This window comes from Micromonospora sp. DT15, assembly GCF_049841475.1.
Taxonomy (GTDB): domain Bacteria; phylum Actinomycetota; class Actinomycetes; order Mycobacteriales; family Micromonosporaceae; genus Micromonospora.
The window spans coordinates 162,713-219,953 of record NZ_JBNCKJ010000013.1; the positions used below are offsets into that span (position 1 = coordinate 162,713).

50 protein-coding genes, 2 tRNA genes and 1 pseudogene (2 of these 53 cut by a window edge) are annotated in these 57,241 nt (G+C 71.0%); 31 read left to right on the forward strand and 22 right to left on the reverse strand.

What is annotated here, in order from left to right:
- From ACLQ3F_RS26460 to rpmH, 9 genes and pseudogenes are all read right to left on the reverse strand, one after another.
- Window positions 1–253 (reverse strand): annotated as a pseudogene (locus ACLQ3F_RS26460) (hypothetical protein); its annotated part reaches 114 nt to the left of the window's first position; the annotation flags it as partial.
- A gap of 1,718 nt (window positions 254–1,971) precedes the next feature.
- Complete coding sequence (locus ACLQ3F_RS26465) at window positions 1,972–2,988, reverse strand: ParB/RepB/Spo0J family partition protein (RefSeq protein ID WP_425852055.1); 1,017 nt, start codon at window positions 2,986–2,988, stop codon at window positions 1,972–1,974.
- A gap of 27 nt (window positions 2,989–3,015) precedes the next feature.
- Window positions 3,016–3,987 (reverse strand): ParA family protein, encoded by a 972-nt coding sequence (locus ACLQ3F_RS26470; RefSeq protein ID WP_425852126.1) that lies wholly within the window; start codon window positions 3,985–3,987, stop codon window positions 3,016–3,018.
- Between the two features lie 610 nt (window positions 3,988–4,597).
- Entirely contained in the window at window positions 4,598–5,452 is an 855-nt protein-coding gene (rsmG, locus tag ACLQ3F_RS26475) for a 16S rRNA (guanine(527)-N(7))-methyltransferase RsmG (RefSeq protein WP_425852057.1), read from the reverse strand.
- 4 nt (window positions 5,453–5,456) lie between these two features.
- Complete coding sequence (locus ACLQ3F_RS26480) at window positions 5,457–6,074, reverse strand: protein jag (protein ID WP_357225357.1); 618 nt, start codon at window positions 6,072–6,074, stop codon at window positions 5,457–5,459.
- 212 nt (window positions 6,075–6,286) lie between these two features.
- Complete coding sequence (yidC, locus tag ACLQ3F_RS26485) at window positions 6,287–7,276, reverse strand: membrane protein insertase YidC (RefSeq protein WP_357204865.1); 990 nt, start codon at window positions 7,274–7,276, stop codon at window positions 6,287–6,289.
- 2 nt (window positions 7,277–7,278) lie between these two features.
- Window positions 7,279–7,575, reverse strand: coding sequence for a membrane protein insertion efficiency factor YidD (gene yidD, locus ACLQ3F_RS26490; protein ID WP_355004553.1), 297 nt, complete (start codon window positions 7,573–7,575; stop codon window positions 7,279–7,281).
- On the reverse strand, window positions 7,572–7,988 hold the full coding sequence (gene rnpA, locus ACLQ3F_RS26495; protein WP_425852060.1) for a ribonuclease P protein component: 417 nt from the start codon (window positions 7,986–7,988) through the stop codon (window positions 7,572–7,574). Before rnpA ends, yidD begins: the two co-directional genes overlap by 4 nt.
- A gap of 34 nt (window positions 7,989–8,022) precedes the next feature.
- Window positions 8,023–8,160 carry a 50S ribosomal protein L34 gene (gene rpmH, locus ACLQ3F_RS26500; protein WP_007453904.1) on the reverse strand — a complete coding sequence of 46 codons (138 nt, stop codon included), beginning with the start codon at window positions 8,158–8,160 and terminating at the stop codon, window positions 8,023–8,025.
- A 626-nt stretch (window positions 8,161–8,786) separates the two neighbouring features.
- Here rpmH and dnaA point away from each other — a divergent pair.
- From dnaA to ACLQ3F_RS26525, 5 genes are all read left to right on the forward strand, one after another.
- Window positions 8,787–10,616, forward strand: coding sequence for a chromosomal replication initiator protein DnaA (dnaA, locus tag ACLQ3F_RS26505; protein ID WP_357204863.1), 1,830 nt, complete (start codon window positions 8,787–8,789; stop codon window positions 10,614–10,616).
- Window positions 10,617–11,392: 776 nt separating this feature from the next.
- The gene (dnaN, locus tag ACLQ3F_RS26510; protein ID WP_210782097.1) at window positions 11,393–12,526 is read left to right on the forward strand and encodes a DNA polymerase III subunit beta; all 1,134 of its coding nucleotides are present in this window, start codon (window positions 11,393–11,395) and stop codon (window positions 12,524–12,526) included.
- A gap of 40 nt (window positions 12,527–12,566) precedes the next feature.
- Window positions 12,567–13,439, forward strand: coding sequence for a phosphogluconate dehydrogenase (NAD(+)-dependent, decarboxylating) (gene gnd, locus ACLQ3F_RS26515; protein WP_091396544.1), 873 nt, complete (start codon window positions 12,567–12,569; stop codon window positions 13,437–13,439).
- A gap of 16 nt (window positions 13,440–13,455) precedes the next feature.
- On the forward strand, window positions 13,456–14,589 hold the full coding sequence (recF, locus tag ACLQ3F_RS26520; RefSeq protein WP_425852062.1) for a DNA replication/repair protein RecF: 1,134 nt from the start codon (window positions 13,456–13,458) through the stop codon (window positions 14,587–14,589).
- Entirely contained in the window at window positions 14,579–15,190 is a 612-nt protein-coding gene (locus ACLQ3F_RS26525) for a DUF721 domain-containing protein (RefSeq protein ID WP_425852064.1), read from the forward strand. Before recF ends, ACLQ3F_RS26525 begins: the two co-directional genes overlap by 11 nt.
- Window positions 15,191–15,200: 10 nt before the next feature.
- Here ACLQ3F_RS26525 and ACLQ3F_RS26530 read toward each other — a convergent pair whose 3' ends face one another.
- Complete coding sequence (locus tag ACLQ3F_RS26530) at window positions 15,201–15,428, reverse strand: hypothetical protein (RefSeq protein ID WP_357204834.1); 228 nt, start codon at window positions 15,426–15,428, stop codon at window positions 15,201–15,203.
- A 125-nt stretch (window positions 15,429–15,553) separates the two neighbouring features.
- Between ACLQ3F_RS26530 and ACLQ3F_RS26535 the strand changes: the two genes are divergently transcribed.
- Window positions 15,554–16,042: a MarR family winged helix-turn-helix transcriptional regulator gene (locus tag ACLQ3F_RS26535; protein ID WP_425852066.1), complete on the forward strand. Its 489-nt coding sequence runs from the start codon at window positions 15,554–15,556 to the stop codon at window positions 16,040–16,042.
- Here the strand turns inward: ACLQ3F_RS26535 and ACLQ3F_RS26540 are convergent.
- Complete coding sequence (locus ACLQ3F_RS26540) at window positions 16,027–16,581, reverse strand: hypothetical protein (protein WP_425852068.1); 555 nt, start codon at window positions 16,579–16,581, stop codon at window positions 16,027–16,029. The two genes, ACLQ3F_RS26535 and ACLQ3F_RS26540, sit on opposite strands and share 16 nt — an antisense overlap.
- Before the next feature lie 522 nt (window positions 16,582–17,103).
- Here ACLQ3F_RS26540 and gyrB point away from each other — a divergent pair.
- From gyrB to ACLQ3F_RS26570, 6 genes are all read left to right on the forward strand, one after another.
- A complete protein-coding gene (gene gyrB, locus ACLQ3F_RS26545) occupies window positions 17,104–19,050 on the forward strand; it encodes a DNA topoisomerase (ATP-hydrolyzing) subunit B (protein WP_357204860.1) in 1,947 nt (648 codons plus the stop codon).
- Between the two features lie 130 nt (window positions 19,051–19,180).
- Window positions 19,181–21,703: a DNA gyrase subunit A gene (gene gyrA / locus ACLQ3F_RS26550; protein ID WP_357194689.1), complete on the forward strand. Its 2,523-nt coding sequence runs from the start codon at window positions 19,181–19,183 to the stop codon at window positions 21,701–21,703.
- A 4-nt stretch (window positions 21,704–21,707) separates the two neighbouring features.
- A complete protein-coding gene (locus ACLQ3F_RS26555; protein ID WP_425852070.1) occupies window positions 21,708–22,622 on the forward strand; it encodes a DUF3566 domain-containing protein in 915 nt (304 codons plus the stop codon).
- Window positions 22,623–22,773: 151 nt separating this feature from the next.
- Window positions 22,774–22,847 (forward strand) — tRNA-Ile (locus tag ACLQ3F_RS26560).
- Between the two features lie 42 nt (window positions 22,848–22,889).
- Complete coding sequence (locus ACLQ3F_RS26565) at window positions 22,890–23,018, forward strand: DLW-39 family protein (RefSeq protein WP_209444550.1); 129 nt, start codon at window positions 22,890–22,892, stop codon at window positions 23,016–23,018.
- 38 nt (window positions 23,019–23,056) lie between these two features.
- Window positions 23,057–23,132: transfer RNA gene (locus ACLQ3F_RS26570), tRNA-Ala, on the forward strand.
- Between the two features lie 93 nt (window positions 23,133–23,225).
- Here the strand turns inward: ACLQ3F_RS26570 and ACLQ3F_RS26575 are convergent.
- Entirely contained in the window at window positions 23,226–23,975 is a 750-nt protein-coding gene (locus ACLQ3F_RS26575; protein ID WP_425852072.1) for a hypothetical protein, read from the reverse strand.
- Between the two features lie 403 nt (window positions 23,976–24,378).
- Window positions 24,379–28,824 carry an HAD-IC family P-type ATPase gene (locus ACLQ3F_RS26580; protein ID WP_425852128.1) on the reverse strand — a complete coding sequence of 1,482 codons (4,446 nt, stop codon included), beginning with the start codon at window positions 28,822–28,824 and terminating at the stop codon, window positions 24,379–24,381.
- Between the two features lie 218 nt (window positions 28,825–29,042).
- On the opposite strand from ACLQ3F_RS26580, the gene ACLQ3F_RS26585 reads away from it, so the two are divergent.
- From ACLQ3F_RS26585 to ACLQ3F_RS26605, 5 genes are all read left to right on the forward strand, one after another.
- Window positions 29,043–29,303, forward strand: coding sequence for a hypothetical protein (locus tag ACLQ3F_RS26585; protein ID WP_357227333.1), 261 nt, complete (start codon window positions 29,043–29,045; stop codon window positions 29,301–29,303).
- Between the two features lie 59 nt (window positions 29,304–29,362).
- Window positions 29,363–30,751, forward strand: coding sequence for an MFS transporter (locus tag ACLQ3F_RS26590; RefSeq protein ID WP_357194698.1), 1,389 nt, complete (start codon window positions 29,363–29,365; stop codon window positions 30,749–30,751).
- Window positions 30,752–30,802: 51 nt separating this feature from the next.
- Window positions 30,803–31,456: a GAP family protein gene (locus ACLQ3F_RS26595; protein WP_425852074.1), complete on the forward strand. Its 654-nt coding sequence runs from the start codon at window positions 30,803–30,805 to the stop codon at window positions 31,454–31,456.
- 96 nt (window positions 31,457–31,552) lie between these two features.
- The gene (locus ACLQ3F_RS26600; RefSeq protein ID WP_030331904.1) at window positions 31,553–31,747 is read left to right on the forward strand and encodes a hypothetical protein; all 195 of its coding nucleotides are present in this window, start codon (window positions 31,553–31,555) and stop codon (window positions 31,745–31,747) included.
- A 95-nt stretch (window positions 31,748–31,842) separates the two neighbouring features.
- The gene (locus ACLQ3F_RS26605; protein ID WP_357194822.1) at window positions 31,843–32,391 is read left to right on the forward strand and encodes a YbaK/EbsC family protein; all 549 of its coding nucleotides are present in this window, start codon (window positions 31,843–31,845) and stop codon (window positions 32,389–32,391) included.
- A 74-nt stretch (window positions 32,392–32,465) separates the two neighbouring features.
- On the opposite strand, the gene ACLQ3F_RS26610 is transcribed toward ACLQ3F_RS26605, so the two are convergent.
- The 4 genes from ACLQ3F_RS26610 to ACLQ3F_RS26625 are packed head-to-tail and all read right to left on the reverse strand — an operon-like array spanning window position 32,466 to window position 35,844.
- Entirely contained in the window at window positions 32,466–33,107 is a 642-nt protein-coding gene (locus ACLQ3F_RS26610; protein WP_425852075.1) for a DsbA family oxidoreductase, read from the reverse strand.
- Between the two features lie 20 nt (window positions 33,108–33,127).
- On the reverse strand, window positions 33,128–33,556 hold the full coding sequence (locus ACLQ3F_RS26615; RefSeq protein WP_357194707.1) for a SufE family protein: 429 nt from the start codon (window positions 33,554–33,556) through the stop codon (window positions 33,128–33,130).
- 35 nt (window positions 33,557–33,591) lie between these two features.
- A complete protein-coding gene (locus ACLQ3F_RS26620; protein ID WP_354945799.1) occupies window positions 33,592–34,017 on the reverse strand; it encodes a CBS domain-containing protein in 426 nt (141 codons plus the stop codon).
- Window positions 34,018–34,074: 57 nt separating this feature from the next.
- Window positions 34,075–35,844 carry a proline--tRNA ligase gene (locus ACLQ3F_RS26625; RefSeq protein WP_425852077.1) on the reverse strand — a complete coding sequence of 590 codons (1,770 nt, stop codon included), beginning with the start codon at window positions 35,842–35,844 and terminating at the stop codon, window positions 34,075–34,077.
- A 141-nt stretch (window positions 35,845–35,985) separates the two neighbouring features.
- Between ACLQ3F_RS26625 and ACLQ3F_RS26630 the strand changes: the two genes are divergently transcribed.
- The 6 genes from ACLQ3F_RS26630 (at window position 35,986) to ACLQ3F_RS26655 (ending at window position 41,359) form a co-directional block, all read left to right on the forward strand.
- Window positions 35,986–36,516, forward strand: coding sequence for a SigE family RNA polymerase sigma factor (locus ACLQ3F_RS26630; protein ID WP_425852079.1), 531 nt, complete (start codon window positions 35,986–35,988; stop codon window positions 36,514–36,516).
- A complete protein-coding gene (locus ACLQ3F_RS26635; protein WP_425852080.1) occupies window positions 36,513–37,688 on the forward strand; it encodes a TolB family protein in 1,176 nt (391 codons plus the stop codon). Before ACLQ3F_RS26630 ends, ACLQ3F_RS26635 begins: the two co-directional genes overlap by 4 nt.
- 228 nt (window positions 37,689–37,916) lie before the next feature.
- Window positions 37,917–39,044, forward strand: coding sequence for a hypothetical protein (locus tag ACLQ3F_RS26640; RefSeq protein WP_425852081.1), 1,128 nt, complete (start codon window positions 37,917–37,919; stop codon window positions 39,042–39,044).
- 176 nt (window positions 39,045–39,220) lie between these two features.
- Entirely contained in the window at window positions 39,221–39,988 is a 768-nt protein-coding gene (locus tag ACLQ3F_RS26645) for an SGNH/GDSL hydrolase family protein (RefSeq protein WP_357194723.1), read from the forward strand.
- Between the two features lie 2 nt (window positions 39,989–39,990).
- Entirely contained in the window at window positions 39,991–40,437 is a 447-nt protein-coding gene (locus ACLQ3F_RS26650) for an imidazolonepropionase-like domain-containing protein (protein ID WP_425852083.1), read from the forward strand.
- 19 nt (window positions 40,438–40,456) lie between these two features.
- Window positions 40,457–41,359 (forward strand): sulfurtransferase, encoded by a 903-nt coding sequence (locus ACLQ3F_RS26655; RefSeq protein WP_396794920.1) that lies wholly within the window; start codon window positions 40,457–40,459, stop codon window positions 41,357–41,359.
- A 112-nt stretch (window positions 41,360–41,471) separates the two neighbouring features.
- On the opposite strand, the gene ACLQ3F_RS26660 is transcribed toward ACLQ3F_RS26655, so the two are convergent.
- From ACLQ3F_RS26660 to ACLQ3F_RS26670, 3 genes are all read right to left on the reverse strand, one after another.
- Window positions 41,472–42,665 (reverse strand): hypothetical protein, encoded by a 1,194-nt coding sequence (locus ACLQ3F_RS26660; protein ID WP_425852084.1) that lies wholly within the window; start codon window positions 42,663–42,665, stop codon window positions 41,472–41,474.
- Window positions 42,662–43,210: a SigE family RNA polymerase sigma factor gene (locus ACLQ3F_RS26665; protein ID WP_357260229.1), complete on the reverse strand. Its 549-nt coding sequence runs from the start codon at window positions 43,208–43,210 to the stop codon at window positions 42,662–42,664. Before ACLQ3F_RS26665 ends, ACLQ3F_RS26660 begins: the two co-directional genes overlap by 4 nt.
- Before the next feature lie 70 nt (window positions 43,211–43,280).
- Window positions 43,281–43,862, reverse strand: a complete 582-nt coding sequence (locus ACLQ3F_RS26670) for a TetR family transcriptional regulator (RefSeq protein WP_357194738.1) — start codon at window positions 43,860–43,862, stop codon at window positions 43,281–43,283.
- A gap of 106 nt (window positions 43,863–43,968) precedes the next feature.
- On the opposite strand from ACLQ3F_RS26670, the gene ACLQ3F_RS26675 reads away from it, so the two are divergent.
- On the forward strand, window positions 43,969–45,126 hold the full coding sequence (locus ACLQ3F_RS26675; protein WP_425852086.1) for an FAD-dependent oxidoreductase: 1,158 nt from the start codon (window positions 43,969–43,971) through the stop codon (window positions 45,124–45,126).
- Here the strand turns inward: ACLQ3F_RS26675 and ACLQ3F_RS26680 are convergent.
- Window positions 45,123–46,355 carry an MFS transporter gene (locus ACLQ3F_RS26680; RefSeq protein WP_425852088.1) on the reverse strand — a complete coding sequence of 411 codons (1,233 nt, stop codon included), beginning with the start codon at window positions 46,353–46,355 and terminating at the stop codon, window positions 45,123–45,125. The two genes, ACLQ3F_RS26675 and ACLQ3F_RS26680, sit on opposite strands and share 4 nt — an antisense overlap.
- A 120-nt stretch (window positions 46,356–46,475) precedes the next feature.
- Between ACLQ3F_RS26680 and ACLQ3F_RS26685 the strand changes: the two genes are divergently transcribed.
- The 5 genes from ACLQ3F_RS26685 (at window position 46,476) to ACLQ3F_RS26705 (ending at window position 54,327) form a co-directional block, all read left to right on the forward strand.
- Window positions 46,476–48,263 carry an HSP90 family protein gene (locus tag ACLQ3F_RS26685; RefSeq protein ID WP_425852089.1) on the forward strand — a complete coding sequence of 596 codons (1,788 nt, stop codon included), beginning with the start codon at window positions 46,476–46,478 and terminating at the stop codon, window positions 48,261–48,263.
- A 2-nt stretch (window positions 48,264–48,265) separates the two neighbouring features.
- The gene (locus ACLQ3F_RS26690) at window positions 48,266–51,151 is read left to right on the forward strand and encodes a hypothetical protein (protein WP_425852090.1); all 2,886 of its coding nucleotides are present in this window, start codon (window positions 48,266–48,268) and stop codon (window positions 51,149–51,151) included.
- A gap of 104 nt (window positions 51,152–51,255) precedes the next feature.
- Complete coding sequence (locus ACLQ3F_RS26695) at window positions 51,256–51,855, forward strand: TetR/AcrR family transcriptional regulator (RefSeq protein WP_238669677.1); 600 nt, start codon at window positions 51,256–51,258, stop codon at window positions 51,853–51,855.
- 71 nt (window positions 51,856–51,926) lie between these two features.
- A complete protein-coding gene (locus ACLQ3F_RS26700; RefSeq protein ID WP_425852091.1) occupies window positions 51,927–53,264 on the forward strand; it encodes an acetyl-CoA carboxylase biotin carboxylase subunit in 1,338 nt (445 codons plus the stop codon).
- A 142-nt stretch (window positions 53,265–53,406) separates the two neighbouring features.
- A complete protein-coding gene (locus ACLQ3F_RS26705; RefSeq protein WP_425852092.1) occupies window positions 53,407–54,327 on the forward strand; it encodes a hydroxymethylglutaryl-CoA lyase in 921 nt (306 codons plus the stop codon).
- A gap of 57 nt (window positions 54,328–54,384) precedes the next feature.
- On the opposite strand, the gene ACLQ3F_RS26710 is transcribed toward ACLQ3F_RS26705, so the two are convergent.
- Window positions 54,385–54,945 carry a snapalysin family zinc-dependent metalloprotease gene (locus tag ACLQ3F_RS26710; protein WP_357194758.1) on the reverse strand — a complete coding sequence of 187 codons (561 nt, stop codon included), beginning with the start codon at window positions 54,943–54,945 and terminating at the stop codon, window positions 54,385–54,387.
- 168 nt (window positions 54,946–55,113) lie between these two features.
- Between ACLQ3F_RS26710 and ACLQ3F_RS26715 the strand changes: the two genes are divergently transcribed.
- Together ACLQ3F_RS26715 and ACLQ3F_RS26720 are read left to right on the forward strand one after the other, a co-directional pair.
- Window positions 55,114–56,646 carry an acyl-CoA carboxylase subunit beta gene (locus tag ACLQ3F_RS26715; protein WP_425852094.1) on the forward strand — a complete coding sequence of 511 codons (1,533 nt, stop codon included), beginning with the start codon at window positions 55,114–55,116 and terminating at the stop codon, window positions 56,644–56,646.
- 78 nt (window positions 56,647–56,724) lie between these two features.
- Window positions 56,725–57,241, forward strand: partial view of an acyl-CoA dehydrogenase family protein gene (locus ACLQ3F_RS26720; protein WP_357360887.1) — the 5' end (the start) only. 632 nt of this gene lie beyond the right edge of the window; 517 of the gene's 1,149 nt are visible here — the first part of the coding sequence; it begins with the start codon at window positions 56,725–56,727; the stop codon falls past the right edge of the window.

A 57,241-nucleotide genomic window follows, 5' to 3' on the forward strand; every position in this document is an offset into this window, starting at 1 on the left:
TCGGCGGCAGGATCGAGTCCCACAGGGACAGGAACGTACCCCGCAACTGAAGGCGGCCGTACGGGCGAGCGAGGAACCACATGTGCAGATGAGCGGAGCCGTCGCCCCAGCGATTGACGTGCACCCGTGCCACGCCGTCGAGCGACCGGATGGCCCGCTCCAGACGTACCGTCATCACCCCCAACTCGGCAGCCAGCAGGTTCGGCAGGTCGCCGAGGTCGAGGTGGGTGCGCGATTCCAGGATGAGCACCATGGGCAGACCGGTGGGCCGGTCCATCGCGCGAACCCGCCACCGCTCGCCCACCCAGATGTAGGCGTCGTCGGGTGCGTTGCAGGCGGTGCATTCCCGGAGACCCTCGCCCTTCCGGGGCGGTTCGACCGGGACCGGATCATCGAGTTGCTTCACGTGGAGGTCACCCTCGAAGGGAAATGACGGCCACTGGGTGAAGTCCGGGACTGAGGGAGGGTTGTCGTGCACGACGCTGACCCTAACCGAGTCTGGCACCGCTGTCCCTACCTGATCGAGCGGTCCCGGGCCACCGGATCGGTACCCACCGCCGGCCGGCTGTTCGTGCTCGCGCAGGCACCGAGAGGCGATATCCACAGGCTGCCGAGATCCTGAACACAGGCCGTCATCCACAGGCTCACACCCGCTCCCACGCGCTGTTTCACGTGAAACGGGGGGTGCCTGTGGACAACCGGTGTGGATAACTTTTCGGCCAGTCGGTCGTTGTCCGCGGGCCTCCGGATCGGCGGGTTTGACGGCCGCCGCAGACGGAATCGAACGGGTGCCTTCCGAGGGGCTGCGCGTGCCACCGTCGGAGCGGTATCCGGCCGCCGGCGACCGTCCGCTGGCTCATGTGGCCCACGTCGGCGCCGACGGGTTGGCTCGTTCGCGGACCCACACCAGCACAGACCTCGACCGCGCGGCCTGGATGCCCCGGAGGCCCGGATGCTCTGAACGCCGCAACGGGCGGGGGCATCGCACGGCAGCACCGACATCGAGTGTCTGAGGTGAAGGGTCACGCCGCTTGACTAGCCACTCCGAACGCCGGGTTTTCGATCGGTGCCAGCGAGCCGCTGTCTCGGTTTCACGTGAAACCGAGCGCCAGCTGCCGAGGCGATCCGGGGGGCGGGCTCACGCTTCCGGGTCATCGCCGCCGGCGCCGCGCGTACCCACGGTTGGTGGGCGCGCACCCGGCCTACCGACCGTGCACCTAGTTCACGAGGTGTCGCGGCCTAGCGTGTCGCGGTGTCGCGGCCTTGCGGTGTCGCCGTGTCGCCGTCGAGCGATCTATGCGGTCTAGCGGTCTTCGCGGTGTCGCGGTGTCGCGGCGTGGCGGTCTCACCGACCAGCGCCCGGCGGCCCAGCGGTCGCTGTGAGGAGGCTGCTCCGGAGGACCCAACAACGATCGTGGGCCTCGGCCCCCCACCGATAGCCACGAAGACCTCGTTTCGCGCCACTCAGCGGCTCGCTGGCGCTTTGATCGGCGCTAGGGGCAGTTGCGGTCGAGTGGACCTTCCCGAGGCTCCTGCGAGGCGTCTAGGGCTTCCCCAACGTCGCACTCGCCCAGTCGCCTCCGCCAGTTGCGAGCCACGCGCCCGCCGCCAGTCGCGCCACCGCGCCCGCCCGTCGCTGCGTCTGCTCCGCCACCAGCCGCTCGCGGCACCAGGCCTGTCGCCCACCGCCGCGCGCACCGCCTACCGGCGCCCTCACCGCTCGCCGATTGCTTTCGAACCTGCCGGCCAGCGCGACCAACCGGACCCCTCCGGCCCCGCCCCGTCAACTTCTCCTGTGGCAACCGCGGGACCCCTGGTTGGCTGGGCGAGCCGAGGATGACGACGGTCCACGCTCATGCCAATCTCAGAATCAGGTCCGACGCCTGTTTCACGTGAAACAGGCGTCGACGCCGGGGATGCAGAACGGCCGCGCTCCCGGTGGGGTGGCGCGGCCGTAGGCGAGCGGGTGGGTCAGTCCTCCCCGCTCTCCTCCTGTTGCACTCCGATGATCCCGACGATCCGCTCAAGGTCGTCCACGGTCGCGAACTCGATCGTGATCTTGCCCTTGCTCCGGCCGATGTCCACCTTCACGCGGGTGTCGAACCGGTCGGACAGCCGATCGGCGAGATCGGTCAGGGCCGGCGCGTGCGCCTTGGGTCGCCGCTTCGCGGCCTGACCCTTCGCCGGCCCGTCGTTGAGCGTCAAGGCCACGATCTCCTCAGTCGCCCGAACCGACAGCCCTTCGGCCACGATCCGCAAAGCCAGCTGTTCCTGCGCCTCCGCCTCGTCGAGGCTCAGCAGGGCGCGGGCGTGCCCCGCCGACAGGATGCCGGCGGCCACCCGGCGCTGCACCTGTGCGGGCAGGTTCAGCAGTCGGATCGTGTTGGAGATCTGCGGGCGACTCCGGCCGATCCGGCGGGCCAACTCCTCGTGGGTGGCCCCGAACTCCTCCAGCAGTTGCTGGTAGGCGGCGGCCTCCTCCAGCGGGTTCAGGTTGGCCCGGTGGATGTTCTCCAGCAGGGCGTCGCGAAGCATCGCATCGTCACGGGTGTCTCTGACGATCGCCGGGATGCTCTCCCGCCCCACCGCCTGGGCGGCCCGCCAGCGCCGCTCGCCCATTACCAGTTCGTACTTCTCGTCGTCGAGTTGCCGAACGACGATGGGCTGGAGGAAGCCGACCTCCTGAATCGAGGTCTTCAGCTCCTCCAACGCCTCCTCATCGAAGACCTGGCGGGGCTGCTTCGGGTTGGGCATGATCGCGTCGACCGGGATCTCGGCGAATCGAGCACCGGGCACCGGGCTCAGCACGGGCTCCGGCTCGCGGATCGGCGCGCCAACGGGCACAGCGGCGACGGCTTCGGTGCTGCCGTTGTCCAGGTGCTCGTTCTCCGGCTCGGCCGTCACGGTGCCAGCGGCACCCGGCGCGGGCCCGGTCGGGATCAGCGCCCCCAGGCCCTTACCCAGACCGCCCCGAGGACGGTTCTTCATGCGACGCCTCCCAGCGACTCGTCCGCACTACGCATTCCGGCCCACCGGCTCCTTGACGCCCCGCTCGGCGATCTCCTGGGCGGCCTCGAAGTAACTCGTGGCGCCCCGCGAACCGGGATCGTAGGTCATCACCGACTGGCCGTAGCTCGGCGCCTCGGAGACCCGGACGTTGCGGGGGATGACCGCCTGGAGAACCTTGTCGCCGAAGTGGTTCCGGACGTCCTGCTCGACGGCGTCGGCCAAACGGGTGCGCCGGTCGTACATGGTCAGCAGGATGGTGGAGACATCGAGCTTCGGGTTGAGGTGCTGGCGTACCAGGTTGATGTTGTTGATCAGCTGGTTGAGCCCCTCCAGCGCGTAGTACTCGCACTGGATCGGGATCAGCACCTCCTGCGCGGCAACCAGCGCGTTGACAGTGAGCAGGCCGAGCGAGGGCGGGCAGTCGATGAAGACGTAGTCGAACTCGCCCGGGTAGGCGGCGATCGCCCGGTCCAGACGCGACTCCCGGGCCACCACCGACACCAACTCGATCTCCGCGCCCGCCAGGTCGATGGTCGCGGGTACGCACCAGAGGTTGGGGATGCCCTCGACCGCCTGCGCCACCTCGGCCAGCGGCACGCTGTTGATCAGGCAGTCGTACACGTCGGGGATTCCGGTGTGGTGTGGGACGTTGAGCCCGGTCGAGGCGTTGCCCTGCGGGTCGAGGTCGACCACGAGCACCCGGTTGCCGTGCAGGGCGAGCGCCACCGCAAGGTTGACGGTGGTGGTGGTCTTACCCACGCCACCCTTCTGGTTGGCGACGCACATGACCCGGGTCCGGTCCGGCCGAGGCATTGTCACCTCGCCACTGGGATTCAGGATCTGCACGGCGCGCATCGCCTCCATAGCCAACGGTGGGTCATCCTCTTCGCGCGTCGGGGTTTCACGTGAAACGTACGTGGGGTCGGTCGCCACGGCGGCCAACGACTCGGTCGAAGCGACCGGGGCGTCGGCGACCACCGGCCCGGCGTCCCGAACGGCCGCCGCAGTGGGTTGGTGTGGGACGGCCGGCTCGAAGCGAACCGCTGCCGCGGTGTTGCGGCGACCTGAGGTCGACCGCACCTCGGCGGCGTTGACGGGTCGACCCGACGCCTCCGGCGGCCGGCGACCACTCGCCGGATCCGGAATGGTCGAGCCCTCCGGCCGCCCGGCGCCCGAGGGCGGGTCGAGCGCGGCCGGCGGATCGCCGTCGGTAGGTCGGGTAGATGGCCCGGTCGCGCCGGGCGACCAGCTCGGGTAGTCGGTTTCACGTGAAACGGGATCGCTGGGCGACCCGGTCACGCGTGGATCGTCGTACCTGCCGTCGTCATGCACCTGTCATCCCTGCCCGCTTCGGATGGTCGGTCCGCGCCCCGGTCAACTTGGCCGCATCCTCGCCCGCAACCCGGGGCGTACGGCCCGCGGGAGCGGTCGGAGACCCGCGACGTCCGTCACCCGCTCCACACTATCGACGCGCGGTCAGCCTACGGCGGACGGGCGCGGCCGGTCCACGTCGGGTTCTCATCCCCTCGTCCATCCGTACCGGTACAACGAGGCAACCCACCGGCCGGAAGCCCGATGGCGCGAAGTGTCAACCTCGGCGGGAGCGTCCACTCCGGGCGCGCTTCTTGGCCGCCGGGCGGGCCGGGCCGACCATCCGCTCGCGCACGATCTCCACGACCGTGGTGGGCGGATCGATCACGCCGACGCCGCAGAGCTGCACGGCCGGCTCCCCGCCGCCGAGTCGCGCCACCACCTCGGCGTGCTCCTCGATCTCGGCGGCGGCGGACGAGCCCTTGAGCGCCAGCAGCCGACCACCGCGAACCGCCAGGGGAAGGCTCCAGCCCGCGAGCCGATCCAGGGGCGCGACCGCTCGCGCGGTCACCACGTCTCCGCTGATCGGCTCCCGGCCGCTCGACCCGCTGGCCGCCTCGTCGGCCCGACCACGGAACACCCGCACCGACTTGGCCAACCCGAGTCGCTCGACGACCTCGATCAGGAACGACGTCCGCCGGGCCAGCGGCTCGATCAGGGTGACAGTGAGGTCGGGGCGGGCGATGGCCAGGACGAGACCCGGCAGACCGGCGCCGGAGCCGACGTCGAGCACCGTCGCGCCGGCCGGGATCCGCTCCGCGACCGCGGCGCAGTTGAGAAGGTGCCGGTCCCAGATCCGGGGTGCCTCCCGGGGGCCGATCAGGCCGCGGACCACCCCGTCGGTGGCCAGCAGTTCGGCGTACGCGGCAGCCAGGTCGAGACGGTCACCGAAGAGCGTCAGCGCGGCCGGGGCCAACTCGGGCGGCAACGCCGCGTCGGCCGGGGACGGGGCGGTGTCGCGCCCTGCCGAGTCGGCATCTGCGTCGCCTGTGGCGGGGTGGACAGCGGACGGCCCGGGCGGCGTGCCGCCCGGGCCGGACACGGCATCGGCCGTGTTGTCGTCGTGGGTCACCCGGTCAGTCCGCGGGCCGTACGACGATGCGCCGGTTCGGCTCGACACCCTCGGACTCGCTCGCCACGCCGGACATGGCGTTGACGACGTCGTGCACGCACTTGCGCTCGAACGCGGACATCGCCTCCAGGCGGACCGGCTCGCCGTACTCCTTGACCTTCTCGACGGCGTTCTTGGCGACCGCGGCGAGTTCCTTACGGCGGTTCGCCCGGTAGCCACCGACGTCGAGCAGCAGACGGCTCGGCGTACCGGTCTGCCGGAAGACGGCAAGGCGGGTCAGTTCCTGGAGCGCCTCCAGGGTGGCGCCGCGCTGACCGACCAGATTCTGCAGCCGCTCGCCGACCACCTCGACCATCGGACGGCCGGCGGCGACCAGCTCGTCGATGTCGCCGTCGTAGTCGAGGATGTCAAGCAGGCCCTCGACGTAGTCGGCGGCGATCTCGCTCTGCCGGAACAGGTCGCCCTCGCCCACAGCCTTCTTCACCCGGGTGCCGGCGGCGGTGTCGGTGTCGTCGTCCGCCTCGGTGTCGTCGGCTTCGGTGTCGTCACCGTCCACCGCGATCGTGGCGGTCTCCTCCTCGTCCACTGACTGCTCGGCGCGGGGGATGCTGGTCTCGGTCACGGTCTCATCTCCGTACTCGCTCGGCCGGACCGTCGGGTCCGACTGGTTTCCCGGGGCCGGCTGGAGGTTGCCGGTGCCCACAGGCACGTCTGTACGGGCAGTGTCGCCCGTGGCCGCGCGGTGCGCGGTCGGTTCCGCCCGGCGCCGGCCGTACGGCGGCTGCGCGGTGCGAAACGGGCCGCCGCCGGATCGCCGGCGACGGCCCTCGCTGGTCAGCCCTGCCGCTTGGCGGGGCGGCTCTTCTTCGGGTTGTTCACCGGCTTGGCGCCCGGCTTCGGCCCGGCAACCTTGGGCGCGGTCGCCTTGACGGGCGCCGGCGGGGTGGCCTTTCCGCGACCGAACAGGCCACCGGACTTGGCGGGCTGCACCGGGTTACGGCTGGCGGCCGGCGCGACGGCCTTCTTGGCGGTCACCGGCGGCGGGAACTTCCGCAGCACCCACTGCTGCTGGCCCAGGGTGAAGAGGTTGTTGGTGACCCAGTAGATGATGACGCCGATCGGGAAGATCGCGCCGGAGATCAGCAGCGACGCGGGGATGCCGTAGAGCATCAGTCGCTGGATCATCCGCTGCTGCGGGTCCTCGGCCCAGCCGGTCTTGAGGATCATCTGACGGCTGGTCAGGTAGGTGGTGGCGATCATGACCAGGACCAGGACACCAGCAATGATCTTCACGGTGCTGCCGTTGGCGCCGAGGCTGGCCAGTTCGTCGGCCGTCGAGCCGAACTTGCCGGCGATCGGGGCGGTGAAGAGCTTCGCCTGCGAGGCGCTCTGGAACTGGTCGGCGGTCCAGCCGTAGAGGGTCTTGTTCTGCTTGTCCGGGTCGAGCCGGCGCAGCACGTGGAAGAGGCCCAGGAAGACCGGGATCTGAAGGAACATCGGAAGGCAACCCATCAGCGGGTTGGCCTTCTCCTTCTTGTAGAGCTCCATCATTTCTTTCTGGAGCGTCTCCCGGTCACCCTTGTGCTTCTCCTGAAGCTCCTTGACCTTGGGCTGGAGCGCCTGCATCGCCCGCTGGGACTTGATCTGCTTGACGAAGACCGGGAACAGGATCACCCGGACGGTGACCACCAGGAAGATGATGGCCAGGATCCAGGCGAAGTTGGTGCCGATCACCGCACCGACGGGCACCCCGATGGCGTCCCAGGCAGAGTGCCAGGTCAGCAGGATCCACGAAATCGCGTAGTAGATCCAGTCGAGACTCAGACTCAATTCGGGGCTCCAGTCACATCAGCACGGCGGCGGCCGCCCGGCTCCGGCACCGGGTCATGTCCACCAGGGTGAAAGGGGTGGCAGCGCAACAACCGCCGGGCCGCCAGCACGGCTCCCCGGAGCGCGCCGTGCCGAACGACCGCCTCCTGGGCGTACGCACTGCACGACGGGTAGAACCGACAGCGAGCCGGCAGTGCCGGACTTATCCACCGACGGTACGCGATGATGGGCGCGATCAGCACCTTGGCACCGGTTGTCGACGGCCGTGGGCTGCTCTGCTCGGTGCCGCTCATCGGGCCCGCCGTTCGCGCGGCGACCGGGCGACCGCGATGGCGGCGTCCAGGTCGGTGGCGAGCCGAGGGTACGACGCCTGCGCGGCGGCGGGGAGCGCCCGGACGACAAGGGTGCTGCCGGCGGGCAGGTCGGTCAGCCGTTCCCGGACCAGCGCCCGCAGTCGGCGCCGCACCCGGTTACGGGTCACCGCGTTGCCGACCGCCTTGGACACGACGAAGCCGGCACGGGACGGCACGGACGACTGCTCCGCACTGTTGTCCCGTACCGGCTCCGGCAAGGTCGGTGTGCTGGGGTCGACGGTCACCGGCACGCTCAGGTGGACCACGACGGCGCCACGTGCGGCGCGCCGGCCACCGCGAACCGCTGCGGCGAAGTCAGTGCTGCGCCGCAGTCGCTGTGCGGCGGCCAGCACGACTGCCCACGTCCCCTGGACCGGCCCGGTCGGCTCAGGCCGACAGGGTGGTGCGACCCTTGGCGCGACGGCTCGACAGGATGGCACGGCCGGCACGGGTGCGCATGCGCAGCCGGAAGCCGTGGGTCTTCGCGCGCCGGCGGTTGTTCGGCTGGTAGGTGCGCTTGCTCACGTCAGGCTCTCCGTTTTCGTACGCGCCCCGCGCGACGGGATCGCCGGGGTCGTGTGGTGGTCCAGGCCACCTCGACGGTGGCCCACGATCGGTGCTGTCCGGCGGAGCGGGACCTCGGCGATGCGGGGATGCGACCGCGGACAGCAAGCACCCATCACCCTAGCAGAGGGCGAGAAAGCAGCCATTCCAGCCTACGCAGGGGTGCAATGACCGTCAAACACCCCGAGCAGGGGGACAACGGGACGCGCCCGAGGCCGAAGGGCGGTTTTCACTGATGCCGACAAGGCCGTCGCCGCGTCGCCGGTTGATGGCGCAGGGACAACGCTGTTACCGTGCCCGATTGCGGTGAGCGTCGGAAGCTCCGGTCGTCGCGCAGGCAAGACCGGACATGGCAGTGAATCGTTCGGCACGGTGAACCCGCTTCAGCGCCCGTTCAGGCAGGGGCAGGTCCCACCCGCGTCCGGCGGCGGCCACAATCGGTCGGTACACAGGCTGTGGATAACTTGTGGATGACCACCGGTCGACCGTCCGGGTGGATGTTGTTCCACCCGCGAACGCGGCGGGCCCGGGACGGCCGGCTGGCAGACAGCGGCGGCCGGGAGCAGAAGCGAGGGGGTGGCACGACGGTGGCCGGTACGACCGACCTTGCCGCGGTGTGGTTAGCGGCGACCGACGAGCTCGCCGACGAGATCATCTCCGCCCAGCAGCGTGCCTATCTCCGACTGACCCGGCTGCGAGCGATAGTCGAGGACACCGCACTGCTCTCCGTTCCGGACGCGTTCACCCGCGACGTGATCGAGTCACGGCTGCGCCCGGCGATCACCGAGGCGCTCACCCGCCGGCTCGGCCGACCGATCCAGGTCGCGGTCACCGTTCGGGTGGCCGAGGACGCCACCGGCCGACCGGCCGGCACCGTCTACCGCAGCGCCCCGGAGACCGGGCAGCTCGACATCGACGGCCCGGGTGTCGCGCCGTTCGACGACGACCAGGGCGCTCGACCCTCGGCCGACGCGATGATCCCTGAGCAGTCGCCAGCGCCGCGTCACCCCGATCCGGGGCCGCTGCCCGCGCCGGCTGGTCCGCCGCTCGCGCCCCCGGTGGAGGGGCATCGCGCGGGGTTGATTCCCGCCAGCAGGGACGGGCAGGAGGCGCTGTTCAGCGCCTCCTTCGCGGAGCCCCTGCGGCCCTCCCGGCCGGGTCCGGACCGGCGCGGTTACGACGAGCAGGCCGCCCGCCTGGACCCGTCCGGCCCCGACACCCGGCCCTACGATCCCCGCTACCGGGACGACTCGGCGTCACCGCGGGACCAGCACGTGATCCGTTCGCTCCCCCGGGACAGCGGGACGGACAGCGGCCCGGGGCGCAGCGCGGTGGACCATCGGCCCGGTGGCAGGGACGACCGCCGGTTGCCCGGCGCCGACACCGGCGGCAACCGGCTCAACCCGAAGTACATGTTTGAGACGTTCGTCATCGGCTCGTCCAACCGTTTCGCCCACGCGGCGAGCGTGGCGGTGGCGGAGTCGCCGGCCAAGGCGTACAACCCGCTGTTCATCTACGGGCACTCCGGGTTGGGCAAGACGCACCTGTTGCACGCCATCGGGCACTACGCCACGACGCTCGGCAACGCCCGCTCGGTCCGGTACGTGTCGACCGAGGAATTCACCAACGACTTCATCAACTCGCTCCGGGACGACAAGACCAGCGCGTTCCAACGGCGCTACCGCGACGTCGACATCCTGTTGATCGACGACATCCAGTTCCTGGAGAACCGCGAGCGCACCCAGGAGGAGTTCTTCCACACCTTCAACACCCTGCACAACGCCAACAAGCAGATCGTGATCACCTCTGACCGGTCGCCGCGCCAGCTCGCGACCCTTGAGGACCGGATGCGAACCCGGTTCGAGTGGGGGCTGCTGGCCGACATCCAGCCGCCGGATCTGGAGACCCGGATCGCGATCCTGCAGAAGAAGGCGGCGCAGGAGCGGATGTACGCCCCGCCGGACGTGTTGGAGTTCATCGCCTCCCGGGTGTCGAACTCGATCCGGGAGCTGGAGGGCGCGCTGATCCGGGTGACCGCGTTCGCCAGCCTGACCCGGTCGACAGTCGAGCTGTCGCTGGCCGAGGAGGTGCTTCGGGACTTCATGCCCGACGGCGCCGGTCCGGAGATCAACGCTGACCAGATCATGGCCTCGACCGCTGACTACTTCGGGGTGAGCCTGGAGGATCTGCGCGGCCAGTCCAGGTCCCGGGTGCTGGTCAACGCCCGCCAGGTGGCCATGTACCTGTGTCGGGAGTTGACCGAGCTGTCGCTGCCCCGGATCGGGCAGGCGTTCGGCGGCCGGGACCACACCACCGTGATGCACGCCGACCGGAAGATTCGTCAGCAGATGGCGGAGCGCCGCTCGCTCTACAACCAGATCGCCGAGCTGACCAACCGCATCAAACAGAACAGCTGAGGCGTACGACCGCCCGCACGGCGGCGCACAGCCGCAGGACACGCCCGACCGGATCTCCGGTCGGGCGTTCTTTTTGGTCCGTCAGCTGGACTCTCGACATGGTGCAGACCACAGCATTGAGGCCGTGACCGCCTCGATCCCCACTCGTTGTCCACAGCTCGTTGTCCACCGTCGGTGGATAACTACTGACCGTCCTTCGCCAGTTACCCACAGGCTGTGGAGAAACCCTGTGGACGAGGCTGTGGACGCCTGGGGACGACGGTCAGGTTATCCACCGATCATCATCAACCTGTGTACGAGCTGTTGAAGGTTCTGGGGATGACGGCAATGGTGATCTTCCCCGCGATCCACAGGCTTGGGGAGAAAGTCGGTGGATTACCGGTGGACAACCGGTGGACAACGGTGGACAACCGGCCGTCGTCGCCGGGCTGTGGACACACAAGCCGGTTGTACCCCGGGTTCTCCACAGCTAAATCACCGGTGGATAACCCGCCTGACCTGCGCAGACCTCGGTTTTCCACAGTTTGCACAGGTGCGATGAAGACGATGAGTTATCTCTTCTAAGAGAACAAAAACCAATCATCACCGTTGGGCTTTCTGTGGATCGGGCCGAACGCTGTCGGATCAGCCGGTCAGCATCGACACGATCCATGGGGTCGGGCGCACAGCCGATGTCCCCGCGCCCTAAGGTGCGATGGGTACCCGCACGGTCGGGCGGGACGGTAGGCAGCGGTCGGCATGAGAGAGTTGTCGCTGACGTCGACGCGGAGGCATTGATGAAGTTCCGAGTGGAGCGCGACGCGCTCGCCGAGGCTGTGGCGTGGACCGCGAAGAGCCTGCCCAACCGGCCATCCGTACCGGTGCTCGCCGGGGTGATGCTCCGCGTCACCGACGGCAACCTGCGGGTCTCCGGGTTCGACTACGAGGTCTCCAGCCAGGTGACCGTCGAGGTGCAGGGCGACGCCGACGGTGCCGCGCTCGTCTCCGGCCGCCTGCTCGCCGAGATCACCAAGGCGTTGCCGGCCAAGCCGGTCGACATCGCCGCGGTCGGCGCGCATCTCGAGTTGGTCTGTGGCAGCGCCCGGTTCACGCTGCCCACCATGCCGGTGGAGGACTACCCGGCGCTGCCCGAGATGCCGCAGAGCGCCGGCACTGTCGACGCCGCGGCGTTCGCCACCGCGGTGGCCCAGGTGGCCATCGCCGCCGGTCGTGACGAGACGCTGCCGATGATGACCGGCGTCCGCGTGGAGTTGTCGGGCGACACCCTGTCGATGCTCGCCACCGACCGTTACCGGTTGGCGCTACGCGAGATCCAGTGGCGGCCGGACGACCCCGAGGTGAGCATCAACGCCCTGGTGCCCGCCCGCACCCTGAACGACACCGCCAAGGCCCTCGGCCCGCTGGGCGGCGAGGTCACCCTCGCCCTCGCCCAGGGCGCTGCGGGCGAGGGCATGGTCGGCCTCGCCGGCGGCACCCGACGTACCACCAGCCGGCTGCTCGACGGCGCCAACTACCCGCCGGTGCGGTCACTCTTCCCGGCCACCCACAACGCCGCGGCGCGGGTGCCGGTCAGCACGCTGATCGAGGTGGTCAAGCGGGTCGCGCTGGTCGCCGAACGGACCACCCCGGTGCTGCTCAGCTTCAGCGCCGACGGCCTCGTGGTCGAGGCCGGCGGTTCCGAGGAGGCACGGGCCAGCGAGGCGATGGAGGCGACCTTCACCGGTGAACCGCTGACCATCGGCTTCAACCCGCAGTACCTCATCGACGGTCTGGCAAACCTGGGCGCTCAGACGGCCGTGCTCTCGTTCGTCGACGCCTTCAAACCCGCGGTGATCTCACCCGCTGGCGAGGATGGCGAGGTCATTCCGGGGTACCGGTACCTCATCATGCCGATCCGCGTCTCGCGCTGATCGCGCCCAGCAACACCCAGATCCACGGAGGTAGAAACACATGCAGCTCGGCCTGGTAGGACTCGGCCGTATGGGCGGCAACATGCGGGAGCGGTTGCGTTCGGCCGGGCACGAGGTGGTCGGCTTCGACCACAACGCGCAGATCAGCGACGTCACGACCATCGCGGGCCTGGCAGAGAAGCTTGAGTCGCCGCGCGCGGTCTGGGTCATGGTGCCCGCCGGTGTCACCGACGCCACCATCGACGAGCTCGCCGAGGTGCTCGGCGAGGGCGACATCATCATCGACGGCGGCAACTCGCGCTTCAGCGACGACGCGCCCCGCGCGGAGCGACTCAACCAGCGGGGCATCGGCTACATGGACGTCGGGGTCTCCGGCGGCGTCTGGGGCCGGCAGAACGGCTACGGGCTGATGGTCGGCGGTGCCCAGGAGCACGTGGACCGCCTGATGCCGATCTTCAACGCGCTCAAGCCGGAGGGTGAGTTCGGCTTCGTGCACGCCGGCCCCGTCGGTGCCGGGCACTACTCGAAGATGGTGCACAACGGCATCGAGTACGGCCTGATGCACGCCTACGCCGAGGGCTACGAGCTGATGGCCGCCTCGGAGCTGGTGACCAACGTGCCGGGCGTCATCAAGTCCTGGCGGGAGGGCACCGTCGTCCGTTCCTGGCTGCTCGACCTGCTCGACCGGGCGCTCGACGAGGATCCGGAGCTGGCCGATCTGAGCGGCTACACGGAGGACACCGGCGAGGGCCGGTGGACCGTCGACGAGGCGGTCCGGCTGGCGGTGCCGCTGAACGTCATCACCGCTTCGCTCTTCGCCCGGTTCGCCTCGCGGCAGGACGACTCGCCCGCCATGAAGGCCGTCTCCGCGCTGCGTCAGCAGTTCGGTGGCCACGCCGTCCACAAGCGCTGAGCGGTATCCACAACCTGTGTACGTTCACCGGCTGGAACTGGTCGACTTCCGCTCGTACGAGCGGGTGGCCGTCGACCTCCAGCCGGGAGCGAACGTCCTGATCGGGGCCAACGGCGTCGGCAAGACCAACCTCGTCGAGGCGCTGGGCTACGTGGCGACCCTGGACTCGCACCGGGTCGCCACCGACGCGCCCCTGGTCCGGATGGGCGCCACGTCCGCGGTGATCCGCTGCGCCGTGGTGCACGACGGCCGCGAACTCCTGGTCGAGCTGGAGATCGTGCCCGGCAAGGCCAACCGGGCTCGACTGGGCCGGTCACCGGCGCGGCGGGCACGGGACGTGCTCGGTGCGCTCCGGCTGGTGCTCTTCGCTCCGGAAGATCTTGAGCTGGTCCGGGGCGATCCGGCTGAGCGCCGCCGCTACCTGGACGACCTGCTGGTCAACCGGCAGCCCCGGTTCGCGGGCGTGCGGGCCGACTACGAGCGGGTCGTCAAGCAGCGCAACGCCCTGCTGCGCACGGCGTACCTGGCCCGCAAGACCGGTGGCTCCCGCGGTGGTGATCTCGGCACCCTCGCGGTCTGGGACACCCACCTGGCCCAGCACGGGGCGGAGCTGCTCGCCGGCCGCCTGGAGCTGGTGGCCGCGCTCACCCCGCACGTTGCCAAGGCGTACGACGCGGTGGCCGCCGGTCGGGGTGCGGCGAGCATCACGTACCGGCCCTCGATCGAGCTGGCCGAGCCGACCACCGATCGGGCCGCGCTGGCCGAGGCGCTGACGGCGGCCCTGGCCGCGGCCCGCTCCGCCGAGATCGAGCGGGGCACCACCCTGGTCGGCCCACACCGCGACGAGTTGGCGCTGAGCCTCGGCCCACTGCCCGCCAAGGGGTACGCCAGCCACGGCGAGTCGTGGTCGTTCGCCCTCGCGTTGCGGCTGGCGGGGTACGACCTGTTGCGCGCCGACGGCATCGAGCCGGTGCTGGTGCTCGACGACGTCTTCGCGGAATTGGACACCGGCCGCCGGGAGCGGTTGGCGGAGCTGGTCGGCGGGGCGAGTCAGCTGCTGGTCACCTGCGCCGTGGACGACGACGTGCCGGCCGCCCTGCGCGGCACCCGCTACCAGGTAGGCGAAGGGACGGTACGCCGTGTCGGATGAGTCAGGCAGCAAACGAGCAGCGGCCGGCGACGGCCCTGCTGCGCGTACCCCGAAGGCGGCACAGGGTTCGGCGGGCGGTGAGCCGGCGGCGGCCGCCAGCGGGCCGGAGCTGGCCCGGGCGGTGCTCGACGCGGCGCTGTCCCGACGGCAGGCGGCGGCCCGCGCCCGGCGTACCCCCGGCGGCGGTGACGCTGCCGGCGGCTCGGGGCGGCGGTTGCGCGGCTACTCCGGCCCCGGGCCCGACCCACGCGATCCGCAGCCGCTCAGCGCCGTGCTCAACCGGCTGGTGAAGGCGCGTGGCTGGCAGCAGCCAGCCGCCGAGGCCACCGTGTTCGGCGCCTGGGAGCGGGTCGTCGGCGCGGAGGTCGCGCAGAACAGTCGCCCGGTGAAGTTGGAGAACGGCGAGCTGACGGTGGAGGCGCGTTCGACCGCCTGGGCCACTCAGCTGCGGCTGCTCGCCGGCTCGCTGCTCAAGCAGATCGCCAGCGAGGTCGGGCACAACGTGGTGCGCAAGCTGCACATTCACGGCCCGGCCGCGCCCTCTTGGGGTAAGGGGCCGCGCCGGGTACGCGGCCGGGGTCCCCGCGACACCTACGGGTGAGCAGCGCCGTTCAGCCTCGCCGGTCGGCCTCGCGTGCTGCCCGCTTGCGTTCCCGCTGTTCCCGGGTGAAGCGCTTGCGCTCGGCCAGGTCACGTTTCCACGCTTCGCGGGCCTCGGCCGAGCCGCCCTGCACCGCGCCCTGCACGCCCTCGGCCGGGCCGGCGAGGTGCCGGAAGGCCCACCGCATCAGTCGGCCGCCCTCGCCCGGGGTCCTGGTGACCGCGCCGTCCTCGCTCATCTGCCGCCCTCTTCCGCGCGTCGCCTCGCCGGTGCTCGCCCGTCGCACGAGCAGACCTTTGGGGCACCAATGATTGGTGTACCAATGATCGGTACGATAGTCACCGTGCGCAGGGAGGGCAACCGATGAGCGAACAACCGGGCAGCGGCGACCCGCTGGCCCTGGAGCAGCAGGTCTGCTTCGCCCTCTCGGTCGCCGCGCGCAGCGTGGTGGCCGTCTACCGGCCGCTGCTGGAGCCGATGGGGCTGACCCATCCGCAGTACCTGGTGATGTTGGCGCTCTGGCAGCACGCGCCACTGTCCGGTCGTGACCTCAGTCGCCTGCTCCAGCTCGACCCGGGCACGCTGTCACCCCTGCTCAAGCGGCTGGAGACGGCCGGCTACCTACGCCGGGAACGCGACCCGAGCGACGAGCGCAGCCTCGCCGTCACCCTCACCGCCAGCGGTGCCGCGCTGCGGAGTCAGGCTGAGCTGATCCCGGCCGCGATCGTGCAGCGGCTCGGGCTGCCCGTCGAGGACCTGCAACATCTGCACGCCGTGCTCACGCAGGTGATCTCGGCAGCCAACCGGCCGGCCGCCTCGGAATCTGACGCGGCGGCTCAGGCGTCGGCGTAGACGGCGAACCCGCGCTCGGCGCAGCGCCGGTAGAACGCCGCCAGCACGCCCAGCTCGGCGCAGGTGAAGTTCCACTGCGGCGGGTCACCGCTCTCGTCGCGCAGCGCGTCGAGCCGGCTCTCCAGCCAACGCAACTGCTGCTCGGCCAACCGACCGTCGCCGAGCAGGGAGCGCAACACGGCGCTCACCGACTCGAAGGTGACCGCCTCGCCGGTCGGACGGTGCGCGGCCACGAACCGTTCGATGCCGCCCGCGATCCAGGAGCAGCCGTCCGGGTCGATCACCGGGTCCTCGTCCTCGGCGGCGGCGTCTGTGGCGTACAACACACCTTCGAGGCCGAGAAGTAGATCCACCAACTCGGTGTACGCGGTCGCCCGGATGGTGCCGGTCTTCGCGATCAGCTCGGCCAGGGCCGCGGTCGGCGCGGAGATGCGCGGCAGGTCGACGATCTCGCCGAAGTCGACGAACTCGGCCGGCGCGACCGGATCGTAGAAGCGGCCGGTCCGCGGCCAGTGCACCGCGACGTTGTCCAGCCCCATCTGTCACCTCTTAAAGAGCACGTGTCGGGTCGATCGGGTCGATCGTCCCGGTTCCAACCGGTAAAGATCAAGGCCGGTTCCGGGGCGCCGCAAACGTACGGCACCGACGCTTCGGCCGCGACCCCCGACCCGCCCGACCGCGGGTCAACCCGTCCTGGGGCGGCGCGTGCGATGGGGGTCAGCCGTGTGGGGGGAGTCGTGGGCGGCAGGGTTCTGCCGGCTATGGACTTCTCAGCCGCCTCGCTGAGGGTGCCGAGTGGTGGTTCTGTCCCCCGCGCACAGTAGGATTGACAGCGAGACGAAGACCCGGTGCGGGAGTGCGACGGGGCCGGTGGGCCCCAGATTCATTCTCCACGTCGGGTCGAGCCGATCGCGATCCGCGGGCAACCGCGGCGACCGGCGCGTTCGACCCGCTGTCCGGAGTTCTTCGGCACAGGTCTGCGCGCCGACGTCGCGTCCTGTCCGCCGAACCCGCGCCCGACGCGCCCTACCGGCGTGGCTGACGCGAGAAAGTGGCCGAGGGTGGCAGCGCAGGACAAGCAGGAGTACGGCGCAGAGTCGATCACCGTTCTCGAGGGGCTGGAGGCCGTTCGCAAGCGGCCCGGTATGTACATCGGGTCCACCGGCGAGCGCGGTCTGCACCACCTCGTGTGGGAGGTCGTCGACAACGCGGTCGACGAGGCGATGGCCGGCTACTGCGACACCATCGACGTGGTGCTGCTCGCCGACGGCGGCGTCCGGGTCACCGACAACGGCCGTGGTTTCCCGGTCGACCTCCACCCGAAGCTCAAGAAGCCGGGTGTCGAGGTCGCGCTGACCGTGCTGCACGCGGGTGGCAAGTTCGACGGCAAGGCGTACGCGGTCTCCGGTGGTCTGCACGGCGTCGGCGTTTCCGTGGTGAACGCGCTGTCGACGAAGATGGCCGTGGTGATCCACAAGTCCGGCTTCGTCTGGCGGCAGCAGTACACCAACTCCAAGCCCAGCCAGCTGGAAAAGGGCGAGACCACCGACAGCACCGGCTCGGCCGTCTCCTTCTGGCCCGACCCGGACGTCTTCGAGACGATCGACTTCGACTTCCAGACCATCTACCGACGCCTGCAGGAGATGGCCTTCCTCAACCGGGGCATCACCATCCACCTGCTCGACGAGCGGGTCCCGGAGGAGGAGGAGGGCAAGACCCGCGAGGTCACCTTCCGCTACGACGGCGGTATCGCCGACTTCGTCCGGCACCTCAACGCCTCCAAGAACCCGATGCACAAGACGGTGGTCGAGTTCGAGGCCGAAGAGGAGGGCATGTCCCTCGAGATCGCCATGCAGTGGAACGAGTCGTACGGCGAGTCGGTCTACACCTTCGCCAACAACATCAACACGCACGAGGGCGGTACCCACGAGGAGGGCTTCCGGTCGGCGCTGACCAGCGTCGTCAACCGGTACGGCACCGACAAGAAGCTGCTCAAGGGCGACGAGAAGCTCTCCGGCGAGGACATCCGCGAGGGCTTGGCCGCGATCATCTCGGTCAAGCTGACCAACCCGCAGTTCGAGGGCCAGACCAAGACGAAGCTGGGCAACACCCCGGTGAAGAGCTTCGTGCAGCGGGTCTGCAACGACCGGCTTGTCGACTGGTTCGACCGCAACCCGGCCGAGGCCAAGACGATCATCCAGAAGGCGTCCCAGGCGGCCCGGGCGCGGATCGCCGCCCAGCAGGCGCGCAAGCTGGCCCGACGCAAGTCGCTGCTGGAGTCCGGCTCGATGCCGGGCAAGCTGGCCGACTGCCAGTCGACCGACCCCCGCGAGTCCGAGGTGTTCATCGTCGAGGGTGACTCGGCCGGCGGCTCGGCCAAGCAGGGCCGCGACCCGCGGACCCAGGCGATCCTGCCGATCCGCGGCAAGATCCTCAACGTGGAGAAGGCCCGGATCGACCGGGTGCTGAAGAACAACGAGGTCCAGGCGCTGATCACCGCGCTGGGCACCGGCATCCACGACGACTTCGACATGGAGAAGCTGCGGTACCACAAGGTGGTGCTGATGGCCGACGCGGACGTCGACGGCCAGCACATCCAGACGCTGCTGCTCACCCTGCTGTTCCGCTTCATGCGTCCGCTTGTCGAGATGGGGCACGTCTACCTGGCCGCCCCGCCGCTTTACAAGATCAAGTGGAACAAGAAGGGCGACGACGCCCAGTACGCGTACTCCGACCGCGAGCGGGACGGTCTGATCGCGCTGCGCCAGCAGAAGAAGCCGAATGCGAAGCCGGACGACATCCAGCGCTTCAAGGGCCTCGGCGAGATGAACTATCCCGAGCTGTGGGAAACCACGATGAACCCCGCGACGCGTACCCTGCGTCAGGTCACTCTCGACGACGCGGCGACCGCCGACGAGTTGTTCAGTGTGTTGATGGGTGAGGACGTCGAGGCGCGCCGGTCGTTCATCCAGCGCAACGCCAAGGACGTGCGGTTCCTGGATATCTGACGGGCTGCGCCGGATCGGCCGGGCATCGCTCGGCCGATCCGGCGGTCCACAGAGTTATCCACAGCTTGGCCGGTATCCACAGCCGTTATCCACAGCACGAAAACGACTCTGAGTCTGATAAGGGTACACAGTGACTGATTCGCCCGAGTCCACACCGAACGAGCCAGAGGTCCCCGCCGAGGCCATCGCCGCGGTGGTCGCGCACGACCGGATCGAACCGGTCGGGCTCGAGGTGGAGATGCAGCGCTCCTACCTCGACTACGCGATGAGCGTCATCGTCGGTCGCGCGCTGCCGGACGTCCGGGACGGCCTCAAGCCGGTCCACCGCAAGATCCTCTACGCGATGTTCGACTCTGGCTACCGCCCGGACCGCGGCTACGTGAAGTGCTCCCGCGTCGTCGGTGACGTGATGGGTCAGTTCCACCCGCACGGCGACTCGGCGATCTACGACGCGTTGGTCCGGATGGCGCAGCCCTGGTCGCTGCGCTACCCGCTGGTGGACGGCAACGGCAACTTCGGCTCGCCGGGTAACGACCCGGCCGCCGCCATGCGATACACCGAGTGCAAGCTCGACCCCCTCGCCATGGAGATGCTGCGGGACATCGACGAGGACACCGTCGACCTCCAGGACAACTACGACGGCCGGGCCAAGGAGCCCACCATCCTGCCGTCGCGGATCCCCAACCTGCTGGTGAACGGCTCCGAGGGCATCGCGGTCGGCATGGCCACCAAGATCCCCCCGCACAACCTGCGGGAGATCGGCGCGGCGGTCCAGTGGTGCCTGGAGCACCCGGAGGAGGACGAGGAGACCACCCTCGAAGCTCTGCTCGGCATCGTCAAGGGCCCGGACTTCCCCACCTACGGCCTGATCGTCGGCACCACCGCGATCCAGGACGCGTACCGCACCGGTCGCGGCTCGATCCGGATGCGCGCCGTGGTGGAGGTCGAGGAGGACAAGCGGGGCCGCCCCTGCCTGGTCGTCAGCGAGTTGCCCTACCAGGTCAACCCGGACAACCTCGCCGAGCGGATCGCCGAGCTGATCAAGGAGGGCAAGCTCGCCGGGATCGCCGACATCCGCGACGAGTCCTCCGGTCGTACCGGCATGCGGATCGTCCTGGTGCTCAAGCGCGACGCGGTCGCCAAGGTCGTGCTGAACAACCTCTACAAGCACACCCAGCTTCAGGAGACCTTCGGCGCCAACATGCTGGCCCTGGTCGACGGGGTGCCGCGCACGCTCAACCTGGCCCAGTTCATCCGCTACTACGTCGAGCACCAGATCGACGTGATCCGACGGCGGACCGCGTACCGGCTGCGCAAGGCCGAGGAGCGGGCACACATCCTGCGGGGCCTGGGCAAGGCGTTGGACGCGCTGGACGAGGTGATCGCCCTGATCCGGCGCTCTCCGACGGTGGACGACGCCCGGCAGGGCCTGATCCGGCTGCTGGAGATCGACGAGATCCAGGCGACCGCGATCCTGGACATGCAGCTGCGCCGGCTCGCCGCCCTGGAGCGGCAGCGGATCATCGACGACCTGGCGAAGCTCGAGATCGAGATCGCCGACCTCAAGGACATCCTCGCCAAGCCCGAGCGGCAGCGGAAGATCGTCTCGGAGGAGCTGGGCGAGATCGTCTCCAAGTGGGGCGACGACCGCCGGACGCAGATCATCCCGTTCGACGGCGAGGTCTCGATGGAGGACCTCATCGCCCGCGAGGACGTGGTCGTCACGATCACCCGCACCGGGTACGCCAAGCGGACCAAGGTCGATCTGTACCGCTCGCAGCGGCGCGGCGGCAAGGGCGTCAGCGGCGCCACGCTGCGGCAGGACGACATCGTCAGTCACTTCTTCGTCTGCTCGACCCACGACTGGATCCTGTTCTTCACGAACAAGGGCCGCGTCTACCGGGCCAAGGCGTACGAGTTGCCGGAGGCCAGTAGGGTAGCCAAGGGCCAACACGTGGCCAATCTGCTCGCCTTCCTACCCGACGAGCAGATCGCGCAGATCATTGAGATCCCGAACTACCAGGTAGCCCCCTATCTGGTACTGGCCACGAAGAACGGCCTGGTGAAGAAGACGCGGCTCGAGGAGTTCGACTCCAACCGTTCCGGCGGCATCATCGCGATCAACCTGCGCGATGAGGACGAGCTGGTCGGTGCTGCGCTGGTTGCGCCGGAGAACGACCTGCTGCTGGTCTCCAAGAAGGCACAGGCGATCCGGTTCAACGCCTCGGACGAGGCGTTGCGGCCAATGGGCCGGGCCACCTCCGGTGTGATCGGCATGCGCTTCACGGACGACGACGTCCTGCTCGCCATGGAGGTCGTGCGGGATGGTCTGGACGTTCTGGTGGCCACGAACGGGGGATACGCGAAGCGGACCCCGATCGAGGAATACCCGGTGCAGGGCCGGGGAGGTAAGGGCGTGTTGACTGCAAAGATCACCGAACGGCGCGGTGGTCTGGTTGGCGCTGTGGTGATCGATCCGGACGACGAGCTGTTTGCGATCACCAGCAACGGTGGTGTCATTCGGACTCCGGTGAAGCCTGTACGGCGTACACGTGACCGGAACACAATGGGGGTCAAGCTGATGGACCTCCCGGACGGCGTGACTATCGTGGCGATTGCTCGCAATGCCGACGAGCCTGACGAACAGGACTAGTTGAATGACGGAGACACAGGCGAAGTCGGGGAACACGGGGACCTCGGCCAAACCGGTCGACGAGGAGGCCGCCAAGGGCGGCACACCAGCGACCGGCCGCGCGGCCGTGGGCCGGGCGACGGTCCCCGCCGATGCGCCTGCCCCGAAGTTCACCAGGGCTCCAGGTATGACACCCCCGCCGGAGCAACCGGGCGAGGACGGCGAGTCCGGCGACAAGACCGAGGCGTCCAGCGCCGAGGCGCCGACGTCGGCCGCCGCCAATCCTCCGGGTCCGGCGGCGGCACCCTCGGCACGTCCGGCGACCACCCAGCCGATCGGTCTCCGGTCCGGTCAGGCGGCGTCAACCGGGTCCACCGGCACCCAGCCGCGGATCACACCCGGGATGACCCAGCCACAGCCGGACGCGGGGCGGGCGACCGCCACCGCCGGCCGCCCGGCCAGCGGCGGTGGCCTGCCACCGGGGATCGGCAACGCGTCCGCCGTCGGCGCAGCCCGCGTCGGTGACGCGGTGCGTGCGGCGCGTACGTCGGTCAGTTCGGCCGCCTCCCGTGGCCCGCGTCGGGCCCGGCTGAACCTCAAGCGGATCGACCCGTGGTCCGTGATGAAGTTCGCATTCGCGGTGTCGGTGGTGCTCTTCATCGTCGTGGTGGTGGCCACCTCGGTGCTCTACCTGGCGCTGGACGCGATGGGTGTGTTCCAGAGCGTCAACGAGAGCCTGAGCGATCTGGTCAACGCCGGCGGTGGGCAGAGCACCAGCGGCTTCCAGATCACCGCCAAGGGCGTGATCCTCAGCTCGGCGCTGATCGGCCTGGTCAATGTGGTGCTGTTCACCGCACTGGCCACCCTTGGCGCGTTCGTCTACAACGTCTGCGCCGACCTGGTCGGCGGCATCGAGCTGACCCTCGCCGAGCGGGACTGAACGACCGGGACGCCGGGGCACCGCGGAAAGCGGTCGCTCCGGCGTCCCGTACCCGGGTAGGTTTTGCAGGCGGCGACGGGCCTGGCTCGCAAGCCGGACCCCCGATTTGGGGCCGGCGGAGCGGATGGGTTAATCTTGCTCGTCGCAACGCGGGGCTATAGCTCAGTCGGTTAGAGCGCAGAGCTGATAACTCTGAGGTCGATGGTTCGATTCCATCTAGCCCCACCGCATGTCGTCCGACGGTAGTCGAGCGCGAGGGGTCGCCCCATGTTCAAGAAGCTGCTGATTCTGGCTGGCGTCGTCGGTGTGGCCGCCGTCGTGTTCAACAAGATCAAGGCGTCGAACGACGAGCGTGCCCTGTGGCACGAGGCGACCACCGCGCCCGACCTGCGCTGACGCTCGCGCCGCGCCGCGCCAATCGTCGCGCAATTCGCGGGGCCCTAGCTCAACTGGCAGAGCACTGCCTTTGCAAGGCAGGGGTTAGGGGTTCGAGTCCCCTGGGCTCCACCAGCACTTTCCTGTTCAGTCCTGCTGCCGGCGGCCCGGATGGGCCGGCGTCGAGGTGTGGACCGATGCCGCCTGTTCGCTCGATCGCGTCCGTGGTCAGGAGGTCGTCGGGGCGTGGCCCCGAGGGGCTGCTTCCCAACGCACGCCGGGCGGGATGATGCCGAACCAGGCTCCGGTGGCGGCCATCACGGCGACGAGGTACGCCGCCCACCACCCGAGCAGCGCCCACATACCGTGGGCGAGGGCGTCGGCCAGGCCGGGCACGAGCAACACGAGAAAGAGATAGGCCAGGCGGCCGTACGAGAGGCTGGTCCTCTTCGGCAGCCCCCGGGCCTTGCGGAACGGAATGAGTCCGACCCCGTAGGGACGACGGCGCAGCGTGAAACTCGCCGGCCAGAGCCGCCCGTACCCGGCCACGTCGATCACGCTGACGCCGGGCCCGTGCCGGACCGTAGCCTGACCCGACCTGGTCAGCTCCCGCAACCACGGTTCCCAGACGACACGTTGGTGCAGGACACCGCCCCCGCCCCGGCCGCTCACCGTCAGCCACACGGAGTATCCCTTGGGGCTGGTGTTGATCCCGCCGGCGGCGCTTACGGCGTGCGCCGCAGCGGTGACCCGCCCCGCGCTTCCCTGCGCCAGATGCGCGGTCACCATGGCGCGCCTCGCGGGAGCACGAGCGGCACTCCACCACTGCACCAGGCGGACGAGCCAGGACAGCATCAGAAAGGCTCCCGGAGCCAGCGCCACGCGGATGACGTCCCCGCCGTGCCCGACCCGCGGGTCGGTACCCAGCATGTACCCCAGCGCGATGAGGGCGGCCAACGCCACGACGCTGCCGATCACGACCATCGGCGCGCGAGCACGGCGATTCGCCAAGCTAGCTGTAGTTCCGCCGCTGGCCATCGCGTCGTCCTACCTGTTCGCCCCGAGACGTAGCCACGACGCTAGCAACGCCGAGCAAGGCTCACATCGCGCGTCCGTGGCTGAGCCGATCGCTTCGAGCCGACGATGAGCGGGCGGTTCGCATCTGATCCGCTAGAGATCGACGGATAGCGGGGAGCGGTGCGGGCGGTCGACGCCGCCAGTCCGCTGGCGCCCATGGGGACATGTACCTGCACGTAGGCGCCCCTGGGCTGTGGGGTGACGGCGCTGCCCGTCGGGGGCGATCCCATTCTGGTCAGCGTGATGACTCAGGGACATCATGATGACTCAGGGACATCGCGCACTTTGCTGCGAACGCCGCCAGTCAGCCTTCGGAGCCACCGGCGGCCCTGGGACGGGTTTCCGGGAGGCGTTCCACCAGCTTGGTGAGCGCGCCGTTGGCGAAGGTCGCGCCGAGCGCCGACCCGGCCCCGATGGTCCAGCCCACCGGCCCGAGCGGGGTGCAGCCGAAGAACTGGCTCACCCCCGGGGTCTGCACCACCACGACCAGGACGCCCAGTGACGCCACAGTGGAGGCCAGCACGGTCGGGCTGGTGCCGCCGGCCAGGATGGTCTGCCCGAGTTGGGTGCCGACCAGGGAAACCAGCGCGACAGTGCCGGCCCGCTGGCGGCGTCCGGTGTAGCGGGCCAACGTCCAGCCCGCGGTGGCGCCCAGCGTGGTGGCTGCCGCCCGCAGGCCGATCTCCCTGGTCAAGCTCTCGCCGAGTGCCGTGTCCGGACCCTCCTTGAGGAGCGCGTCGGTCCGGTCGGACGCGGGTGGCCGGACCGCGATGGCCAGCGCTGGCGCCAGGTCGGTGAGCAGGTTGACCAGCAGGAGTTGTCGTCCGGTGAGCGCGGAACGGCCGGTCGCGGCAGCGGTGAGCACACTGAACGCGATCTCGCCGAGGTTGCCGCCGACCAGGATGCTGAGCGCGTGCCGCACCGACGACCACATGGCCCGCCCTTCGATCAGGGTGGCGATGATGGTTTCCAGCCGGTCGTCGGTGACCACCAGGTCGGCTGCGGCGCGGGCGGCCGGGGTGCCCCGTTGGCCGAGGGCGATGCCGACGTCGGCCAGCCGGATCGCCGGGGCGTCGTTGGCACCGTCGCCGGTCATCGCCACGGTCCGTCCGCACTTCTGCAACGCCTGGATGATCCGCACCTTGTGCGCAGGGGTGCAGCGGGCCACCACGTCGGTGTTGGCCAACCGCTCGGCGAGCGCGTCGTCGTCCAGCTGGTCGAGTTCAGCGGCGGTCACCACCCGCTGCTCGTCGTGTTCGCTGATGGTGGCGGCGATCGCCTCGGCGGTGGCCGGGTGATCACCAGTGATCATGATGGTGTGCACGCCGGCCTGCCGGATCCGGCGTACCGCCGGGGCTGCACTCTCCCGGACGCCGTCCGCCAGGGCCAGGAAGCCCACGAAGGTCAGCCCTCGGACGTCGGAGTCGGTCACCTTCGGGTCGTTCACCGGGCACTCCGCGACGGCGAGGATCCGGTTTCCCGCACCGGCCCGGTCGGCGAGCATCCGCTCCAGCTCCGCGCGGCCGGCGTCGTCCAGTGGCTCCTGACGACCGTCCATGCGTCGGGACGAACAGCGCGGCAGCACCGTCTCCGGAGCACCCTTGACGCTCAACAACAGGTGACCATCGGTCTGTCCGACGCTCGCGTGGTAGCCGCGGGACGGCTCGAACGGCAGCCCTCCGGCGGCCCGCCACCCGGCGGCGCCGGTCTGCTCCACCACCCCGGCCTCCCCGGCGCCCCGACGGACCGCCCGGTCGGTCTGCAACGCCAACTCCTCCGGGTTCTTCGCGGCCGGGGTGGCCCGCAGCGCCGCGGCCAGCGTCATCCGGAGCCGGTCGTCCAACCGGTCCAGCGGGGCGTACCGGTCGCCGACGCTGTCGCCGACCCCAGCCAGCAGCAACTGGCCCTCGGTGAGGGTGCCGGTCTTGTCGAAGCAGAGCACGTCCACCCGGCCCAGCGCCTCGATGGTGCGCGGGTTGCGGACCAGCGCGCCGTGCTCGGCCAGCCGCCGGGCCGCGGCCAGCTGCGCCGCGCTGACCAGGAACGGCAGCCCCTCCGGCACCGACGCCACGGCGAGGTTCGCGGCGGTCGCCGCCGTTTCGGCCAGGGGTACGCCTCGAAGCAGGCCAGCGCCGGCCACCGCCACCGCGGAACCGGCCGCCAACGGGATGGCGGCGCTGGTCAACGCGCCCAGCCGAGCCTCCACCCCACTGGTGGGGGGTGCCTGCCGCACCAACGCCAGACTGCGCCCCGCCTCGGTGTCGTTGCCGGTCGCCACCACCACGGCGGTACCGTGCCCGGCGGCCACTGTGGTGCCCTCGTAGAGCATCGAGTGTCGGTCGGCGATGGCGGCGGCGACCACCGGTCGGTTGGACTTGGCGACCGGCAGCGACTCGCCGGTCAGCGACGACTCGTCGGCCTCCAGTCCCACCGACTCGAGCACCCGGCAGTCGGCGGGCACCGAGTCGCCCGGTTCGAGGGCGATGACGTCCCCGAGGACAAGGTCTTCGGCGGCGAGAACCTGCTCGGCACCGTCCCGACGGACCCGGGCGGTCACCGCCGACCGCGACAGCAGCTCCGCCAGCGACCTCTCCGTGTTGCGCTCGTGCACAGCGCCGATCAGGGCGGACCCACCGACGACGCTGCCCACCAGCGCGGCGTCGACCAGTGAGCCGAACGACGCGGAGAGCACCGCCCCGGCGGCCAGCACCGGCGTGAGCGGGTTGGACAACTCGTCCACGAAGGCACGCAGCAGCCCACCACTTCCGGGGGCGCCGCCGCCGTTGTCACCGGAACCGTGGCGTCGGCGCTGCGCCTCGGCGCTGGTCAGGCCGTCCGGGGTGGAGCGCAGATGGTCGAGCACGGTGCCGGCCGGCATCAGGTGCCAGGCGGTCGCCACGGGTGCCGGGGTGTCCGACTGGTCGTGCAACCGGCGGGCCTGCCAGACGCCGTTGGCGAAGGCCAGCCCGGCCGCGCCGTTGACAGCGACGAGCGCCCGGTGCGGCAGTTGGGTCGGTGGGGCAGTGAACGCGCCGAGCGCCCCGAGACCGGTGCCGGCCATGGCCAGCCGGATGTTCTGCTGAGCCGTGCGCCGGGCCACCCCGGTCGCCTCGATCACCAGCGCCACCACCCGCAGGTCGGCACCGACCAGCAGGTGCGCACCCCACGGCGGCAGCTCCTCCGGTGCGGCGAACCCGAGACCGCAGTCGGACGCGCCGAGTGCCTTGCGGTCCGCGGAAACCAGCATCACCACAGCGCCGTCGCGCTGCAACGCGCGTACCGACTCGGCCAACTGGTCCCCGCCGGGGAGTATCGCGTCGGCGAATCCGTACCGCTGCTCGTCGCCGCCGGCGACGACCAGCCGTAGGCCGGCATGTCGGGCGGCGGAGGGCAGGCCGTCAACGCCGGGCGCGGGTTCCGGCTCGACCCGCAACAGGGCGGCGAGCCGGTCGCCGTGGGCGAGGCCGAGGAGTTGGCCGCCGGCGGAGCGCAGCCGGGCCGCGTCCGGGATGTCGTCCAGGTTGTTCGCGGGCATCCGGTCCAGCGGCCCGAGCCGCCAGCCGTCCGCCGTACGGGAAGCGGACGGGTCGTCCGGGTCGAACAACGCGAAGGCCCGCTCGGCCACCTGGTCGACATCGGCGTCAGGGGCCGGTGCCAGATCGGCCAGGACGCCCCGGTCCGAGCCGAGCACGGCGGCGTCGAGCACGAGCGTGTCGATCCGGTCCAGTTCGCGCAGCACACTCCGGTCCATCGCGATCACACCACGCCGGGCCAGCATCCGGCCAAGCTGAGCCGCGTACCCCTCACGACCGCTGCCCGGCGCCTTCGGCAGTGCGGACAGTCCCAGCGCGGTGGCCCGCTTCGGCCCGGCGAACGGCACCGCCGCCGCACCTGCGGCCGCACCGGCGGCGAGCATGCGGTTGATGTACCGCTCGATCGGGCCGTCCGGCTTCGGCCGCGGACGTTCGATCACCGGCCAGCGGGCGGTGGCCCGTTCGGCGTCTCCGGTCAGCCGTGGTTCGGCCTTCTCCCAGGCCGAGAGTTGGGCCCGGTCCTCACCCCACTGCACGACCCGCTGGGCGCCGTCCAGGACGATGCCCGTCCAGCGGCCGGTCAAGCCCTGCACCACCGCCTCGGCCAGCGGAAACAGGATGTCGGCGCGCGGGTCGGAGCGCAGCCGTCTGCCGAGGAACCCGTGCAGCTTCGGCTGAAGATCCACTGCGGAGAGCAGGCCGGCCACCTCACCGGGCAGCGGCGCGAACGGCAGGATCCGGGTGGCCGCCGAGATGGTCAGGCCCAGTGCGTCCGAGGCGAGCGCGCCGAGGGTGCGCGGAGTGCGCGGCCCTTCCTCCGGTGGGTGCGGGGGTGGGATCTCCGGGTCGGGTTCGTGGTCGCAGGTCCGTTCGACGCGGTCGATGGTGGCGATCAGGTCCCGCAACGTCGGCTCGGGGGTCTGAACGGCGACCACCACCCGGCCGGAGGGTGCGTTGACCCGGGCCCAGGCCACCCCGGGCATCTGCTCCAGCGCGCCCTCCACCTGACGGGCCAGCCGGTTGCCACCGTCCTGGCAGACGCCGTGCACCTCGATGTGGTGCCGGCCCGGCCGGGACCAGACCCGACGTCGCGTCAGCCCGGCCGTCCGGGCCAGCCGGACCGCGGCCGAACTGACCGACCGGGACGCCTCGCCGACCAGGTGCGGCACGCCGAAGGACGGCAGGATGCGGCCGGCAGCGCGACCCGCCGCCGTCATCGAGGCGTACGGCTGGACGGACGCCGGCCCGGCTCCCTGTTGCCGCTCGTCCTGACCTTGGCCATGTCGTCCTCCCACCGCACTGACGTCCGGCGGCCTGGCTTCCCGACCTGCCATCCGTTATGCCCCCTGAGTGGCGGAATTTTCCGCCGTCGCTGGCGCATGGACGGGTTGGGCCGTGGAACCCGACGACCATCACCAGACATGGGGAGGCCGGCATGAGCACGCTGACGCGACATCTCAACGGTTCACGCGAGAACGTCACGATGTACAACCGGCGGGTGCAACTGCCGATGCTGGGTGAGGTGGCGGTGCCGCCACCGGACAAGGTCGTCTACTACGCCGGGCTCGGAGTGCTCGCCGCGCTACAGGTCATCGAGTGGCCGATAGCTGTGGTGATCACCGCTGGTCACGTGCTGGCAGACCAGCATTTTTCCGGACTGGCGCGCGGTCTCGGGGAGGCGCTGCAGGACGCCTGACGAGAGCCGGGTCACCGGACGGTTGACATGAATCAGGGTTGAAGTCGCATGCTCGGTCGATGCCGAGCACAGCCGTCACCGCCACACCCGCCGCACCGGGACTCTTCGCACCCCGACTGCGTGCGATGACGGTGGGCAGCGTCGCGCTGATCTCACTCCTCGCGTTCGAGGCGTTGGCGGTCGGCACGGCGATGCCCACCGTCGCGCGCAGCCTGGACGGGCTGGCGCTCTACGGGATCGCGTTCGGCGGCCCGTTCGCCACCGGTGTGCTGGCCATGGTGGTCTCCGGCATCTGGTGCGACGCGCGGGGACCCAGGGGGCCGATGTGGCACGGCGTCGCCTGGTTCGTGGTCGGGTTGCTGATCGCCGGTACCGCCCCCGTGATGAGCGCGCTGGTCGTCGGGCGGGTCGTGCAGGGTTTCGGCTCCGGGCTGCTCTCGGTGGCGCTCTACGTGATCGTCGGGCAGGCGTACCCGCCGGACCTGCACCGGCGGATCTTCGCGGCGTTCGCGGCGGCGTGGGTCGTACCGTCGCTGGTCGGGCCGGCGGTTGCCGGCCTGATCGTGCAGCACCTGGGCTGGCGGTGGGTCTTCCTGGCGGTGCCGGCGGTGGCGGTGCCGGCGGGGCTGCTGATTCATCCCGGCCTTCGGTCGCTGGGCCGGAGTGCGGCGACGAGCCCGCCGGCGGGTGCGGCGGCACGGATCGGTTGGGCGTGCGGGGCCGCGGTGAGTGCCGCACTGCTGCACATCGGGGGACAGCAGCGCGGCGCCACGGCCCTGGTTCTTGTCGCGTCCGCCGTGGTCGGCCTGCTGGTCTGTGCCCCGCGCCTGCTGCCGGCCGGGTTCCTTCGGGCCGCACGGGGGCTGCCCACCGTCGTGGGGCTGCGTGGCCTGGCGTCGGCGGCCTTCGTCGGCAGTGAGGTGGTGATCCCGTTGATGCTCTCCCGGGAACGGGGTCTTTCGCCGACGGCGGCCGGGCTGGTCCTCACGGTCGGCGCGCTTGCCTGGTCGGCGGGCTCCTGGTTGCAGGGCCGGATCCCGGTGCCGGCGTCGCGAGCCAGTCTGCCGCGAGCCGGGTTGAGCTGCATCACCGTCGGCACCGCGACTGTGGCGCTGGCCGTCCGGCCCGAGCTGCCGGTGGCCGTCGCCGTGCTCGGTTGGGCGATCGCCGGCCTGGGCATGGGATTGCTCTACCCGCCGTTGTCGGTGCTCACCCTGGAGTTGTCCGCGCCGGGTGAGCAGGGCCGCAACAGCTCGTCGCTGCAACTGAGCGACTCCCTCTTCGCGGCGACAGTGCTCGCGCTGACCGGGGCCGTGTTGGCAGCAGGAAACGCGCCGGGCCCGGCCAGCTACACGACGACGCTCGTGGTCACCGCGGGGCTGGCGCTGCTCGGGGCGCTGCTGGCCGGCCGGGTCGTGGTGGGCGGGGGTGTGCGACCGGCCGGGTGATCAGCGGATTCGGCAGCGTCCCACCTGCTCGTACCGGAAAGATGGCGGGCGATGAACCTCCTGACCATTCTGCCGCTCGCCGTGGTCATGGTCGCCGGGACGCAGTTGGTGGTGGCGGTCTTCCTCGCCTCGTCGGATCGGCCCCGGGCGGCGTCGCTGGGCTTCCTCGCCGGCGCGGGGCTGGTGGTCGGCGCCGGGGTGACCGTGGCCTGGCTGGTGACCAAACTGGTGGGTGGAGTGGCCGCCGACGCCAGCGCCGTCGCCGGGAAGGTCGATCGCGGCCCCGCCATCGACCTCGTCGTTCTGGCCCTGCTGGTGTGCCTGGCCGCGCTGATCTGGGTCCGCCGGGACCGCTCCGGACCGCCGCGCTGGCTGGGCAGCATCGAGCAGGCCGGTCCGCCGCAGGCGCTGCGGCTGGGTGCCCTGCTCTTCGTGGCGACGCCGACCGACGACCTGACCATGGCAACCGTCGGGGCGAGCGTGGCCCGACACGATCTGCCGTGGTGGCACCTGGTGCCGTTCGTGCTGCTCACCGTGCTCCTGCTCGCGCTGCCTCTGCTGGCGTTGCTGCTGTTGGGGAGCAGGGCCTCACGGGTGCTGACCCGGATGCGGGAATGGGCCGAGGGGCACGCCTGGATCGTCAACGAGATCGTGGTCGCGTTCTTCGCGCTGCTCACCGTGTTGGACCTGATTCGATCGGGATGAGTGGTCGCCCCTGGGCAGACCATCTGGCCGACACGTACGGGGGAACCGGCCGGAAATGAGAGCAACAACGGTTCATGTTCGTCTTACCGTGACGCCATGTTCGCTGTCGTCACCACTGTGATCCTCTACGTCTTCGGCTTCGTCTTCCTCTACGGCGTGATCCGGCTGGGTGTCCGGCACGCGTTCGAGGATCTGGAGCTGCAACGGGCCAAGGCCCAGCGCGAGGAGGAGTTGGCGGCTGCCCGCGACCGCTCCTTCATGCGCGACAACGCGTTCCTCGCCGGCAGTTGAGCGCCGGATCGATCCGACCCCGGCCGGTGGCGTCGCCGGGGGGCCGGGGAGCCGCTGGGCGGTTCAGCGTCGCGGATGCGAGGATCGCACCCGTGATGGGAACGCTGAAGACCGAACCGGCCCGCGCCCGCCTGGATCTGCTCGCCCCGCCGGTCGCGGAGGCCATCGCGCAGTGGCCGGCCGACGCGCCGGTGGACGTCAACGACGTGCTGGTCGCGCCGATCGACGCCGACCTCGCCGACACCGCGGCGTTCTGCGCGGCGTACGAGGTGGGGTTGGACGTGTCGGCCAACTGTGTCGTGGTGGCGGGCAAGCGCGAGGGAGTGGTGCGCTACGCGGCGTGCATCGTCCTGGCCACCACGCGGGCCGACGTGAACGGGGTGGCCCGCCGGGCGCTGGACGTCCGCAAGGCGAGCTTCGCCCCGATGGACGACGCTGTCGAGTTGACCGGCATGGAGTACGGCGGCATCACCCCGATCGGGCTGCCGGCGCAGTGGCCGATCCTGGTGGACTCGCGGGTCATCGCCACACCGCACGTGATCGTCGGGTCCGGCGTACGGCACAGCAAGATAGCGCTGCCGGGGCCGGCGTTGGGCGCGCTGCCGGGAGCCCAGGTGGTGGAGGGGCTGGCCAGGCCGGCCTGACCAGGCATCGGCATCGATGTTGTTGCACGTGAAACATCGTGATCATCGATGCCGGACGCCCGGCCGTTGGTGACTCAGTGTGAGTGCGCTGCGGACTCTCGCTGCTCGACCTCGGTGAACGCGGCGAGCAACGTCTGCACGTCCTGCGCGCCGGAGACCGCGTACTTCCCGGCCAGCACGAAGGTCGGCACGCTGGTGATGCCCAGGTCCCGGGCGGTGGCCAGTGCGTCGGCGACGTCGGCGACGCGCTCGTCGGAGTCGAGGAACCGGCGCGCGTCGGCCGCGTCGAGGCCGATCTCGCCGGCCAGCGTGGCCAGCGCCTCCCGCGAGCCGACGTCGACGGCGTTGTTGAAGTGCGCCTGGTAGAGCGCCTCCACCATCTCGGCCGCCCGGCCCTGGTCGGTCGCCCACGAGACGAGGCGGTGCGCGTCGAAGGTGTTGGCGATCACCGCGCGGTCGTAGTCGAGCCGCAGCCCGTCGGCCGCCGCGACCTGGGTCACGTGGTCGACCATCTGCCGGGCGCGCTCCGGGCCGCCGAACTTCCCGGCCAGTGCCTGCACCAGTGGCAGGGGCTGCGGCACCGGCGACGGGTCGAGCTGGAATGGCCGGTAACGGACCGTCACCTGGCCGTCGTAGCTGGCGAGGGCCTCATCCAGGCGGCGCTTGCCGATGTAGCACCACGGGCAGATGACGTCCGCGTAGATCTCGATCTCCATGCTCGGTGGCAACCCCGAGGTCAGCCGAGTTGTTCCCGGATCTGCCGCTTGAGGCGGCCCAGGATCGCGGTGCCGCCACGGACTCGTAGTGGGCTGATCGCCTGGGCCAGCCCCATCCGCTGATAGAGGTCGTCCGGCACGGCCAGCACCTGCTCAGCGCTCGCCCCCGCTAGCCCTTCGGCGAGGATCCCGGCGAACGCCCGGGTGGTGGGCGCTTCCGGGGGGCAGTCGAAGAGCGTCTCCACCGTGCCCTCCGCGGTCACCTTCGCCCGCAGGAAGAACGCCGTCTGACACTCGGGCACCTGCTCCATGCCCTCGCGCTCCGCGGCGCCCTCCGGCAGCGCCGGGATGACGTCCGCGTACTCGAGGAGCATCTCCAGCACCAGGTCGCGCGGCGCGGCGGCGAACTCGTCGACGATCTCGGCCAGTCGGGCCGGCATGTCAGCCATGCGTCGAGGCTACCGCCGTCATGCCGGGGCCCCGCTCACACCGTCGGTGACTGCTCGCTGATCTCGCTGAGCGCGCTGGTGGGGTCGAGCTGCATGGCCAGGTCGCCGAGCGAGACGATCCCCACCAGCTTGCGGTCACTGTCACAGACCAGCACCCGTCGGATGCCCCGATCCCGCATGAGCGCCGCCGCCTCACCCGCCGTGCAGTGCTGCTCGATCATGACAACCTCCCGGGTGACGATCGAGCCGATGGTGGTGGCCGCGGGGGAGCTGTTCTCCGCCACGGCCCGCACCACGATGTCCCGGTCGGTGAGCATGCCGGCGAGGCTGGCGCCGTCGGTGACCACCACATCACCGATGTCGGCCTCCTTCATCACCCTGGCCGCCTCGTCCAGGGTGGTCTCCACCGGCAGGTACACGACCTGCTTGGTCATCACGTCGCTGACCCGGTAACCGGTCATGAGAGCCTCCGAAGACGTATCCACCCGATCCGACTGCACTACCCCGTGACGCCGTCGCTACACCAGGTTTGCACGTTCCCGCCGTACCTCGTCGACGAGTCGATCCACCAGACCGGTCAGCGGCAGCTCGGTGCGCCCGTCGCCGGCCCGCTCGCGCAGCTCGACGTACCCCTCGGCGAGCCGGCGGCCGACCACGACGGCCCGGGGGATGCCGATCAGCTCGGCGTCGGTGAACTTGACCCCGGCCGAGACGTGCGTGCGGTCGTCGACGAGCACCCGCAGGCCGGCGGCGGCGAGACGCCCGCCGAGCACCAGCGCCGCGTCGAGCTGCGGGCCCTTGCCCGCAACCACCAGGTGTACGTCACAGGGCGCGATCGCTGCCGGCCAGACCAGTCCCCGGTCGTCGTGGTGCTGCTCGGCGACGGCCGCCACCGCCCGGGAGACCCCGATGCCGTAGCAGCCCATTGTCGGCCGGACCGGCTTGCCGGCCGGCCCGAGCACGTCGACGGCGAAGGCGTCGGTGAAGCGGCGACCGAGCTGGAAGATGTGCCCGATCTCGATGCCCCGCCGGATGGTCAGCTCGCCCGCCTCGCACGCGGGGCAGGGGTCGCCGGCGCGGACGTCGGCCCCCTCGATGGTGCCGTCGGGAGTGAAATCCCGTCCGCACACCACGTCGGTCGCGTGTCGGCCCGGCTCGTTCGCCCCGGTCAGCCAGGCAGAACCGGTCACCACCCGAGGATCGACCAGGTAGCGGATGCCCAGCTTGTCGAGCAGTTGCGGCCCGAGGTAGCCGCGAACGAGCTCCGGATGCTCGGCCCACTCCTCGAAGACGGCCACCTGTGCCGGGTGCAGTGCGGCGCCCACCCGCTTCAGGTCGACCTCCCGGTCACCGGGCAGCCCGACGACCAGGAGCTCGGCCCGGTCGGCACCCGGCTGACGAACGGACAACACCACGTTCTTCAGGGTGTCGGCGGCGGTCCAGCCGTCCCGACCGCCCAACCGGCGCGCGTTGGCCAACTCCACCAGGCTCGCGATGGTCGGAGTCTCCGGAGTGTCGTGCACCTCGACCGCCGGCTGCGCGCTCGGGTCACCGGCACTCGGCACCCGGGTGGCCACCGCCTCGGTGTTCGCCGCGAAGTCGCAGGAGGTGCAGCCGACGAACGTGTCCTCGCCGACCGGCGTCGCCGCCAGGAACTCCTCCGACGCGGAGCCGCCCATCGCGCCGGACATCGCCCGTACCACCGTGTAGTCCAGCCCCAACCGATCGAAGATCCGCTGGTACGCGGCACGATGCCGCCCGTACGCCTCCCGCAGCCCCGCCTCGTCCAGGTCGAAGGAGTACGCGTCCTTCATCAGGAACTCCCGGCCGCGCAGCAACCCGGCCCGCGGCCGCGCCTCGTCGCGGAACTTCGTCTGCACCTGGAACAGCGTCACCGGGAAGTCCCGGTACGAGCTGAACAGGTCCTTGACCAGCAGCGCCGCCATCTCCTCGTGGGTGGGCGCCAACAGGTGCTCGGCACCGCGCCGGTCAGCGAGGGTGAAGATGTCGTCGCCGTACTCCGTCCACCGGCCGCTGGTGCGGTACGGCTCGGCGGGCAGCAGCGCCGGAAAGTGCACCTCCTGGTCGCCGATCGCGATCAGCTCGGCGCGTACGACGTCGGTGATCCGATCCAGCACCAGCTTGCCCAGCGGCAGCCAGGTGTAGCCGCCCGGTGCGGCACGACGGATGTAGCCGGCGCGCAGCAGCAGCCGATGACTCGGCACCTCCGCGTCGGCCGGATCCTCGCGCAGGGTCCGCAGCAACAGGGTCGACATGCGTAGCAGCATCCGCGCAGCCTACGGCCGGTACGGCAGGATGAGCGATCCAAATCGATCCGAACCGGACCCGACGCCGGCAACCATCGACGCCGTTGCTCGCGTCTGCAAGGACACCAAGCCCTCGTACCTCGACCTGAAGGATTGGCCCGTGTGGACCCTCTGCTGAGTGAGTTCGACTCGTTCGTCCGTGCCCGCACCCCGGCGTTACTGCGCTCGGCCTACCTGCTCACCGGCGACCAGCACCTGGCCGAGGACCTCGTCCAGTCGGCCCTGGCCCGGACCCACCGCTCCTGGAACCGCCTGCACCACAGTGGCAACGCCGAGGCGTACACCCGCAAGACCATGTACCACCTACAGGTGTCCTGGTGGCGACGGCGCCGGGTACCCGAGTCGATGCCGGGCGATCTGCCCGAGCCACGCGGAGGCGACTCGGCCCCGGACCACGCCCAGCAGACCAGTCTGCGGCTCACCCTGCGGGCGGCACTGGCGAAGCTCTCCCCGAAGCAACGTGCCGTGCTGGTGCTGCGGTTCTTCGAGGACCGCACCGAGGCTGAGGCGGCGGACCTGCTCGGCGTCACGATCGGCACCGTGAAGAGCCAGACGGCCAAATCACTGGCCAGGCTGCGCGCCGTCGCGCCCGAACTCGCCGAGCTGTACGTCCTGGAAGGGAGTACCCAATGAACGACCAGCGCCTTCGGCTCGACCTGACCGCCCTGGCCGACGAGGTCACCTCCGTCGACCTGCGGGACCGGACCCTGCGTACGTCCCGTCGGCTCGGTATCCAACGGGCGGTTGCCACGTCGGCCGCCGCGCTGGTGCTGATCGCCGCAGCGGCCGGCACCGCCTTCGCCATCCGGCCGGACCAGTCCCCACCCCCGCTGCCGGCTGACACCCCGTCGGTCACCGCGTCGCCGTCGCCGACTCCGACGCCCACCCCGACGCCGTCCGGCAGCGCCGGCGACACGCCCGGCGCCCCGCCCAGCGGCGGGTCCAGCACGAACACCCCGTCCGTGCAGTTCGGCAAGCTCTTCTACGGCCCCGCGAGCGTCGCCCAGGTAAAGATCGCGAACCTGCGGTCCTGGCGGCCGGGTGACAGTTCGGTGCGTTTGCTGGCTCTGCCCGACATCGCGTTCAGGGGCAACTTAAGCGTCTCGTCAGACGGCCACCGGGTGGCTTGGGTGGACGACAACGCCGACCTCGTCGTCGCCGACGTTGACGGCTCGGACAAGCAGAAGATCCGCTCGAATGTCGATCCTTATTGCGTCGGCGCGGCTTGGTCGCCGGACCGGCGGCAGTTGCTGTTCCGCGAGTTGGCGGAACGGGGCGGACCCGGTCGGCACGGCATGTTGGACATGCGCTCGACGGAAAAGGCCGTGCGCTGGTGGACCAGTGAACTCGAACCTTGTAACGCCGTCTGGTCGGCGGACGGTCAGACCATCGCCATGACGATCGACTACGGGGTCACGCTCTACGGTGCGGACGGCACGAAGAAGCGAGTCGTCCCCGGCTTCTCCCGGGACGGATGGCAAACCGACGACGTCGTCAGTCTCGCCCCGGATGGCTCGCTGGTCGCGCTGCTACGGCACAAGCCGGATGGGGATGCCGGCGACGTGGCTCGCGATCTGCGGGTCAACGTGGTGTTGGACACCCGTACGGGGAAGCAGGTCTCGTTGCCGTTGGGTGGGCGCACCCTGCACCAGGTCTACTTCCAGTCGGACGGTTCGATGGTCGTGCGGGTCAAGACCGGCAGCGGGTACGCGGTGCTGTTGGTGGACGAGGACGGCAGGAAGATCTCCGAGACCGCCGAGCCGGCGAGCCTGAAGGACATGCAGATCCTGGCCGTCGTCGACTGACCGATCAGCGCGAGAAAGGGCGGGTCACCCTCGGGTGACCCGCCCTTGTTGTGTCTGTGCACCGTCGACGGGCCAGTGTTGATCACGGTCGGTGAACTGCGGAAAAGGTTGCCGGTGCGAGCGGATCCGACTGTCCGGTAGTAGCGCGCCGCGACGGCAACTCGCCACGGCCAGGCGCTCGTCTTGGGTGGTGTCAGGCACGGGAAGCCTCCACAAAGGATTGACACGATGAACCTCGGCCCGTTCACCCACACCACCCGTCCCGCCTCGGCCCGCCGCTCCGGCGCGCTCGCCGGTACGGCCGCACTGCTGCTGCTGACGTTCGGCGCTGCGGCCTGCGGTACCGCCGACCCGAAGACCACTCCCGCTCCGACCGAAACCGCCACCGCCACCGCCGTTCCCGCGACCGGTGACACCCCGGCCGCCGGCACTGGCGGCTCCGTGCCGGACGCGGCCCCGGCCGTCGCGCCGGCCCGGCCGGCGGTCGGTTCGACGCAGTGGCCGCAGCTGACCTGGTACACCGCCGAGGAGTCAGGCCAGAAGCAGAACGACCCGGCCCGGATCTGGCGGCGTACCGCTGCTGGGACGTGGCAGGTGGTGCGTTCGGGCCGCCCCGGGGACAGCACGGACGCCGGCCCGCTCGCCGTCTCGCCGGACGGCCGACGGGCGGCCTGGATGGAAGGGTCCGCCCGCCGGCTGGTGATCAGCGCGTTCGACGGCACGAAGCGGCACGTCATCCCGACCCAGGGTCAGCAGACCTGCGCGCCGAGCTGGCTCGACTCCGGGCGGGTGCTGTACGGCCTGGGGCGGGGCAAGGAGCTAACCCTCATCGCGGTCAACGCCGACGGGACCGGGCAGAAGGTGCTCGCCACCCACCACCCGAAGTGCCCGACGGTGTCCGGCGGATGGATCGCCCAGGTCGGCGCGCAGACCGTGGCGATCGGGGACGAGCGAGGCGTCCGACGTGCGATCAGCCCGCGCCTCCCCGCCGGCCTCGTCATTGGTGGGGTGGCGGCGATCTCCGGCAACGGCCAGACGCTGGTGATCAGCGCCCACACGACCAGCCCTGGCGGATGTGGCTGCGCCTGGCGGTTCCGCAACTACCGGCTCGACGCCGCCAGCGGGGCCGTCACCGAGCTGGCCCCCTTGGACCCGGCCTGGAAGCAGCCGACCGGGCACGGCCAAGCCGTCGACGGAGTCGTCCTGGCCGACGGCGGTCTGGTGGTGCAGGTCAACGCGGGAACACCGTCGGACGGCGCGCCGGCGTACCGGCTGGTCCGTTACACCGCCAGTGGCCGGGTGCTGGCCACCGCGTCGGTGCCCGCCGGCCAGCCGTGGGGTGGTCTGCTGGGCTGAGCTCCCGGTGCAGCGTCACCGGGTATGAGGGACCGGCCACTCACGGGGGTGGCCGGTTCCGCCCGTCGTCGTCCGCGCCATGACCTCCGACACGTACTGGATTCGGGGCGGTGCCGGGCGTTGCTGCGGTGACAGACTGGTCGCCGCAGGCAACGGGTGGCGTGAGGGAGGCGCGGGTGCGCTGGGGCAGTTTTGTCGCGGTCGGGGACAGCTTCACCGAGGGTATGGACGACGCGTACCCGGACGGCACGTTCCGAGGCTGGGCGGACCTGGTGGCGACCCGGCTCGCCGCCGACGCGGGGCCCGACTTCCGGTACGCGAACCTGGCCATCCGGGGCCGGCTCTTCCCCAGCGTGGTCGCCGAGCAGGTGCCCTCCGCCGTGGCGATGAAGCCGGACCTGATCAGTTTCGCGGCCGGCGGCAACGACGTGCTGCGGCGCACCTTCGACCCGGACACGCTGGTCGCCCGCTTCGACGAGGTGGTCCGGCAACTGCGCTCGGGTGGCGCGGACGTGCTCCTCTTCCGGTTCGCTGACGTGATGGCCCGACTGCCCGGCCAACGCCTCGTCGCCCCCCGTGTGCAGCTGCTCAATCAGGCGGTCGGTGAAACCGCCGAGCGGCACGGCGCCATCATGGTCGACCTGTACGCCGACGACACGTTCCTCAACCCCATGCTCTGGAGCACCGACCGGCTGCACCTCTCCCCGGCCGGGCATCGCCGGGTCGCCGGGCAGGTGCTGAACGCCCTCGGGGTTGGTTGCGACGAGGAGTGGCTGATGGTTCCGCCGCACCCGGCGCCGTCACCCTGGTTGGCCGCCCGCGCTTCCGACCTGCGGTGGGCCGGTCAGTACCTCGCCCCCTGGGTGAAGCGGCGGTTGACCGGTCGGTCGTCCGGCGACACTGTGACGGCGAAGCGCCCACAACTCGGCCCGCTCGTCGACTGATCATGCTCACAGTGCACACGGCGGCCCTGCTGCGCCGTGACCCGGACGGCGAGCCGTTGCCCGACCACGCCGTGCTGGTCAGTGGCGACCGGGTCGAGGCCGTCGGCCCACTGGCCGAGCTGAGTTCGGCGTACCCCAACGCCCGGGTTCGCCGCTGGCCCGGCTCGCTGGGGCCGGGTCTGCTGCACGACGGTCCGCTGCCGCCCGCTCCGACCCCGCGTGAGCGGGTGCACGCGCTGCTGCGTACCGGGGTGACGGCGGTGCTGGCGGAACACCTGACCGACCCTGCCCTGCGGGCCGCAGCCGAGCGCGGCGACCTGCTGGTGCTGGCCACCGCCGTGGAGCCGACGCTGCGTCCGGGCGGGCGGGCCGACCTCGCGGTGCACGGCCTCGACGGCACCTGCCTGGTGACAGTCGTCGCTGGTCGGATAGCCCACCGTCGCGCCTGAACGGCGTACCTTGGGGATCATGTCTGTGCCGAACGATCCCGATCCCCGCCTCCAGTCGTACGCGGACCCGCAGCGGCTGGTCACCACCGAGTGGCTGGCCGAGCATCTGGGCGATGAGGGCCTCGTCGTCGTCGAGTCCGACGAGGATGTGCTGCTCTACGAATCCGGTCACATTCCCGGTGCGGTCAAGGTCGACTGGCACCTGGAGCTGAACGATCAGGTGACCCGGGACTACCTGGACGCCACGAGCTTCGCCGAGATGTGCGCCGCGAAGGGCATCGGCCGGGGCGACACCGTCGTCTTCTACGGCGACAACTTCAACTGGTGGGCCGCGTACGCCCTCTGGGTCTTCTCGCTCTTCGGTCACGCCGATGTGCGACTGCTCGACGGCGGCCGGCAGAAGTGGATCGCCGAGGGGCGCGAGGTGACCCGCGACAAGACGGCTCGCCCGCGCGCCGACTATCCGGTGCCGCTGCGTGACGACGCCCCGCTGCGGGCCTTCCGGGAGCAGGTCATGGCGCACGTCGCGTCCGGCCGGCCACTCGTCGACGTGCGGTCGCCGGGTGAGTACACGGGCGAGATGCTGCACATGCCGGACTACCCGCAGGAGGGTGCACTGCGCGGTGGGCACATCCCGGGCGCGGTCAGCAAGCCGTGGAAGTCCGCCGCCAACGAGGACGGCACGTTCAAGTCGGCCGACGAGCTGAAGGTGATCTACGCCGACCAGCTCGGGCTGAGCCCGGACGACGACGTGATCGCGTACTGCCGGATCGGCGAGCGGTCCAGCCACACCTGGTTCGTGCTGCGGCACCTGTTGGGCTACCCGCAGGTGCGCAACTACGACGGCTCGTGGACCGAGTGGGGCAACCTGGTCCGGGCACCAGTGGTCAAGGGTGACCAGCCCGGTGGCCTGGCCGCCTGACCGGTTCGTCGTGTGATCGACTCGGGTTCCCTGATGTCGGGCTGTCCCCTTCGCTGGGACACCGCGGTATCCATGAACCCGAGTCGATCACGTCGAGGCGACGCGACCCTCGTCAGCTGGCCAGCACGATCACGCCGCGCAGGTCGCGGACGATTCCGGTGATCTCGCCGGTCTCCGGATACCAGCGCGCCAGGGCGGCCGGTTCCAGTCGGAGCAGCACCGCGCCCCTGTTGTCCCAGCCCAGCACCTCGCAGCAGCCCTTGCCGCGCTCCCGGCCCAGGTCGAGCAGGTGGAGCACGGCGCCGGTCCGCGCGTCCAGCACCGCCGCTCCCTCGGCGCCACTGATCTCGCCGCTGGTGATCCAGGCTGCCCGGGCCAGCCGCTCGCCGTGCAGCCAGCCCCGGCCGTAGAACTCGTTGACCTGGTAGGGCGACGGCAACGCCGAGGCGTTGATCGGCTGTTCTGAGCGGATTTCGCCCTCCCGGGCGGTCCGGCTGCGGAGCTTCAGGCCGGTCCCCTCGCCGTACATGTCGATCAACGGGGCCTCGCGGCCGGCGGCCGGGTCGGGCGCGATCAACTCCCAGGTCGAGACGTCGATCGTGCTGGCCGCCCCGGTGGCGAGGTCCACCGCGTACGTCCGGTCGTCGCCCCCGACCAGCACCCGGTCGTGCGCCCACACCACCTGCTCCAGGTAGCCGTCGAGCGGTATCCGGCGGACGGCCGCCGTGGTGAGGTCGATCATGATCAGCTCTTTGGTCTGCGCGAACGCGGCCGACCGGCCGTCCGGCGACAGCACTCCCGGCTTGAGGGCCGCTGCCTCGTTGCCGCTCGCGTCCCGGGTGGGTGCCAGCGGCACCACGTCGAGGCTGCGCACCACGCCGTCGTTGCCGAGCACCCGGACCGGGCCGTCCTCGCGACCCTCCTCGTCAAGCGGCTGGAACAGTGCCAGTGCCCGCTGGACCGGTCGCTCGGAGAGCGGCACCGTCGCCGGGGCACCGAGCTTCGCCAACGGATCGGGCGGGTAGGTCAGGTCTGCGGGCGGTCGCTGCACCGGACCACCGTGGGTGGGATCGGCGGTCGGGGTCACCGTCGGGCCGACCGGTGGAACCGGCGCCCGATCGGCGGGCGGTCGTAGCGCCGCGACAGTGCCACCGCCGACAAGGAGCACGGCCAGGGCGACCACTCCGACGGCCCGCCGGTTACGCCGGGTACGCCGAGCCCGCTCCCATCCGGCGGCGGCCGGCTGGCTGGGGAGCACGTCCTCGACGCTGACGGTCAGCAGTTGGCGCAGTTCCTGCTCGTTCACGGGTTCACCTCCAAGCCGCTGGCCAGATCGGCCGAGCCCTGGCTCGGTCGGGCATCGCGGGCGAGGTCCGGGGCGACCTCGCGGAGTCGGCGCAGCGCCGCGTGGCACTGGCTCTTCACGGTGCCGACGGTCACCCCGAGCGCCTCGGCGGTGGCGACCTCGGTCAGATCCTCGTAGTAACGCAACACCAGCACGGCCCGCTGCCGTGGTGGCAGCAGGCCCAGCGCGTCGTGCATCGTCAGCCGTAACGCGCCGTCACGGTCGTGGGCTACCTGGTCCGGCGGTGCGGCGCTGAGCCATTCCCGCCGTCGGCGACGCCACCACGACACCGAGTCGCGATAGAGGATGGCCCGCACGTACGCGGAGGGGTCGCCGTTGCGGACCGAGGACCAGCGCAGCGCCAGCTTCAGCAGCGCGTCCTGGAGGAGGTCCTCGGCCTGATGCTGGTTGCCGCAGATCAGGTAGGCCGCGCGGAGCAGCCGGTGCTGGTGGTTCTCCACGAAGGCGAGGTAGCCGTCGCGTCCGTCGTCCTTCGGCGGCGCCATCCGCCCCCCTCCCGGCCGTCGCGCTGTACGCGTCAACTGGCAGACGCACGGGAGGTGGGAAAAGGTTGGGTCAGCCCGGTGGCGTTCCGGTCAGGTAGCGCTGGAGCGTCGGCGCGATCCAGGAGACCAGGTCGTCCGGCGGGGTGTCCACCATGGGCGGCAGGCGGACGATGTACCGGGTGAAGGCGAGGCCGAGGATCTGGCTGGCCACCAGGCCGGCCCGTCGGGCGGTCAGCGCCGGGTCGCCGCCGAACGTGGCCACGGCTGCGGTGAGCTGGTCGGCGAAGATGCCGCGCATGCGTTCGGCCGCGCCGGGGTTGGTGCTGGCGGCGCGCAGCAGCGCCACCAGGGTCTCGTCGCCCTCCCAGCGGGCGAGGAAGTGCCGGACCAGCACCTCACCGAGTCGAGCGGGCGGCACCGAGGTCAGGTCGGGCAGGCGGAGGTCGAACTCGGCCGCCGCCGCGAACAGCCCCTCCTTGCTGCCGTAGTAGCGCATCACCATCGATGGGTCGATCTGGGCGTCGGCGGCGATGGCCCGGATCGTGGCGCGCTCGTAACCGTCCGCCGCGAACCGTTCCCGGGCCGCTCGCAGGATCGCCGCCCTGGTGGTGTCGGAGCGTCGGGGCGGGGTCGACTGGGCGGACTGGGTCATGCCAACGACCGTAGGCCAACAAGTGTTGACACGCAATCGGGCGGGCCCTAGCGTTGCCAACAAGTGTTTGCCAACACGTGTTGGCAGCGGTCTTCTGGAGGTGGCAATGCTGCCCACGAGCACCGACGTCCTGGTGGTGGGCGCCGGCCCCACCGGTCTCGCCACCGCGTTGACGCTGGCAAGGCGCGGCGTCGAGGTGACAGTGCTGGACCGGTTGGCCGCGCCGCCGACGACCTCCCGCGCCGCCGTCGTGCACGCGTACACCCTGGAGGTGCTGGACCGGATCGACGCCGCGGCGCCGCTGATCGCCCAGGCGGTGCGGACGCCGCGCTTCACGGTGCGCGACCGGGACCGGGTGCTGCTGTCGGTGCCGTTCCACGAGTTGCCGTCCCGCTTCCCCTACGCGCTGCTGGTCTCCCAGTCGGTCACCGAGGCCGTGCTCACCGAGAAGTTGGCTGAACGCGGTGTCCAGGTACGACGGCCGTGCCAGCTCACCGGGCTGAGCCGCGCCGGTGACGGCATGCTCGCGCAGGTCGACGGGGCGGCGCTGCGGGCGCGGTTCGTGGTCGGCGCGGATGGCCTGCACAGCACGGTCCGACAGTTGGCCGGCATCGGCTTCACAGGCAGCAGCGACGAGGAGTCCTTCGTGCTCGCCGACGTGCGGGTGCGCAGCGTGCTGCCCCGCGACGAGGCGGCGCTCTTCCTCGCCCGCCCCGGGCCGCTGGTCTGGGCGCCGCTGCCCGGCGGGGTGGTCCGGCTGGTCGCCGCCGTGGCGGACGCCCCGCCCGAACCGGACGCGACCTACCTCCAGGCGCTGCTCGACGAGCGCGGCCCGGCGCGACGACCCGACCGGGTGACCGAGGTGCTCTGGGGCTCCCGGTTCCGGGTGCACCACCGGATCGCCGACACCTTCCGAGTCGGACCGGTGCTGCTGGCCGGCGATGCCGGGCACGTGCACAGCCCGGCCGGCGGGCAGGGCATGAACCTCGGGATCTGCGACGCGGTGGCACTCGGCACCGCAGTGGCGGACGTGCTCGACGGCGGTCGGGAGACGCTGCTCGACGACTACACCGCCCGGCAGCGGCCGATGGCCGAGGACGTGCTGAGCTTCGCCGCCGGGCTGACCAGGATGGCCGGTGTCTCCCCGGCTCGTCGGCCCGCCCGGGACGTGCTGCTCCGGCTGCTCGGTGCCGTTCCACCGGCCCGCCGACGCATCGCGCTGCGCCTGTCCGGGCTGTCGCACCGGGAGCGGACGCCGGGCTAACCCGCGCCGCTCGACACGGCGGACACGGCGGACACGGCCGGTCGCAGTGTCCGCCACGCGGCGACGGTGACCAGCGCGAACGTCGCCGCCGCAGCGCCCGCCACCGGCGCCGTGCCGTACGACGCGGCGGCCAACCCGGCGAGCGCCGCCCCGAGCGGTGCGGTGAGCAGACCGACCATCCTCTGGGCGGCACCGACCCGGCCCAGCAGTTCGCTCGGCACCTGCCGCTGCCCGTACGACGCCCACAGGCTGTTCCACACCACAGTGCCGGCGGCGAAGACGGCCAGCGCGATCCCGCCCGACACCGGATGCCGAGCAAGCGCGAAGCCGGTCAGCGCCACGGTCTCCACGGCCAGCACCGCCCGCAGCGCCGGCACCGTGCCGAGTCGGGCGGCGAGCCGTCCCGCCCCGAGCGCCCCCGCCACGCCCCCGACGATGGCTGCGGCGGCGAACAGCCCGTACCCGGCCGGTGGCACCCGGAGCACGTCCAGCGCGTAGAGCACCAACACCGCCATGATTCCGCTGATCGCCAGGTTGCTCGCGGCGGTGAGCACTGTGACCCGCCACAGGGTCGGGTGCGCCACCAACCACCGCAGCCCTTCGACGATCTCGCCCCACACCGAGCCGCGCCGCCGTGCCATTCCCGGGGTGCTGGCGGGAGGCGCACCGAGGGCCAGCACGAGCAGGGCGGCCGCCGCGAATGTGACGGCGTCGACTGCGAACGGAAGCGCCGGGGCGACGGCGAACAGGACACCGGCGGCGGGCGCCCCGAGGAAGCCACCGGCCACCGCCGACCCCGCCTGGAGCCGACCGTTCGCCCGGGGCAGCGCGTCCGGTGGCACCAGCGCGGGGAGCAGCGCGAACGACGCGGAGTCGAAGAGAGTGCCCAACGTGGCGAGCAGAAACGCCACCACCAGCAGCACCAGCACGCTGACCCGGTCGAGCGCGACCACCACGGCCAGCGCCGCCACCACTGCCGCGCGTACCCCGTCGACCACCGCCATCGTCCGACGGCGGTCCCAGCGGTCCGCGTACACGCCGCCGAGCAGGCCGAAGAGCAGCGGCGGCAACTGCCCGGCCACGGTGACCGCCGCGATGATCCGCGGATCACGGGTCACTGTCGCGGCCAGCAGGGCCAGCGCCGGGGTACGCAGCGCGTCCCCGAACCGGGACGAGACGGCCGCGGACCACAGGAGCTGGAAGTCCCGGCCCAGAGCGGAGGAAGTCATGCCGGCGACCGTGCCGGTTCGACCGGGTCGAGGGTCAAGCCGCCGGGCGGAGAGGGGACCGCGCCGGTCGGTGATCATGGGTACGGTGAGCGCCGATATCGGGACGGGGAGACAACAGGCGTGGATCACACTTTCCAGGTCGACCTACGTGGCGTGGTTGACCTGCTCAGTCATCACCTCTACGGCAGCCCGCGGGTCTACGTCCGTGAGCTGCTCCAGAACGCGGTGGACGCGATCACCGCCCGCCGCAGGACCGAACCGGACGCGCCGGCGCTGGTACGCATCGAACCCCCGGACAGCACCGGCGACGGCATCCTGCGGGTGCACGACACCGGCATCGGCCTGACCGAGGCGCAGGTGCACGAGCTGCTGGCCACCATCGGCCGCAGCTCGAAGCGCGACGAGCTCGGCTTCTCCCGGCACGAGTTCCTCGGCCAGTTCGGCATCGGTCTGCTCTCCTGCTTCCTGGTGGCCGACGAGATCCAGGTGCTCACCCGGCACGGCGACGAGCCCACGGTTCGCTGGACCGGGTACGCCGACGGCCGCTACGCGGTGACGGTGGCCCCGCCGGAAGCCGCTCGTGCCGAGCCGGGCACCACCGTCACGCTGGTGCCCCGCCGCGACGCGGACCAGTGGTTCACCACCGCGACCGTCACCGACCTGGCCCGGCTGTTCGGCGCGCTGCTGCCGGTCACCGTCCGCGTCGGCGACGTCGTCACCACCGCCGGGGAGCCGCCCTGGCCGACCACGCCGGGTGCGCCGCTGGACCGCGCGGCGCTGATCGAGTACGCCCGGGAGACGCTCGGCGTGGACCCGTTCGACGTCCTGCCGCTGGCCGTGCCGGAGGCCGGGCTGACCGGTGTCGCCGTCATCCTGCCGACGCCGGTGAACCCGGCGGCCCGGGCCGGGCACCGCGTCTACCTCAAGCGGATGCTGCTCACCGAGAACGCCGACGGGCTGCTGCCGGAGTGGGCGTTCTTCGCGCACTGCGTGGTGGACGCGACCGAGCTGCGCCCGACCGCCAGCCGGGAGGCCCTCTACGAGGACACCCTGCTGACGGCGACCCGGGAGGCACTCGGCGACCAGGTGCGCGGCTGGCTGGTCCGGTTGGCCCGGCACGACCCGCACCGGCTGGCCGAGTTCCTCCAGGTGCATCACCTCGGCGTGAAGGCCCTGGCGCTGCACGACGACGAGATGCTCCGCCTGGTCGACCGGTGGTGGCCCATGGACACCAACGTCGGCACGCTCACCCTCGCCGAGTTCCGGGAGCGCTACGGAGTGGTCCGCTACGCGGCCAGCCTGGACGAGTTCCGTCAACTGGCCGCTGTCGCCGCCGCGCAGGACCTGGCGGTGGTCAACGCCGGCTACACGTACGACACCGAGCTGATCGAGCGGCTGCCGGTGGTGGACCGCTCGGTGCTCATCGAGCGCCTGGAGCCGAGTGACCTCACCACCCGGTTCGACGCGCTCGACCCGCAGGTGGAGTTGGCGTTGCGACAGTTCCTCGCGGCGGCGCAGCGGGCCGTCGAGCGTTCCGGCTGCGAGGTGGTCATCCGGGCGTACGACCCGGTTTCCCTGCCCGCGCTCTACCTGGTCAGCCGGTCGGCGGCGTTCAACGACCAGCTCGCGGCCAGCCGGGACCGGGCCGACGAGCTGTGGGGCGGAGTGCTCGACGCGCTCGCCGCCACCGCCCCGCCGGACCGTCCGCAGTTGGTGCTCAACCACCGCAACCCGCTGGTACGACGGGTGACCATGCTGAGCGACCCGGAGCTGGTCGGTCTGGCCATCGAGGCGCTGTACGGGCAGGCGCTGCTGCTCGGCCACCATCCGATCCGCGCCGCCGACGCGGCGTTGCTGAACGATTCCTTCCTCGGCCTGCTCGGCCGGGCTGTCCCGGGACGGGAGTGAGCATGAGCGACGAGGATCTGTGGCGGGTGCTTCGCGGCATCGCCGACATGCCGTACGGGGCGGGGCAGATCGCCGCCCTGGAGCAGTTGCTGCGCCGGGTGGACGCCGCCGACGACCGGCACCTCGCGTTCGTCACCCGGATGCAGGCCACCACCGGCTACATCTACGGCGGCGAGCCGGCCAAGTCCTTCGTGACCTTCTCCTGGTGCCTGTCCGAGTTCGACAGCGACCCGCAGCCGTACCACCTGGGGCACCTGCACAACCTGCTCTGGCACTTCAAGTACATGATCAACGGCCTGCTGAACTTCCCGGAGGTGCCGCTCGACCGCACGTACGCCGTGCTGGACGACATGGAACGCCGCTACCGGGCCGGCGGGCACAGCCTCCAGGCCGTGCACAAGCACCGGTTCCGGGTCGCCGACCACGTGGGTGACGTCGAGGCCGCGGCGCACTGGTACCGCCTCTGGCAGACCACCCCGCGCGACGCCCTGTCCGACTGCGCCGGTTGTGACCCCACGAGCCAGGTGGGCTACCTCGCCGACACCGGGCGGGACGTCGAGGCGGTGGAGCTGGCCGAGCCGGTGCTCGCCGGCCGGCTCAACTGCAACGAGCAGCCGCAGTCGATCCTCACCGCGCTGCTCCTGCCGTACCTGCGGACCGGGCGGGTCGAAGAGGCGCGGGACGCGCACCGGGAGGCGTACCGCCGGCAGCGCGGCAACCTCGCCAACCTGTGGGACATCGCGGACCACGTCGAGTTCTGCACGCTGACCGGCAACGAGGCGCGAGCGATCGAGCTGGTCGAGCGGCACCTGGACTGGCTGGACCGGCCGCCGTCACCGGCCGCCGCCATGCACTTCTCGGCGGCGGCCGCCGCGGCGCTGCGTCAGGCCGGCCCGTCGGCCGTGTACCGCCGGGCCTCCGAGGGCCGGCCGGCCGCCGAGGTGTCGGCGGCCTCGTTGGCGGACGAGCTGGCCGAAACCGCTGCCGGTCTGGCCGCCCGCTTCGACGCCCGTAACGGCACGAGCCACCAGTCGGAGTGGATCGCCAGTCGGCTTGCCGTGCAGGCGAGCGGCGAGCATGTGCCGCTGTCCGCGAGCGTCCGCCGCCGTCCGGCCCGACCGGTCGGCGACGAGACGGCCGGCGCGGCGGGGACACCGGCGTCGTCCGCGGACCGGGCCCGGCGGGTGCGAACCGGCAGGGCTGAACCACAGGTCGTGACAGTGCCCGGAGACGCCGGCCCGGACGACCTGCTGGACCTCGCGGAGCAGAGCTGGGGCCGGCACGACCGGGGCACCTTCCGGGCGGCGCTGGTTGCCTTCGACGACCGGTTCGGCTCCGCCGAGCTGCCCGCCCGCACGTCCGCGCACCGGCTGGCCCTGCGCGCGTCGGAGCGTGGCGACGAGGACGACATCGAGGGTGCGATCACGCTGAATCGGGCAGCGTTGGAGCTGTACCGGGAGGTGGGCGAAGACGTGGCGGCCCAGACGGTCGCCGGGCGACTCGGCGTGCTGTTGACCCGGGCCGACGAGGACACCGAGGAGGGCCTGCTGCTGACCCGGGAGGCGGCCGACGTCCTGGACCGGCTCGGCGACGCCCAGCAGCGGGCGGCCGGCCACGACCGGGTGGCGTTGGCGCTGCTGCACCGCGAACGTTGGGCGGACGCGCTCGCCGCCCTCGACCGGGTGCCGGCCGACGCGGGCGGCGATCGGCACCTGACCGCCCGGATCGCACTGCACCGGGGGCACCTGCTGGAGCAGTTGGACCGCGTCGACGAGGCCCGCGCCGCCGTCGACGAGGCACGCCGGATCGGCCGGGAGTTGGGTGTCGGCGAGGTGGTCACCGGTGCCTGCCTGGCGTACGCGCGGCTGGTCGACGATCCGGCGGACGCCGTGGCCGCCTGCGACGAGGCGTTGGAGGCGGCACCGGCGGACGCGGAGCTGCCGGTCCGGGTCGCCCGCGCCCGGGCGTTGCTGGCGGCCGGCCAGGCTGCGGACGCGGTCGACGACTTCGTCGAGGCGGTGACGCTGTGCGTGGAGCGGGGCGCCGAGGGGGACGCGTTCCTGCGGTGGGAGCTGGCGAACGCGTACCGGATGGTGGGCCGGCTCGCCGAGGCCGCCGAGGTCGCCGAGGAGGCCGTGCTCGGTCTGGACCGGTTGGGCGCTCAGGCGGAGACCGACCGCTGCCGGCACCTGCTGGCCGGCGTCTACGCCGGACTTGGTGAGATCGATCCCGCGTTGGCGCTGTTGGAACAGTTGGCCGGCAATCTGGACGGACCGGACAACCTCCCGCACCGGGCGCAGGTTCTGGAGGAGGCTGGGGGGATCCTCTACGACGCAGACCGGGACGCGGCGGCGGGCGAGCGGTTCGCCGCCGCGGCCGAGGCGTACCGGCTCGGTGACCTGCCGCTCGACGAGCTGCGTGCCCGGCGACGGGAGACGTACGCCTGGTTCTGGGCCGACGACCGGGACGCGGCGTTGCGCACCGTCGAGGTGATGGACGCGTTGGCGGCGAAGCTGGCCGGGCAGGCCGAACCGCCGGTGCTGTACGAGCTGGCACTGGCGGCCGAGGCCGGAGCGCGGGTGCTCACCGGCGAGGACCGCCCGGACGAGGCCCTGGACCGGCTCACCGGGGTGCCGGACCGGTTGCGCTCGATCGAGGCGTTCGGCGAGGCCGCCCAGGTGGAGGCCCTGATCGGTGAGTTGCTGCTGCGCCTGGACCGGCCGGCCGAGGCGGAGCCGCTGCTGCGCCGCGTACTCGGCGGGTTGCCGGCCGCCTCGCGGCAGGTCCGCCAGACGGCCTGGCTGCTGGCTCGGGTGTTGGATCTGCTCGATCGGCCCACGGAAGCCGCGGCGCTGCGCGCCGAACACGACCTGGACGAGGACGACTGACCTCGCCGGCCGCCCCTGGCCAGGTCAGGGGCGGCCCGGCCCGGGATGGACGGACGGGACTGACCGGCAACCATCGCGGGCTCCTCGCGGTCTAGGCTTGTCCGGTGACGGTGGAGCAGCAGGCACGGGGTGCGGCGGGCGCGGGCCGGCGCAGGTCCCGCAAGGACGAGATCCTGGAGATCGCGGTAGGTCTGTTCGCGGCGCGTGGCTATCACGGCGTCTCGATGGACGACATCGGCGCGGCCGCCGGGGTCACCGGTCCGGCGCTCTACCACCACTTCGCCGGCAAGGAAGCCATGCTGGCCGCCGCGCTGATTCCCGTCAGTGAGGGGTTGCTGGCCGGTGGGCGGGAACGCGCCGTCGGGCGCTCGGACGACCCGCGCGGCGTGCTGGAGTCGCTGATCGACTTCCACGTCGAGTTCGCGCTGGCCAACCCGGCGGTGATCGCGTTGCACCTGCACGAGCTGGACCGCCTGCCCGAGGAGCCGCGGCGGCGGATCCGTCGCCTGCAACGGCTCTACGTCGAGGAGTGGGTGACAGTGCTCACCGCGCTGCACCCGGGGATGCCCGACGGTGAGGCCCGGGTGCTCGCGCACGCCGCGTTCGGCCTGATGAACTCGACGCCGTTCCTCGGTGGTGAGGTGGACCGGCGACGCCGCGCGGAGCTGCTGCGCGGGGCGACACTGGCCGCGCTGCTCGCCTGAGCCGACTCGTCAGAACCGTGCCGGTCATGATTCCCTGACATCGTCCCACCATCCGGACGCCGGGAGGAAACATGATCGAGTCACTGCTGGTCGCCAATCGGGGCGAGATCGCCCGCCGGATCATCCGGACCGCCAAGCGGCTCGGCATCCGCGTGATCGCGGTGCACTCGGAGGCCGACGCCGACCTGCCGTTCGTCGCGGAGGCGGACGAGGCGGTCCTCATCGGCCCACCGAACCCGGCGCTGAGCTACCGCAACACCGAGGCGATCCTCGCCGCCGCGAAGTCGACGGGCGCGCAGGCGATCCACCCCGGGTACGGCTTCCTGTCGGAGAACGCCGATTTCGCCCGTACCGTCGAGGCGAGCGGCCTGATCTGGGTCGGACCCGACGCGGACGCGATCACCGCGATGGGCGACAAGATCAATGCCCGGAACCTGATGGCGGCGGCCGGCGTTCCGGTCGCGCCGGGCACCGCCGACCCGGCCGCCGACCTGGACGCTGCGGTGACGGCCGCGGCCGAGATCGGCTACCCGGTGATGGTCAAGGCCGCCGCCGGCGGTGGCGGCATGGGCATGGGCGTGGCGGTCGACGAGGCCGCGCTACGCACCGAGTACGACAAGGTGCGCGCGTTCGCCGAGCGGATGTTCGGCGACGGCTCGGTGTTGATCGAGCGGTACTTTCCCCGGGTACGGCACGTCGAGGTGCAGATCCTCGGCCTGGCCGACGGCCGGGTTGTGGCGCTCGGCGAGCGGGAGTGCTCGGTGCAGCGGCGCAACCAGAAGTTGGTCGAGGAGTCCCCGTCGCCCGCTGTCTCGCCGGAGCTGCGATCCCGGCTCCTGGCGGCGGCGGTGCGGGCCGGCGAGGCGGTCGGCTACCGCAACGCGGGCACCGTGGAGTGCTTGTTCGACCCGGCCACCGGCGAGTTCTTCTTTCTTGAGATGAACACGCGCTTGCAGGTGGAGCACCCGGTGACCGAGTACGTGTACGGCATCGACCTGGTCGAGGAGCAGTTGCGGGTGGCCTCCGGGTTGGCGCCGACGTTCGACCCGGACGCGTTGACCCCGAGTGGGCACGCCATCGAGATGCGGATCAACGCGGAGGACCCGAAGCGCTTCCTGCCCGGCCCGGGTGTGATCAGGACGTGGGTGGAGCCGACGGGTGAGGGTGTCCGGGTGGACTCCGGCTACACCGAGGGCAACACGGTCACCCCGTTCTACGACAGCCTGCTGGCCAAGCTGATCGTCAGCGGCGCGACCCGCGACGAGGTGCTCGATCGCGCGAAGGCAGCCGTCGCGGCGTTCCAGATCGAGGGCCCGAAGAACAACGTCCCCTTCTTCACCGAGTTGCTGGACAACGAGGAGTTCCGCTCCGGCGCCTACGACACGGGCATCGTCTCCCGCATGCGCTGACCCCCACCCACCACTCCCCGGTGATCAAGAGGTCTGCGTCAGGTTCCGCGCCGCAGGTGACGCAAACCTCTTGATCAACAGCGGGGTGGCATGCTGGGAGGACCCCCTAGGCACTGCTTTCGTCACAGTGAGGTGACCCCTTATGGCGGACCTGCCAGATTTCGTCTCGATCCGCGAGGTCGGGCCGCGCGACGGGTTGCAGAACGAGGACCCGATCCCGACCGACGCCAAGGTGCGGCTGCTCGACGCCCTCTCCGGCACCGGCGTACGCCGAATCGAGGCGGTGTCGTTCGTGCACCCGAGGGCGATTCCGCAGATGGCCGACGCCGACGAGGTGTGGCAGCGGGCGGTGAAGGCCGACGGGGTGCGGTACTCCGCGCTGGTGCCGAACACCCGGGGCGCCCAGCGGGCCCTGGCCGCCGGATTCACCGAGATCGAGGTGGTGGTCTCGGCCAGTGACACGCACAACCGGCGCAACGTCAACCGGTCCACTGACGAGTCGTTGGACGACATCGCCGAGCTGATCGACCTGCTGCACGGCGCGTCGGCGCGGGTCGAGGTGATCGTGGCGACCAGCTTCGGCTGCCCGTACGAGGGGGACATCGATCCGCAGCGGGTGGCCGGGATCGTGGACCGGGTAGTCCGCGACGGCGCGGACCGGGTCGCGTTCGGCGACACCACCGGCATGGGCACCCCACGTCGGGTCCGTGAGCTGCTGACCGCGGTACGCGACGGCAACGCGCACGTGCCGGTCCTGCTGCACTTCCACAACACCCGGGGTACGGCGCTGGCCAACCTGCTGACCGCGCTGGAGCTGGGGGTGACCGAGTTCGACGCGAGCGTCGGTGGCCTCGGTGGCTGCCCGTACGCGCCGGGGGCGAGCGGCAACCTGGCCACCGAGGAGGCCGTGCACATGCTGCACGACATGGGCATCGACACCGGCATCGACCTGCCGGCGCTCATCGAGGTGGCGGAGTTGGCCGAGGCGTTGCTCGGCAAGAAGCTGCCGTCGGGTGTGTTGCGGGCCGGTCCGCGTACCCGGCTGACGCCGCTGCCGAGCTGAGGACGCGACGGAGGGGCCGGCGCACGCGCCGGCCCCTCCGTTTTTTGGCGGGTTCGGTCAGTTCACCGTGGTGAGCGCGCTCGGCCAGCTGTCGCGGAAGATGTCCGCGCTGCGGTCGGTGGCGCTGAACGTGCCGGCGAAGAGGCTGCTGACCCGGTTCGCCTCGGCGGTGCTCGGGTAGGCGTTGGTGCAGCTGGTGCCGGCGCTGCCGCCGGACATCAGCAGCGAGCAGTTCCCGTTGTAGTTGTCCGGCAGGCCGAGGATGTGCCCGATCTCGTGGGTCATGATCCGCAGCACGCTGTACTGGGCGGCCTGCTGGGTGTCGATGTAGACCCGGCCGTTGCCGAGGCTGGTCCGCTGGGCGTACGAGCCGCCGCCGGTGATCCGGTAGATGCGCAGGTTGGAGCCGCAGTTGGCGGAGAGTGTCAGGTTGACTGTGGCGTTGTTCCAGATCGAGGCGGCCTGGTTGGCGACGCTGGCGTAGCTGCCCGCCTGGCTGGTGTTGTAGCAGATGGTCATGGCGGCGGACGCGGGCGACGGGTTGGCGACCGTGATGCCGAGGGTGGCGAGTGTCGTCGCGAGCAACGCGACGGCGAGCCGGTTGAGTCGTGAGGTCATCGCTGACTCCGATCTGAAAGAAGGGGTGTCAGGAGCCTAGCGATATGTATTCACGTTTTTCAATGTCTTGCTCTCGGCTCAACTGTCTGGTTCGCTCGTAGGTCGCCGACAACCGCGCCGATGCGCTAGCCTAACGATCGTTCAGGTCAGTATGGCGGAGGAGTCGGCGTGACGCTCGACGGTGAGGCACTGGAGCAGCTGCGCAAGCGGGCCCGGTCCGGCGGCGCGGACAAGTACCACGCGGCCAACGCGGCCAAGGGCAAGCTCTTCGCCCGTGAACGGGTAGCGCTCCTGGTCGACGAGGGCTCGTTCGTCGAGGACGGCCTCTATGCCAACACGATGGCCGAAGGGCTGCCCGCCGACGGCGTGGTGACCGGCACCGCCACCATCGACGGCCGACAGGTCTGTCTGATGGCCAACGACTCCACGGTCAAGGCCGGCAGCTGGGGCGCCCGCACCGTCGAGAAGATCATCAGGATCATCGAGCGGGCGTACGGCGCCGGCGTGCCGATGGTCTACCTGGTCGACTCGGCCGGCGCCCGGATCACCGACCAGGTCGATCTCTTCCCCGGTCGGCGTGGCGCCGGCAAGATCTTCTGGAACCAGGTCCGTGCCTCCGGCTCGATCCCACAGGTCTGCGCGCTGTTCGGCCCGAGCGCCGCCGGTGGTGCGTACATCCCGGCGTTCTGCGACGTGGTGGCGCTGGTCGACGGCAACGCCAGCATGTACCTCGGCTCCGACCGGATGGTCGAGATGGTCACCGGCGAGAAGACCACCCTGGAGGCGATGGGCGGGGCGAAGGTGCACACCGCCGAATCCGGCGTGGGGCACTTCCTCTGCAAGACCGAGGCCGACGCGCTCGACGTCGTGAAGACCTACCTGTCGTACCTGCCGGCGAACTGGACGCAGACGCCGCCGACCGCACCGGCGGTCGCCGCGCCCGCGAAGGCCGACCTGGCCGCCTTGGTGCCGGCCAGTGAGCGACAGGCGTTCGACATGCGGCGGTACGTCAAGGGCCTGCTCGACGAGGGGTCGTTCTTCGAGATCCAGGCGCTCTGGGCCAAGGAGCTGACCATCGGCTTCGGCCGCCTCGACGGCCAGGTCGTCGGTGTGGTCGGCAACAACTCGATGTTCAAGGGCGGTGTGCTCTTCGTCGACTCGGCCGACAAGGCCACCCGGTTCGTGCAGCTCTGCGACGCGTTCAACGTGCCGCTGCTGTTCCTCAGCGACGTGCCCGGCTTCATGGTCGGCAGCGCGGTGGAGAAGCAGGGCATCATCCGGCACGGCGCCAAGATGATCACCGCGATCTCCGAGGCGACGGTCCCGAAGATCTGCGTGGTGGTCCGCAAGGCGTACGGCGCCGGTCTCTACGCGATGGCCGGGCCCGGGTTCGAGCCGGACGCCACGATCGCGCTGCCGACCGCGAAGATCGCCGTGATGGGCGCCGAGGCCGCCGTGAACGCGGTCTACGCCAACAAGATCGCCGCCATTGCCGACGAGGACGAGCGGGCGGCCTTCGTCGCCGCCAAGCGGGCCGAGTACGAGCAGGACATCGACGTCGTCCGGTTGGCCAGCGAGCTGGTGGTGGACGCCATCGTGGAGCCGCAGGACCTACGCACTGAGCTGGTCCGTCGATTCGCGGCGGCGCGTACCAAGGATCGGCACTTCTCCCGCCGTCGGCACGGCGTCACCCCGGTCTGACCATCGACTTGGGCCCGCACAGCGACCCGCCTTCGGCGTCACGAGCGCCGGGGCGGACCGTCCTTACAGGAGGATGAGATGGACTTCCGGCTCACCGACGAACAAGCGGCGCTGCGCGAGAGCGTGCGGGAATTCGCCCGCGAGGTGATCGCCCCGGTCATCGCCGAGCACTACGAGCAGCACACCTTCCCGTACGAGGTGGTCCGGCAGATGGGCAAGATGGGCCTGTTCGGTCTGCCCTTCGCCGAGGAACACGGCGGCATGGGCGGCGACTACTTCGCGCTCTGCCTGGCCCTGGAGGAGTTGGCCCGGGTCGACTCCAGCGTGGCCATCACCCTGGAGGCGGCGGTCTCGCTGGGCGCGATGCCGATCTACCGCTTCGGCACCGAGGAGCAGAAGGCGACCTGGCTGCCCCGGCTGCTCAGCGGTGAGGCGCTGGCCGGCTTCGGTCTCACCGAGCCCGGCACCGGCTCGGACGCCGCCGGCACGCAGACCCGGGCAGTGCTGGACGGCGACGAGTGGGTGATCAACGGCTCGAAGGCGTTCATCACCAACTCGGGTACCGACATCACCGCCATGGTCACCGTCACCGCGG

Excerpts from the sequence above, each read along its gene's own strand:
- ACLQ3F_RS26465 (WP_425852055.1), bottom strand. The coding sequence starts at position 2,988 with ATGAAGAACCGTCCTCGGGGCGGTCTGGGTAAGGGCCTGGGGGCGCTG.
- yidD (WP_355004553.1), bottom strand. The coding sequence starts at position 7,575 with ATGAGCGGCACCGAGCAGAGCAGCCCACGGCCGTCGACAACCGGTGCC.
- dnaN (WP_210782097.1), top strand. The coding sequence starts at position 11,393 with ATGAAGTTCCGAGTGGAGCGCGACGCGCTCGCCGAGGCTGTGGCGTGG.
- gnd (WP_091396544.1), top strand. The coding sequence starts at position 12,567 with ATGCAGCTCGGCCTGGTAGGACTCGGCCGTATGGGCGGCAACATGCGG.
- ACLQ3F_RS26530 (WP_357204834.1), bottom strand. The coding sequence starts at position 15,428 with ATGAGCGAGGACGGCGCGGTCACCAGGACCCCGGGCGAGGGCGGCCGA.
- ACLQ3F_RS26535 (WP_425852066.1), top strand. The coding sequence starts at position 15,554 with ATGAGCGAACAACCGGGCAGCGGCGACCCGCTGGCCCTGGAGCAGCAG.
- ACLQ3F_RS26540 (WP_425852068.1), bottom strand. The coding sequence starts at position 16,581 with ATGGGGCTGGACAACGTCGCGGTGCACTGGCCGCGGACCGGCCGCTTC.
- ACLQ3F_RS26555 (WP_425852070.1), top strand. The coding sequence starts at position 21,708 with ATGACGGAGACACAGGCGAAGTCGGGGAACACGGGGACCTCGGCCAAA.
- ACLQ3F_RS26565 (WP_209444550.1), top strand. The coding sequence starts at position 22,890 with ATGTTCAAGAAGCTGCTGATTCTGGCTGGCGTCGTCGGTGTGGCCGCC.
- ACLQ3F_RS26580 (WP_425852128.1), bottom strand. The coding sequence starts at position 28,824 with ATGACGGCGGCGGGTCGCGCTGCCGGCCGCATCCTGCCGTCCTTCGGC.
- ACLQ3F_RS26585 (WP_357227333.1), top strand. The coding sequence starts at position 29,043 with ATGAGCACGCTGACGCGACATCTCAACGGTTCACGCGAGAACGTCACG.
- ACLQ3F_RS26590 (WP_357194698.1), top strand. The coding sequence starts at position 29,363 with ATGCCGAGCACAGCCGTCACCGCCACACCCGCCGCACCGGGACTCTTC.
- ACLQ3F_RS26595 (WP_425852074.1), top strand. The coding sequence starts at position 30,803 with ATGAACCTCCTGACCATTCTGCCGCTCGCCGTGGTCATGGTCGCCGGG.
- ACLQ3F_RS26600 (WP_030331904.1), top strand. The coding sequence starts at position 31,553 with ATGTTCGCTGTCGTCACCACTGTGATCCTCTACGTCTTCGGCTTCGTC.
- ACLQ3F_RS26605 (WP_357194822.1), top strand. The coding sequence starts at position 31,843 with ATGGGAACGCTGAAGACCGAACCGGCCCGCGCCCGCCTGGATCTGCTC.
- ACLQ3F_RS26610 (WP_425852075.1), bottom strand. The coding sequence starts at position 33,107 with ATGGAGATCGAGATCTACGCGGACGTCATCTGCCCGTGGTGCTACATC.
- ACLQ3F_RS26615 (WP_357194707.1), bottom strand. The coding sequence starts at position 33,556 with ATGGCTGACATGCCGGCCCGACTGGCCGAGATCGTCGACGAGTTCGCC.
- ACLQ3F_RS26620 (WP_354945799.1), bottom strand. The coding sequence starts at position 34,017 with ATGACCGGTTACCGGGTCAGCGACGTGATGACCAAGCAGGTCGTGTAC.
- ACLQ3F_RS26625 (WP_425852077.1), bottom strand. The coding sequence starts at position 35,844 with ATGCTGCTACGCATGTCGACCCTGTTGCTGCGGACCCTGCGCGAGGAT.
- ACLQ3F_RS26635 (WP_425852080.1), top strand. The coding sequence starts at position 36,513 with ATGAACGACCAGCGCCTTCGGCTCGACCTGACCGCCCTGGCCGACGAG.
- ACLQ3F_RS26640 (WP_425852081.1), top strand. The coding sequence starts at position 37,917 with ATGAACCTCGGCCCGTTCACCCACACCACCCGTCCCGCCTCGGCCCGC.
- ACLQ3F_RS26650 (WP_425852083.1), top strand. The coding sequence starts at position 39,991 with ATGCTCACAGTGCACACGGCGGCCCTGCTGCGCCGTGACCCGGACGGC.
- ACLQ3F_RS26655 (WP_396794920.1), top strand. The coding sequence starts at position 40,457 with ATGTCTGTGCCGAACGATCCCGATCCCCGCCTCCAGTCGTACGCGGAC.
- ACLQ3F_RS26665 (WP_357260229.1), bottom strand. The coding sequence starts at position 43,210 with ATGGCGCCGCCGAAGGACGACGGACGCGACGGCTACCTCGCCTTCGTG.
- ACLQ3F_RS26670 (WP_357194738.1), bottom strand. The coding sequence starts at position 43,862 with ATGACCCAGTCCGCCCAGTCGACCCCGCCCCGACGCTCCGACACCACC.
- ACLQ3F_RS26675 (WP_425852086.1), top strand. The coding sequence starts at position 43,969 with ATGCTGCCCACGAGCACCGACGTCCTGGTGGTGGGCGCCGGCCCCACC.
- ACLQ3F_RS26680 (WP_425852088.1), bottom strand. The coding sequence starts at position 46,355 with ATGACTTCCTCCGCTCTGGGCCGGGACTTCCAGCTCCTGTGGTCCGCG.
- ACLQ3F_RS26690 (WP_425852090.1), top strand. The coding sequence starts at position 48,266 with ATGAGCGACGAGGATCTGTGGCGGGTGCTTCGCGGCATCGCCGACATG.
- ACLQ3F_RS26700 (WP_425852091.1), top strand. The coding sequence starts at position 51,927 with ATGATCGAGTCACTGCTGGTCGCCAATCGGGGCGAGATCGCCCGCCGG.
- ACLQ3F_RS26705 (WP_425852092.1), top strand. The coding sequence starts at position 53,407 with ATGGCGGACCTGCCAGATTTCGTCTCGATCCGCGAGGTCGGGCCGCGC.
- ACLQ3F_RS26710 (WP_357194758.1), bottom strand. The coding sequence starts at position 54,945 with ATGACCTCACGACTCAACCGGCTCGCCGTCGCGTTGCTCGCGACGACA.